This is a genomic window from Bradyrhizobium glycinis, assembly GCF_016031655.1.
Taxonomy (GTDB): domain Bacteria; phylum Pseudomonadota; class Alphaproteobacteria; order Rhizobiales; family Xanthobacteraceae; genus Bradyrhizobium; species Bradyrhizobium glycinis.
In genome coordinates, this window is sequence record NZ_JACCHQ010000037.1 from 1 (window position 1) to 57,265 (window position 57,265).

Below are 57,265 nucleotides of genomic sequence, written 5' to 3' on the forward strand. Positions count from 1 at the left end.
CGGGCAGCTGGCGCGCCTGCCGCCGCCAGGTGAACACTTGTTGGGGTGTCAGCCCGTGTCGGCGGGCAACGTCGGAAACGACCGCGCCTGGGACCAGCGTCTCCTCGACAATCCGGACCTTGTCGTCCTTGGAGAACCAACGGCGTCGTCCGGTCTCTGTGATCACCTCCAACCGGCCCGTTGCCACATCCGACTTAAGCGTATGGTCAAGCATAGACACGAGCCGATCCCTTCAAAGAGATCGTGAACCTCGCTTATCCTTCACGCCACGAGAAGGTGGGATCAAAACGACGCTTACACTTCGACTTGTGGCAGTGGTTGATAACGCGAGGCGGCCATTTCGGGCGCGCCTGACAGCTCGTAACTCAAGTCATGAGAATATCGCGCCGCGAAATCGGTTGCGGCGCGTTACGTCCGAGAGTCCGTAGTAAGGCAGGGTTGTGATCCTATTTCCGATCAGACCCGTGTGCGAAGAAGCGTTCGTACGGCGGCCACCGACATGTGAGTTGGCCAAGAACGCTTGGCCGGGTGCCGATAAGTCATTCGTTACTCTGTCCCGCACACAGACGGGCTCACGTCGGCTGTCCAGCACCCGGCTCGTCGGCATCGGCAATCGCGCGATGCACTCGCTCTAGATCATCCGTCGAATGTTACTCACAAAACACGAAAATGCCAGCGCGCCGCGATCAGACCTGCATAGAGCTCTTTCTAACGCTGGTCGTCTGTAAAGACCCGCTTTGGTGGCTTGCCCACAGAATGGAGGGCATAGAATGGAAGATCAGAGGGCTTTCGCCGGCTTTAACTCTTCGTACCATCCCGCTCCGGTGTGTCGCGCTTCGTACACAGTCGTAGCATCTCGAACAGACGTGTGAGGGCCCGAACACGCTCCCTGAGTGGCTGGAATTGCTCGTCTTCAATTCTCCTCGCTCCGAAAATGCCAACCTGTATCCAGAGGGATTGGTATGACGCTTGCTTAAGTATCAAGCGAACTCCCGCCTTCATAGGCACAATAGCGTATGAAGCGACCTGCTAGATCGGCTTTGGTGGTCATATGTCCGGTCTCGCCGGCGCGTTTCTCTGATCCTGAAGCGAACCATCGACGCATGTTGATCAGCTGAAGAAGATGACTGCGATACTTACACTCCCTGGGCAGTCAGATGTCCAAGTGGCTGCTTCCATACAAGAGCGTGGGATCCAATATAAGGGACTGCCTTCTGAACGGCGCGCCCAATGCCTTCGCTTCCACAGGATGGACTTGCCGGCCTCAAAGCCCTCGAAAGCAACATTGCGACAGCAATCGAAGCAGCGACAACAACTTATCTGCCTTCCGCTCCGTAGTATCGATATTCGACGATAGGCTAGAGGACATCGATTTGACACCCTTCATTTTCGAGATGCCGACCTCCGCTGGATGCCAGCGCGCGGACAGAAACTTGGCAGCGTTGCTGGCCGCTCTTTCTGTCAATCCCGGATTGGGGCAGGATCATGAAACCCGCTCTCGTATTTGATTGGAACGGAACACTGCTCGACGACACGTATGCGCTGCTGGACACGACAAATGTAATTTTGAACCGCTTTGGTCGTCCGCGCATCGATATAGACAGTCTTCGAGAGCACTGTGACGTCCCCTTATCTCGTCTCTTTCATAGCCTTGGAATGTCGCAGGAGGAAATTGAGGCCGTAGAGCGCAACGAGGGCGCACTGTTTCACGACACATACGAGCCTCTTGCGGATAAAGCCGATTTACGTGAGGGGGCGCGCAGAGTGTTCGAGTTAGCGCGCCGAGAATCCGCTCTACTCATCATTGTTAGCAACCACATAGTCGCGCCTCTACAGTCCCAGCTGAGGAGACTTGGAATCGATGACTACATCAGCGATGTGCTCGCATTCGAAAGCCGCGCCACCCAGTACAAATCCATGAGTAAAGGAGAGCGGCTTCGCCTTTATATGCAGAGATGCAACCTGAATCCGTCGTCGACCTTTATCATCGGCGATATGCCCGTCGAAATTGATATTGCGCGCAATCTCGGGCTTACAAGCATATCCATTACCGGAGGATTTGTTTCGACGAAGCGCCTGCAAGCCGCGTGTCCAGATTACACGATCAACAACCATCACGAGCTGTTGCCCATCCTACAAGGGCATGGCTTCTTTTCGGAATGCTAAATCATGAGCGAAGGATCATCAGCCAACGCAGCTGATAAAACGATCAAGCAGAGCATTGGGCTTATCGGAGCAGGGCGCATGGGAACTGGCATAGGCATCAGCCTGTTGCGTCACCAGCGCGAGCTCCACATCAAAGTCAACAAGAATCGTTTAGGTGCTGATCGCCTGACAGGCGCGGGGGCCCGCGAGCATACATCGATCGCTGCGTTGGCACAGCATGTAAGTGTCGTGCTGTTATCCTTACCGTCAAGCCGTGAAGTTGAGACGGTGTGCCTCGATCACGATGGACTGTTTGCTCACATGTGCCGAGGAGGCTTGATAATTGATTGCACGACCTCGTATCCTGCCTCGACCGTTGCATTGGCGAATACGGCGCGAAGACGCGGTCTAAGCTTTATTGATGCTCCGGTAACACGGAGCCCTGAGCAAGCAGAGCTCGGCCTTCTCAACGCGATGGTTGGATCGGATCCAGCACTCTTTCCTGTCGCTGAACGTATTCTTGCTGCGTTTTGCGAGACCGTTCTGCATGTTGGAAACGTCGGACACGGCCACAAGCTCAAGCTTGTTTACAACAGCATGACTATGGGTATAGCTGCCGTCGCCGCTGAGGTCTGCCAATTCGCGGATAGCCTTCAGATAGATCTTGTAACGCTTCGCTCTTTGGTTGGTCGCGGAGCTACTAACAGTGGAATATTCCAAGCCTTCGCCGCCTTCCTGTTAGGTGAGAAACGAGATGCACTTGCAATTTCGATTGCGAATGCTGCAAAGGATATCCAGTGTGCTGTGCGCCTAGCGCGCGAGAGCGCCGTTTCCGTGCCGGTCCTGGACGCTGCCGCGCAGCAATTCAACCTCTCCGTCGTCACTGGCAAAGGTGAACTGACCCTACCACATTTGGCTCGATCGTGAGCGGCTTGGTCTATGCCGAGCCATCACGCTCGAGCAGGCCGAAAACAAGGCCGTTTTTCAAGTATATGCCGCAATGGTCATGATCGATTCCTTCACCTGCTGGGATTGCTAACCTATCAATAGGGGTGGGATCGCCGGGGTCGTGAATTTCCCACCTACGTCCATCATTGATCGCCCTACGGCTCGCATAGCGGTCAATAACGGGCATGAGCTCGAACTTCGACGTATGGAATGGTTCGCAAGCCTGTGATTCAGGATGTTGTTCGCTGCTTCTACGGGTTCTGCAGTAACGGCGGGAGAGATGCGCCTTCGCATTAGGTCCGGCCAGGCGGCACCAGGTCCGTCAGGATAGCAAGGCATTGAAACAGGAACTAGCTTCCGAAGATCAGCTCGACGTCCTGGGCCGCATCGATATCGCGCACGATCGCTTTTCTGGTGAAGCAGCCGCCTGTGAGCATTCCAGGCGGGGTGCCGATCATCGGGTGCAATCGGTGTCAGGTATTGCAACAGCTGCTTTACTGTCTGCCCCGCAAAAGCTCGATACTTGGCGCCTTCCCTAGAACCAAGTGCGGATAGCAGTGGCTGGGGTATCCCTGCTAGGATCGCCGGACCGTCGAAATTCCAGAAGGCAATGAGATCCGCAGGGACATGGTCGATCCACCAGTTTAGAACTCGAACGGCGTATTCGCGCCATAACGGCTCTTCGGAGCGAACCATGGCGGCGTGAGCGCTGTAAAGCATCGCCACCCTGCGCCCGGCCCCGTGATATCGCTGTATCCTTGTGCGTTCTGAGAACCTTGCCGGTGCGCGGGTCGAGCGTGGAGGACTGGATGACCGAATTCCGGCCGCACGTGGATCTCCAGGACGCGTCGCATATGCGCGTCGGCAATCTCCTCCATCCGGGCATCATCAAGCTCCTCTGCCGCTCAATAGAGCAGGCTTGTTGCTCAGAGCGAGTTGACGCTGTTCTCCGAGGCTCCGACCGCACTCGCCTCCTCGCCATTCACGCCCAACGGTATCAGTCCGAGGCGCGAATCGAACATAGCCTGAAGCGACCTCGCGCTTTAAGAGCCGACGCGCGCGCTTTATCCGCAAAGAGAATGCTGCCGAGCGCGCCCCCCTGCGCCTTCGGATTTCGGGATACGGTATCATATTACTTCATTTCTGAAAATCGGTTTTGAAATCGGGCCTTCATCCTTCGCGGAGTGAAGTGGATCAATAGAGTTTTTGAACGCGATGGACCAGCTCATCAATGCAATCTGCACCGAGAGGGCATCGATTGCGCGGTATCGCTCGTATTCGGGGCTTGAGGAGGTGGCGCTCGGGATGGTTAAAGCTTCGAGCGGGAGACCATCTCCTTCTCCCGATTGACCAGAGCAGATGGACAAGAAACCTGTCATCGACCCGAAGGGCCGCCAGCAACCGCGCGTGAAGATCGAGGACGTCGCCCGGAGGGCGAATGTTTCGCCGGCGACCGTCTCGCGCGTTCTCAACCACCCCGATATCGTGCGGCCGGAACTTCGCGACAGGGTCATCCGGCATATCAATGATCTGTCCTATACGCGCGATAGCGCCGCCCGGGCGCTGAAATCGGGGCGCATGCGGACTGTCGGTGTTATCGTCCCGACGCTGGCGCTCGGCATCTTTGCGGAAGGGGTGGAGGCGCTGCAGAACCGCCTCAGCGAAAGCGGTTACACGCTGTTCATTGCGAACTCCCAGTATGACCAACGGCGTGAATTCCAGGAACTGCAGAGCCTTCTTGAACGCGGCATCGATGGAATCGTGCTGGTTGGAGGCTCCCATGGACGTGAACTGAGGAGCCTGATCGAACAGGCCGGCGTACCCGTCATCACGACCTATGTTTCCAAGGCCGCAGGCGGCATCCCTGCGATCGGGATTGATAACGAAAGCGCCACCCGGGAGATGACCGAGTACCTCCTGAGGCTAGGACATGTCCGGTTCGGCGCGATCGCCAATGTTGTTGCAACCTCTAACGACAGGTCCCGTGCCAGGCTCGAGGGAATTCAGCGTGCGCTCTCCGACGCCGGGCTTCGGCTCAAGCCGACCCAGGTCATCAAGGCCGATTATTCGCTCGCCCAGGGCCGTAGCGCTCTTCGTCAACTCCTGAGCGACCACCCTGATACGACGGCGGTGATCTGCACTACCGACACGCTCGCCATAGGTGCAATGGCAGAGGCTCGCAAAATGGGGCTGATCGTGCCGGGCGCGCTTTCCATCACAGGATTTGACGATGTGGAGCTCGCGGCGCAAATGGACCCCCCGCTCACGACTGTCAGTGTTCCCGCAGCTGAAATCGGCAGAGGAGCCGCCGATTATCTGATCAATGCCATCGGCGGAGGCCCGGTTCCCCAAAGGGTCCTGCTGCCCTACCGGCTGGTCATGCGCTCATCGAGCGCGCCGCCACGCTCTAGCGAAGGTCCGGCCCGCCGCCGGCGCAATCGAGACGCTTGATTGCAGTTTCAGACAAGATGGTAGTTTGATTGTCTGTAGGAGGCCCTTGGAGGCCGTCGGGACGCAGTGCTATTCGCCATCGGTGTCGAAAATAGTAGATGCCATGGCAGCCGCCCGCAGACCCGAATGGCCCACGAGGGGTTTCAATGCTCTCGCTCAACGTGAACGGAGTGAACAGGCGCATGGTGGTGACTGGCGCCAAGCTCGTGTAGCTTTTGATGCAGGCGATGATGCGCAAATTCCAGCGTGGCTCGCAGCCGTGCATGGCGCGCTTCATTGGACTTAGGGGCAAGCGTATCCATATAGGCGATCGATCCCTCGATTTGCGCAAGGACCGAAACGGCGTCCGCAGTGGCAAAGATGGGTTGCTCGCCAACCGTGACGTAAACGGCACTGGTGTGCGCCGCAATGTCAGCCTCGCGTCCCACGACACTGCCACGCACGCGTAGCGCAATCCAAGAGGATTCGGTGATGTGCAGGGAGAGCTGACCTTTGCACGACAAGCTGCCGCATCGGACCTCCTCGACCACAGTGCCGTTTCGGACCAACTCCAGGCGTGTCGGGGGGACGCTGACCGATTCGATGCGCCAATCGATGGCAAGTGTGCCGCCTGAACGGGAAAGCGGAATCGTGCTCCCTGGACGCTGGCCTTCAACGGTCATCTCAACCAGAGGCCCGACGGTGATGAACGTATCCCCGCGACGCACGGACTCCATCCAATTGCGATAGGTGAAGTCGCGCTCACCCAGCCGCACATAGGTCCGCGAGCCGCCGAGGAGTGAGGCCGCGTCCATCTTGTCGGAGCCTGCGACCAGCGGCAGACGGTATCCGATGTTGAGGTACCGGTACCAGTCAGCCAGGCCAAACGCGCTGATCTGTGCCGTTCGCGGGTTGAACGACATCATTTCAATAGCGTCAACAAGACCGAGCACAATATCGGCCGCCCGCTCGGCTTGCGGGTTTGGAGCGTGCGGCATCACGACCAATCCCCCTTGATGGCGACAGCGCTCCGCCCAATCGGCCATGGCCGCTTCCAGCACATCGCCGATCGCAGCTTCGTTGGGCCCTCCACAAGAGAGCGGGTTGATCATCTCGCCTTCGTAGCCGAGCAAAGAGATGTGTCCCAGAACCTGCATCCGGTTCTCCGTGCCAACGCGAACGAGGAATTCCCCATCCCCTCCGAAATCCTTTGCCCCGATTGTCGTGCGGCCGTCGAAGTCGGCTACGTTGGTGAATAGCTCGCCCCATTGTGCCGCGAGCAAGTTGACAACGTTGACACCCTCCGCCTTGCCCTCGAGCAATGCGGTCTGCGGGCTCAGGAAATGGACGTGTGTGTCGGAGCTCACCCATCCCTGTTCACGCCAGCGCAGCACACGATCGAGCTCAAAGGTGAGATTGTCGGTAGTCGCAGTAATTTCGACGATGGTGCGCAACGGACGCACCTCAAAACCGCGGCAGATCTCGACGAAGACGGGCCCCAGCGGCAGGTCCGCCTCGCAGCTGCCGTCTACATAGGCGTACTGGTTCAGCCCATTGGCAAACTCGCCGGCAAAGTCTTCGAACCTGCCTGTGTTGACCTTGCGGTGATGTCCCTTGGGCGGCAGATACTCCCCGTGCGCACCATGGAGATGCAGGCGCGCGGCAACACGCACGCCGCTGCCCTTCTCCACGATGCGGATCCTGACCGGTCTTGTGTCCGGTTCGACCGTGGTCACATTGAGCGAGGCGGCTCCTGCATCGCCGGCAGCTTCCAACGATCGAAGCTCGAAGACGTGCAAGCGGCCATCGTCGAAGCGCAGATAGAGCCTTGCGTCTGGATGTGCGGAGTACTCGACGATGACTTCGTTCCCGGAGCGCACGGGCTGCACATCAACTTTGGCGTCGAGCCAATCCGCTCTGGAGTATTCGAGCACTGCGCGGGCGGAGATGACGGTGCCGAGGTCCATGCCGATCTGCTCGCTCCGATCGTCGACATCGAGCTCGCCAAGCTTATTCAGATGGATCCCGGGCGGCAGCCGCAGCTTCAGCTTGCGGCGGCCCTGCAGGCGCAGCGGATGCTGGGTGAGCTTTGTCGTGGTCACCGCAAACACCAGCGAGATTTCCTGTTCCGCGCGCAAACTTAACGCCGAAAGCGCCTTGTCCGGATAGGGGTTCGGGAGCGCGTAAAGCCAGAGGTTCTCGCCTTGCCGATCCATGCGCCCCGATTCGGTGCGGGCCTCGCCCAGAAAGAAGCTCGCAGCCGGCGCTCTGCCGAGTACAAAGTCCTCCCCGGTGCTCGCGTGCACGATGGGGGCCCGTAGCGGCAGGGCAGCAAACGCACTCGCACCCCAGGAGATGTGGTTCTGCTGGATCGCGAACCGGCGCAGCACCGGCACGTCGGTCTCGGTTCCGTCGGCATAGCGGAGCCTGTATGTCGCGACCAGATCGCCGAGTGGATTACCTTCCACAGGCAGCGTAGCCGGGCCGATTTCCCCGAAACCTTGCGGGCTTGAGCTGGGGCGGTCTGCCGCCACTTGCGCGAATAGCACATAGCTCGCCATTCTCGGCGGCAATGCGATGACGACAGGGGGTGCCCCGGGGCGCAGCTCCAGCACATCCGGCCCTGTACCGCTGCCGAAGAGAAAGGGCATGCCGCGATGGGTTTTCAGCCCGCGAAGCGAATCGATCCAGCCAGTGTCGCCCGGGCGGCTAGCGAAACCTTCACCGGCGTTTGCACGCCTCGTGTTGAAATACGAAGTCAAATCCACGGGCGTGAAGTGCGGCGATGAAGGCGTCTTCATTTGTTGGACTCCAGTTCAGGAATTCGCCGGTCCGTGAGCAAGCCACGCCGCGAGCGACTGAATCGGACAAGAAAGGCTTGCGTCTGCCTTGGTGCAGGGAATGCATCAGGCAAATCACCTTCAATCACCGATGTAGACGCGGCCGCGCTTCTTGGCGATCTGGTAGACGACGACGCTGAGCAGCGCGACCAACGAGCCGTACACGGGAAACATCCAGGCAATTTGCTCGCGTTGCAGCCAGACCATCAGATAGGGTGACGTTCCGCCGAACAGCGAAACACCGAGTGCATAACCAAGAGCTACGCCCGTTGTCCGTACCGCACGCGGCATCAAGGTGGTCGCGATGAAGTTGTAGAGCGCCATGTTGAAGCCCACAATGGCGCCGCCGAACACCGTGACAAAGAAGAACGTGGAGATGCTCCTTTCGGAGTAGAGCAGTGTCAGGAAGAAGCACGGAATCAGCAGCAGCCGAAGCAGCGTAAACGCGCGCGAGGGCCGTACCTTGTCCGCGAAGGCGCCGATAAGCGGCGCGGACAGCATCCAGATCAGGACCATCAATGTCATTATACCGTACACAGAGGTGCTGTTCTCTTTGAACACTGTATTGGCCATGTTGGGCAGACCGGCGTTCCAGGCATAATTGGCAATCTGCATCGACCCGATGACGAGGATGACCGTCAGCAGAGATAGCCGCACGCTCCACAGAGTCTTCCACACCCCGCCCGTGGTTTCTTGAATGCGCGAAGACTCATCCTGCCGATGCATGGCCCGATGGATCAAGGTTTCCGGCACCGCCGTGCGCAGATAGATGATCAACAGACCCAGCACGCCACCGACCGCGAAGGGTATGCGCCAAGCCCATTCGCGCATCACATCGGGAGCCACCGAGGCACTCACCAGGAAGGCGACCAGGCTCGATCCGAGGTTCCCCAGCTGGATGAACGTGCCTCCGATCAGACCAAGAAAACGTCCCTCGTGCCCCGGCGGCGCCAGTTCGATCGCGATGGCGTTGGCGACACCCGCTTCAGCGCCCGTAGCAAGGCCCTGAATCAGTCGCATGACGAGCAGCGCCAGGGCCGCCGTGACGCCGATGTCCTTGTAGGTCGGCAATAAGGAGATCAATAGCGAGCAAACCGCCATGGCCGTGACCGAGATGAGCATGACGCGCTTGTGGCTGATGCGATCGGCGACGGGGCCCAGCAGCGCCGCACCCAGGGGCCGCGCGAAGAAACCCGCCCCGTATACGGCTAGTCCCGCGAGCAGCGAGGTCGTCGGATCATCCGAGGGAAAGAAGTGGGGGGACAGAAACGCCGCCATCGCGCCATAGATATTCCAGTCGTACCACTCCAGAGCTACGCCTCCTCCGAGGCCCGCGGTCATCCGTCTGTTCGCAACTGGATTGTCAAGCTGGATGGAGACAGCGCTGGGCTGAGCAACAATGTTCATGGGTCCTCGGGTTCTATTGATGACGTTGATGGTGTTGCGGGTTGGTCGAGAACGAACAGCCGCTCGTCGGCTCAACTGCTCCCGGCGGGGCCGGGTCTACGAGAGCGGCGGCCTTGAGCAGGCCGACCCGCGAAAGCACAGGCGCAAAAGGTCGCTGGCATGCTGGCGGTAAGCCCGCCTCGGTTCAGCTATTTGCGGGCCTCGCCTCACGAGCAGCCATTGCGCGACGTCAGTCGCGCAGGACGCTTCCATCGCTGCTAGCGACTTGCACGGCGGCTTGCATGAATCGCGCGCCAGATCCCATGCCATCCCCATGGCCAGCCTTCCTCCTGATGCCCTAAGCGCGCTTCTGAAGAAGTTGATATTTCTTTGGACAGCGCGGCGTCACAAGAGGCGCCGCAGCGTCAATGAACTCGCTCAGATGCAGCCCACTCTCGCCAGCCGCACATCGCGGTTTCCCGAACTGTTGGACGGGCTCTGGAACTATTTCTGAAATCGATTTCATTAAGATACGCAGTTGGAACTGTAAGTCAAGCCGCATTTGAGGAGCAGTTCAGCTCACCACTCGCTGTCCAGCCGCACTGAGCGTATTCAGCCAGCGCTGCAATAGTTAGACGAGCGAAAACCGGAGCTTCTAAAAAAGGCTCGTTGCTAAGAAATCGATTTCAGTCTAACGGGTTCTCATATTCCTGCCGGAGGATAGCTCCATGACCGAGACGTCCAATCTCATCCTTTCGACATCTGTGCCGTCCCACGTCCGCCTTTTGACGCTGAATAGGACATCGAAACGAAACGCCTTGAGCAACGAGCTGATCCTGGAGCTTGGCGCCACTTTGCGCCGTGCCGCAATCGATGAGAATGTCCGCTGTATCGTGCTTTGTGGCAGCGATGGGTTCTTCTCTGCCGGAGCCGACATCAAGGAGATGCGAGAACGCGGCTTTGAGGCAATCGACAATTCCGCCCGGCGTTCTGCCTGGCGGGACATTGCCAATTTCCCCAAGCCACTCATTGCCGCGGTCGAAGGCATTTGCTTCGGCGGCGGCCACGAACTGGCACTGCTCGCGGATATCGTGATCGCAGGTGAAGGGGCAACATTTGCGCAGCCTGAGATCAACATCGGGATATTGCCCGGCGACGGCGCAACGCAGAGGCTGACACGTGTGGCCGGCAAATCTCTGGCCATGCTGATGATCCTGAGTGGCCAATCGATTACGGCCCGCATGGCGATGCAGGCAGGCCTTGTCGCGGAAGTTGTCGAAAGCGGCCGGGCACAGAGTCGTGCCCTCGAAATAGCCGATCTGATTGCGCAAAAGCCTCCCCGTTCGGCTGAACTTGCCAAAGCGGCCGTTCTCGCCGCGTTTCACACCACGCTGGACGCCGGGCTCGAGTTCGAGAGGCAAGCGATACGTCACGCTTTCACTACGGCTGACCAAAAGGAGGGAATGAACGCCTTCTTTGAGAAGAGGTCGCCGAACTATCGCGGGACCTAGCCACCCGCATATGCCTGCACGCGACCTCGCGTGCGAAGCTCGCCCGCGCGAGATGCGGCGTTCAACACTCCTTCGGCTCGACCGGGCCGGCGCTACGGGCCACGACTTCGTATTGGCCGGCCTTTGCCAGGCCGATGTACATGTTCATCCTGCAGTGGCGCTTGCCCGGCACCATCTCCGCCGGCCCGCCAGGCCCTTGCGCAATCTTGGCGTGGTCGAGCGCGGCAGCGACGGCCTCGCGGTCAGTTGTACCGGCCTCCCTCACTGCGGCTTCCCAGAGCTTCAGTCCTCGATAAGTGCCCGTCGCGGCGCTGCCTGCTGAGAACCGGAACTTGCCAGGAAACTGCTTTTCGTAGGCTGACTGAATTTTGGCGCTCACCGGATCTTCGACCGCGAGCGCCTTGTAATAGTCGAGGCTGCTGGCGAGGCCTTCGATCTCGTGAGCCTGATTCATTTCGAGCGTGTTCTCGTCATAGTAGACGCAGCCCAGCCGTCCCCCATTCCTGGAAAAGCCTGCTTCATAAAGCTGTTTGAAGAACGAGCTGACGCCCGGGGGGATCACGCTGTTGAACACCACGTCTACCTTGTTGGACGTGATGCGGCTGACGGTGGATGAAAACTCGATCTGGTCGAGCGGGTAATACTCCTCGAACACCACCTCCCCGCCGTTGCTTTCGATTACCTTCCGCGCATAGGCATTGATTGTTTGCGGCCAGACGTAGTTGGAGCCAGGCAGCGCAAAGCGTCTGCCACCGTTCTTGATCAACCAGGAATGAACCTGTCGCAATTCTGCGCTGGTACCGGCCCGGTGCAAAACAGATAGGGCGTGCACTCCCTGCCCTCATACGCCTGCGGATAGATGTAGAGCGTCTTGCCACGGGAGATGATGATGTCCTTGATGGCGTTGCGCATCGAGCTCGCAATGCCGCCGAGCACCAGGTCGACCTTGTCCCGCTGAACCAGCTTTCGGACGTTGCCGACAGCAACGGACTCGTTGGACGCGGTATCCTCGATCAGGAGCTCGATGGGGCGCCCCAATAGACCGCCGTTCTCGTTAATCTCGCTCGCGATCATGCGCGCGACATTGGCGTCGGTATTGCCGGCGAAGCCGAGTGCCCCGGTCAGGTCGGTGGCAATGCCAATCCTGATCGGACCTTCGGCAGCGTTGGCCCAATTGGGTCGGATCACCCAACTTCCCGGGCCGGCCGCAATGGCGGCGGACGCAAAGGCGAAATTGCCGAGAAAGCGGCGGCGGCTGAGTTGCCGGTGATCATTCAACATCGAACTGGCCTCCCCTTGGCTCATGGCCAATAAATCACGCGCCCTGCTCTTTCCCGGGGGGCGCGGTAGCCGGGAAGCTATCCGTCCTTTTTGGTTTCAAGCAGCCTCTTCCGCTCGCGTTTGGGTAAAATCGCGTAACAAATGGCAGCGTTCAGGACAGTCTGAAAAACTCTTTCGCGTTCTCGCTAAGGATTCTGATCGCCAGCCGCTCTGCGTCTCGGAAGCGAAAGTAACCGCTCGCGACTTTTTCGTTCAGAACCTCGCCGATGAGCCGGCGTCCGCCCTTGATCGCGGCAAATGTCTCCTCAACGTGAAGACAATCTCCTCCGATCATCATTCGCGTTTCGTCCGGCAAGACTTCAATGGCCTCGTGCAGGGCCAGCTTGAAATGGGACGGACTGAGCAGAAGAGACCAGCATAAATCCAGCCAGACATTCCGGTACACAAACGCCATTCCCAACAAGTCACGGCTCCACGGATAGGCCAAATGCATCAGCAGAAAGCGGGTCCGAGGATGACGCTCGATCAACCCGGTCATGCGCAGGGGGTGGGAGCCGCTTATGATCGCCGTTCCAAGGTGCGTTTGGACTGGCAGGTCGGCTTCGCCTGCGAGTTGACAAAACAAGTCGACGATAAAGTCACAGAAAGCCTTGCGCGCCGCAGGGGATGGAGACCTTTGGCCCCAGGCCTGCCGAGCCAGTTCCTCGTTCGGTTCGTCAAAGCTGAGATCCCGGTCATAAGCGAGCGCATTTTTGAGCGCAACGTGATTGCGCCGGGCGCAGCTGCCTACGAGCGCGCGGATGGCATCGCAATAATCGTCGAAAGTTTTCACCTCCATGCCGAGGCGCCGCAATAGCGCATGGGCGCAATTTCCATTGTGATCGCGGGATTCGCCGTGCCAGCCGAGGGCAAATGCATTGATCCGCAGGACCGCATCGTAGTTTTGCCCAAGACGGGGGCGCGGGTCCATCAACGGATCGAGAAAAGGGTCCGTTACGATCCGCTCGATGGCGGCGCGGGCGATGACTTCACCCGGCCATGTCGCCTCCGTGTGGCGCAAGCGCACGGAGGCGTCCACCGCCTCCCAGTTATCGCGCGTGATCCCAGTGTCAGTGATGCCGTAAAGCTCGGCAATACCGCCGGCGAGGTTGCGAACGAATGCATTGGAACCGCTCCTCTCCAGGAACGGCACAAGGGCTTCCCAGGTGGTCGGCTCGGTAGGGGTAGATAACATATCGCCCGTCGCCTTGGGCTCGGATGGCAGGACGTTGCTCGTCCACGCCGCATAGCTCTGCTGGAAGAGCTTCAACAGATTGACGTCCCGGCTGTGTGCGACCTCAGGCATGTGATGTTCATGGACATCGACGACTGGGCACGCACTCAGAAATTCGTTCATGGTTTTGGACATCGTCGCTCTCCGTTCGGCCATCGCAAGGAACTTAAGACCGCCATCCTTCGGACTGTGAAGGCGGCCGGGGGACGCCTCTACGGCGCCAAGTACGTCAGGAGTCGCGGGTCCTCGCGCAGCTGCTGCGACGGGCCTGAAAGCGCGACACGGCCGCGATCGAGCACATAGGCCTGCTCCGCGACACGCAATGCGAGATCGAGATGTTGCTCGACGATGACGATCGCGATCTCTCTGGCCAGCTCCATCAAGCGCTCGGTGATCTCCTCGATGACCCCGATCCAGACACCCTCCGTCGGCTCATCGAGCAGGAGGAGTTTAGGAGCGCCGAGCATGGCGCGGGCGATTGCGAGCATCTTGCGCTCGCCACCGGACAGCGTTCCGGCCGGCTGATCCAGTCTGTGGCCGAGTTTGGGAAACATCCTCATCACCCGGTCCATTGTCGATCCATCGCGGTGCAAAAGCGATCCGACGGCAAGATTGTCGCGCACGGAGAGGCGCGCGAACACTGAATGCTCTTGCGGCACGTATCCAATGCCGGCCCGCACCCGCTCTTCGGTGCGTCGGCGATCGATGTCCTGGCCGTTGAACTGCACGCCGCCCTTCCATGCCGGCAGTTCACCCACGATCGCCTTCATGAGCGTGCTCTTTCCGGCGCCGTTGCGGCCGAGGACGGCCACACCGCCGCGCGATGGGACGGCCACATTGACGCCGAACAAGACCTGGCTGCGTCCATAGCCGGCGTCGAGATGCTTGATATCGAGGAATTCAGGCACGGCGCAAATAGATCTCCTGGACGCTTCTGTTGGCTTGGATCTCGGCAACCGTCCCTGACGCCAACACCTTGCCTTGATCGAGGACGGTCAGGCGGTCGCAAATGTCTCGGATGAAATCCAAATCGTGCTCCACGATGACGAGCGAGCAATGCTGTTTGGTCGGCTGCAGCAACTCGCCCGTGACGCGGCGCTCCTCGAGGCTCATGCCACCGGTCGGCTCGTCCAACAGCAGCAGGCGCGGCCGGCATGCGAGCGCCATCGCGATCTCCAACCATTGTTGCTGCCCGTGAGACAGGGTGGCCGCAGCATCAAAGGCGCGATCGGCGAGCCGGAATTGGAGGAGCATCGTCATGACCTCCTCGTGCAGCCGTCTCCGACTGCGCGAGAACGCCAGGTCCAGCAGTGAGGACCGGGCCTGTAGCGCGAGCAGGATGTTGTCGTAAAGCGTGAGGGTCGGTAGCACGGCGGTGATCTGGAATTTCAGGCTCATGCCCGCTCGCGCACGCTCTGGCGGCGTAAAAGAGGTGATATCGGTATTGATGAACGTCACCTTGCCTTGTGTCGGCTCTAGCGCACCTGCAAGACACTTCATCAGCGTGCTTTTGCCAGAGCCGTTCGGCCCGATCAGGCCATGAAACTCTCTCTCGCCGACGGTGAGCGCCGCTCCGTCCAGCGCGGTGAGCTTACCGAACACCTTGGAGATGCCCATGGCTTCAAGGAGCGGCATTGCGCGTCTCCTTCAGGCTCGGCCCGAAATGACCTACACGTTCCCGCTCGCCCAGCACGAGGCTGATCAAGCCGAGGGGCCGGAACATAATGACCAGCAACAGCAAACCGCCGAGAATGATCGGCCAGATATCGCGATAGTTGTCGGAGAGCCAGAAGCTGAGGCCCTCGATGATCGCGGTGCCGATGACCGCACCGATCAATGTCCCGGAGCCGCCGAACAGAACGTAGAGCACGACCTGGGTCGACATGACCACACCCAGCATGTTGGTCCAGACAAACCCCTCGTGAAACGCATAGAGGCTACCGGCAGTCCCTGCGATGGCGCCGCTGATCGCGAAAATGATCGCCTTCAGGTGTTGTACTTTGTACCCGAAGAAGGCGATGCGCTGTTCATTCTCGCGCAATCCCGCCAGCGCCAGTCCGAATTGGGATCGCAACAGAAAGCGCGACAGAAGGTAGATCAGGACCAAGATGGCGAGCACCAGGTAGTAAAAACCCGGCCCCTCGCTCAATTCATGGGAGCCGATTGTCATCGGTTGGATGGAAGGAATACCGTTCTGGCCGCCAAGATAATGAGAACCCCGCGCCAGCCGGTCCGCTGCGTAAGCTCCCGTCATGGTACCAAGCGAGACGAAGACTACGCTGGAGGGGTGACGGCCGAGCAGCAGGAAGCCTGCCAGCAACAATGCCGCCACAAGACCTATCAGGGTTCCGGCCGGAAGAACGGCAAAAATCGATCCGACCCCGAAGTCGCGTGAAAGCAGCGCCACCCCGTAGCCGGCCATGCCGAAGAATAACGACTGGCCCAGGCTCAAGATCCCGGCATAGCCCCACACCAGGTCGAACGACAGCGCGAAGAGGCAGAGAATGAGCACGCGTGTCGCATAGACAGTGATGTAATCTTTCAGCACGAGCGGTGCGATCGAAGCGGCGATCAGCAATGCCACTTCGAGAATCGGAAGCACCCTCTTTCGCCCGGCGAAGGCAGATGCCATGACGGTCGAAGCAGCAGCGTCAATGGCGCGTGGCGGGGGCTGTATGCCGGTTCCGGTCGACAACATCAGCACTCCTTCGGATCGACCAGGCCGGCGCTACGGCTGACAATCTCGTACTGGCCGCCCTTGGCCACTCCAATGTACATGTTCATTCTGCAATGGCGCTTGCCGGGGGCCATTTCGGCAGGCCCGCCCGGCCCTTCCGCAATCTTCGCGTGGTCGAGGGCGGCGGCGACGGCGTCGCGGTCAATTGTACCGGCCTCCTTCACCGCAGCCTCCCACAGCTTCAATCCTCGATAAGTGCCTGTCGCGGCGCTGCCTGCCGAGAACCGGAATTTGGCAGGGAACTGCTTGTCGTAAGCCGACTGAATCCTGGCGCTCACCGGATCCTCCGCGGCCAGCACCTTGTAGTAGTCGAGGCTGCTCGCGAGCCCTTCAATCTCCTGCGCCTGGTTCATTTCCAGGAAGTTTTCGTCGTAATAGACGCACCCCAGCCGCCCGCCATTTTTGGAGAAGCCGGCTTGATAGAGCTGTTTGAAGAACGGGCTGACGCCGGGCGGGACGATCGCGTTGAACACCACGTCGACTTTGTTGGATATGATGCGGCTAACTGTGGAGGAAAAGTCGATCTGGTCGAGCGGGTAGTATTCTTCAAAGACGACTTCGCCACCGCTGCTCTCGATCACCTTGCGTGCATAGGCGTTGATTGTTTGCGGCCAGACATAATTGGAGCCAGGCAGCGCGAAGCGCTTGCCACCATTCTTGATCAGCCAGGGAATGAACTGGTCGCAGTTCTGAGCCGGGACTGGCCCCGTGCAGAACAGATAGGGCGTGCACTCTTTACCTTCGTAACCTTCGGGATAAATATAGAGCGTCTTGCCGCGAGAGATAATGACGTCCTTGATCGCATTTCGCATCGAGCTCGAGATACCGCCGATCACGAGGTCAACCTTGTCTCGCTGAATCAGCTTACGCACGTTTCCCACAGCAACCGATTCGTCGGAGGCAGTATCTTCAATCAAGAGCTCGATCGGGCGCCCCAACAGGCCGCCGGCGTCGTTGATCTCCTTGACCAGCATGCGAGCAACGTTGGCGTCGGTGTTGCCGGCAAAGCCAAGTGACCCGGTCAGATCGGTTGCAATGCCGAGCCTGATCGGGCCTTCCGCAGCATTTGCCCAGTCCGGGCGGATCACCCAGCTTCCCGGACCCGCCGCGATCGCGGCGGAGGCGAAGGCGAAATTGCCGAGAAAACGGCGGCGGCTCAGTTGACGGCTAGCATTGATCATCGGTTGACCCCTCTTCCCGAAACAAGGCCCTGCGGCCGGAACTTGATGAAAATGATGGCGAGCACGAACACCAGAACGTCAGCGATAACCGGTGAGATCAGCCAAGGCAGCCAGGCGCTGAACGTGCCTATGACACTGGCCCCAGCGACCGGGCCCGCGAAGGACCCGATGCCACCGACCATTACGGCGACGAAACCCTGGATAAGAAAGCGGATGCCGAGATCGGCAAACAGTGAAAAGACTGGCACGATCAGCGCGCCGGCGAGACCGGCGAGCGCCGCACCAAAGGCGAAAGTGGCGCTGTAGATCGTGCCGGTGGAGATGCCTGAGGCACGTGCCAGCTGGGGGTTCTCCAACGAGGCGCGGACGCGCAGACCGAACGAGGTGTAGGCGAGCAGTGCATGGCTTGCGGCCATGACCAGCAAAGTGACGATAACGATGACCCCGCGCCAGGTGGCGAAATGCAGACTACCGATCGTGATGGAACCGCTGATTGGTTCAGGCACCGAGAGGTAAAGTCCGCCCGTTAGGCCGCGAACGGCTTCACGAATGATCAGCCCGAGCGCGTAGGTACCGAGCATAGCGACGATGGGAGCGGCATAGAAGCGCCGCACCACGAGCTTTTCCAGCACGAAACCAAGCACGCCGACCGCGACGGGCGCGGCAAGCATGCCGAGCAGGACCGGCAAACCTGCGCTGTGCACGAGGTAAGTGACATAGGCGCCGAGCAGGACGAACTCGCCTTGGGCGAAGTTGAAGATGCCCATCATGCTGGCAATGATCCCGAGACCGAGCACGACCAGCACAACGATCGCGCCGAAGCTCAGGATCTCGAACGTCGCGATAAGCAGGGTATCCATGCCGCCCGCGTCACATTGCTTGCGATCGCGCGCACATCATTCTCACGACGACTGCTCGAGGTCGTAAGCTGCACGTTGGAATGCAAAGGGCTGCTGGCACGAGAGCGCTCCTGGAAGGTCATCCCGGCAATGGGAGTTGCAGGCGATGGCGGGCTTCTTAGGCGGCCCGCCTGTCGACGCTTCATTCACGACACGCGGCGCATGGTTGCCTAGAGCGACGTAGGGAGATCTGAGTAATGTTGGGTAATGTTGACGAGCCGACCGGCATTGCGGGCACTCAAAGGGGCCCTACGGCGGTCCGCAGGCCGTTCTCGCCAGCCCAATCTCGATGTAGTGATCGCGAGCTATACGCATGCCTTCACCGCAGGCGCTCGCAAACGAGTGCGTTCGTTAGCGCTTGCCGAACGATCGGAGCAACCAGACGAGCTGACGCACCCGATGACGATGGCCGCTGACTGTGAGTTCAGCACCATGAAGGCACCAAGGTTATTGCGGCCGAACACCCGGCTTGCCGACCAGCGGAAATGTGAATTCAATTCCAGCGCGCGCAAACGTGGTCCACAGAGTCAGCAGCATATCGCCGGATGCGGGCGGCGTGTCATTGTACTCTTCCAGCCGCCTTATGACGGCGCATGAGAGCCCGCTTCTCTCGGCTAACTGCTTCACCGACCAGTTCAACATTCCCGTGCGGCTCGCAACTGCCTCCCGGTGAGCTTTGATGAACCTTTTTGCTCCCTCGCGAGAATGTCGTAATGCGCGTCGATCCAGACGCCGAGCCATTCCCTTACACCGCCATTGCCGTTGCCGAGCGGTATGGCCGTGCATCGATGCCAACTGTAGCCTCCATCGGCCTGACGCAACCTGGCCTCCACCTCGTATGGCTGTTCCGTTTCCAGGGAGACTTGCCACTCCCTCAGAACGGCTTCGCGTTCCTTGTCATGGAGAAGCTCTGCCCAGCCTGATCCCGGCTCAACATGAGCTACGGATTGGTCTGAGTCGGAAAACGCGCTGATGTGACCATCACAACTGGCTGGCCATACGAGTCCGCGAAGGACTCGTGCCAGAGCTCTCGAGCGCTCCGTGGCAATGTTGAGATAAGTTTTGCCTTTCCGTGACATCGGCAGCAAGCCCAAGCATCCATTGAGGCTTGCCGGCCGGGTCCAGCAACGGCTCGGCTCGGGCGCAAATGTTGCGCAAGGTGCCGTTAGCCGGATGATACGAAATTCGTCCTCGAGCATGCCATAGGCGAGTGAGCGATGATCGAACCAGCGTCCGCGGTCGTCGGGATGAATTCTCCTGTCGATCTCGGCAGGTGACGGTCCTGTTTGACGCGGGTCCAGTCCGAACAACTCGTAGAATCCACGAGACCATTGCATCTGCCCAGTATCATTGCTCCGCTCCAGGCCGATCGACAGCTTTTCTTCGATAAAGGGAAGCATATCGGCGAGGCTGATGCTGTCGTCGAACTCAAGCAATGTGAGCTCCGGATGAGGCGAGCTGCAATTGGCTACGGATACTTTCATGTCTCTCTACAGGTAAAGCACTGCCGTTTTGAGCGCGACAGCTGAATCGGATGTTGACCAACTAGCAGACGGCCACCCGCACATTATTCGTCGCGCCTTTAACCCTAAAAGGCAGCCCAAACACCACGACAGCCGGGTCGCTTGGGCGTGGCGAAGCCCTGCTGGTGCGCGGCATTCGTTGCTATCCTTGTCATCTCGTCATGGCCTGCGGGATCGCCTGAGACAACGCTGTGCACGCCCCATAGGAGACACATGCGCCTTGCCACGTTCTGATCCGGTGTCAGAGCAAGTATCGGCACGGGAGGCCGCTTGCGCGCTATTCTGACTGCCGTCGTCCCGCTTGCGGTGAAAGCAATGATCGCCTTGGCACTGATGGCGGCTGCAAGGTCTGCGCCCGCAGCCGCGACGGCGTGGGGCGGCGTCATGTCTTCGCCCGCTTGCGAGGCCTCGATCAGAGAGCGATAAAGATGATGCTGCTCCGTGCTCTTGATGATGCGGTCCATCATTACGACCGCTTCGATCGGATAAAGACCGCTAGCTGATTCAGCCGAGAGCATCACCGCGTCTGCACCATCATAGATGGCGGTGGCGACATCGGAGGCTTCTGCGCGCGTTGGTGTAGGCGCAGCGACCATCGAGTCCAGCATCTGGGTTGCGACGATGACGGGCTTGGCAGCAAGCCGGCAAGCCCTGACGAGCTCCTTTTGCCGGCCCGGCACCTCTTCAGGAGGGATCTCGACCCCGAGGTCGCCTCGCGCAACCATGATCGCATCTGACAAGTCTATGATATCGCCAATCCGATCAAGCGCCATCGGGGTCTCGATCTTGGCAACGAGACCGGCGGCCTCACCGATCAATGCTCGTGCTTCGATAAGGTCCGATGGCTTCTGAACAAAGGACAATGCAACCCAGTCGACCCCAAGCTCGAGGCCGAATGCAAGATCGGCTCGATCCTTCTTTGTGAGCGGCGAGATATTGAGCAGCGCGCCTGGCAGGTTGACGCCTTTATGATCACGGATGACGCCGCCGACCACAACGCGTGCCACAATCTGTTCGGAACTGAGCTTTTCCACCAGACGAACGCGCCCATCATCGATGAGCAGAGCCTGACCGGGATAAGCGGCGGCGAATATTTCTGCATGAGGCAGCGGGATCGACTGCTTCCCGCCTGTCTCTTCGCCGAGCGTGAAGCAGACGGTCTCCCCTGCCTCGAGCGTAAGCTTGCCTTCATCGAGGCGCCCAATGCGGATCTTCGGGCCCTGCAGATCCTGCAGCACGCCGATCGGTCGATTGAATTCCCGCTCGAGCGCACGGATCGCGGCGAGCACGCGGGCGTGGTCGTCGAGGGTCCCATGGCTGAAGTTCAGCCTGAAAGTATCAGCTCCCGAAAGATAAAGCGCACGGAGCTTTTCGGGCGACGCGGTCGCTGGACCAACGGTTGCAACGATCTTGGCGTGGCGTGAGCGTCGCATGGCGGCCCTGCAGGTCAGGAGATAAGTCCGGCATCAACGGGATGGGGCGGCTCATAAGGTATGTAAAGCGAGCTGGCCGACGGTGCGCAGTACGCTTTCTGTGTTGTCCGTCCTTGCTGGACCAAAGGTGAGAACAGTTTTGTTACGCACCGGATGCCGCGGCCGCCTGTCTCTGCTGCGCGGATTGTACGATGCTGTTCACCGCACGATAGGCGAACACGATCGCTGGTCCGATCGTAATGCCTGCTCCAGGGTAGATCCCGCGCATCGGCGAGGTCATGTCGTTGCCGCAGGCATAAAGACCTGCGATCGGCGCGCCGTTTCCATCCAGGACCCTTCCGCCGGGGTCGGTCGACAGTCCGGTGGCCGTTCCGAGGGTTGCCGGAACAATCGGAAGCGCGATGAATGGCCCGTTTTTGATAGCGCCAAGGTTCGGGTTTTTCTTTCCGACAGACGGATCTCCCAGGGTTCTGTTGAAAGCCGATTCACCGCGTTTGAAAAGCGGATCGCGTCCTTCAGCTGCGTGGGCATTATGTTCTTCAACAGTCTTTTCTAGCTCTTTCGGGTCGAGCCCCAATTCCGCCGCAAGCTCCGCAATCGTCCGGCCAATTTCGATGTAGCCCATGCGGGCATATTTCTTGATGCTCAAGGTCCAGGGCCAGGGGAGCAGGTGTCCCATGCCTCTGAGGCGGACGAATTCCTTGTCGCAGATGAAATAGAACCGCTTGTCCGCCGGATAGCCGTTGTTGAACATGGCAAGGCAGATGTCATGGTATGAATTGGATTCGTTGACGAAGCGCTTGGCATTTGGCCCGACCGCGATGACACCTGGACGGCCACGATCAAGCCAGCCGTACGGGACCAACTGCGAGGATCGTCCGTTCCTGAGGATCGAGACGGGTGTCCAGAAGCCGCTCGATGCAACGTCATTGTCGATCGCAGCTCCGAGCTTGCCTGCGAGTGCAATGCCGTCGCCAGTGACATCGCTGTGGGCCAGCGTATCATTGTGCTGGTGGGCTCCGCTGAGTTTGGCTCGCAACTCACCGTTCCGCGCGAAGCCACCGCTCGCCAGGATCACTCCGTGAGAGGCGCGGATGCAGAGATCGGCGCCATCCCGCTTGACGATTGCGCCAGTGACTCGTCCGCCTTCCCTCGTCAGATCGACCGCTGGGCAGCCTGGCAAAATCTCAACGCCATGTCTGCGCAGGCTCACCAATAACCTCGCGATCAGCGCATTGCCCCCACTGAGTTCAGTGCCTCTTCTGTAGCGCAGCCGATCTCTTGCGTAGCGGCTAACGCGGCGCAGGACGTGCTTGAGCGAGGCAGCCGACTGGAACGGATTGAGGAAGCTTCGGACCTCGCTGGATGAAATCATCATCCCGCCGAGCACGACACGGATGGGATCCCCTATCAGGTCGAAATCCTGGCCGAGAAGCCGCCCGTCATAAGCTGCGGGGCTCAGCGCCCGGCCCTTGTCGACGCCACCGATCTGGCTGGAATGATAATCGGGAGCGGAAGCCAGCGTGAATTTGACTTCGGTCCCATTCTCCAGGCTCGCGAGCGCCGTTGGACCATCTTCAAGATAGGCGTCTACGAACTCGGGGCGATAATAGTTGCCAAGTTCGTGTTGCAGATAGGTCTTAGCTTTAGCGATCGAATCATCAATTTTCGCCGCTCGGGCCTGCAATGAGCATGGAATCCAGATCATGCCATTAGAGAGGGCGGTGGTGCCACCGAGCCGGCCAGACTTCTCACATACCGTCACCCGAAGCCCGGCCTTTGCCGCATAAAGCGCCGCGGACAGTCCGGCCGCGCCGCTGCCGATCACGAGCACGTCCGTCTCCCGATCGGGCATTGGCTTGCTCGCTTTCGAAAAGAAAGCGATATTGCGCTTCAAACCGTTGGTTGGGCTATTCATTGGTGCCTCGGTGCAGGTTCTGCAGGGAATGCTGACGCTTTCGCGGGAGCGGAACGGCTTTGAATTCTTCGGCTGCAGCCTTCACGGCCCGCTCGATCGGGATCCGTTCGATGGAGGAGGCGCCAACGAAACCGACACATCCGGTCGATCGATAGACTTCCGAGGTATCCTGGGGCTCAGCAATTGCCCCGCCATGGCAGAGAAGGATGACATCTGGCCGGACGGCCTGAGCTGCAGCATTGATCTCGTTGATGCGCCTGATGGCCTCGGCGATCGATTGTCCCTCCTCATGGCCCACGAGCCCGCCGCGCGTTGCGCCGACATGAGGGACGATGCAGTCGGCTCCCGCGGCAGCCATCGCCTTGGCATCGCTCGGGCTCGCGACATAGGCGAGGGAGAAGATGTTCTTCTTGCGGGCCGCAGAGATCATCTCGACCTCGCGCTCAAAGCCGAGCCCGACGCGGCCGCGACGCTCGCGCCATTTCTCACCCATCGTCGAAATGGTCGGGTAATTGATCACGCCCGAGAACCCGGCAGCCCAGAACTTGTCCAGGAGACCATCGAGGTCCAGGCGGAGGGGATCCCAGGCCTCGACCCCGCCTATCACAGGAACGGAGGAGGCGACGTTGCGGATCTCGGCCGCGAGCTCGAGCGTGCGCGCATTGGAATCGCCTATTCGGCTCGTCGGCAGCCCCATCAGCCGCGACAGGCCGGTGCTGTAGACCACGAGCATGTCGGCGCCACCGAGAGCTGCGCATTTTGCGACGAGGCCGCAACTGCTCGCCGCGGCGAGCACTGCCTTTCCAGCCGCAATCTGAGCCGTGATCCTTGCGAGTATTTCGGCCCGATCAAACATCCGCACGGGAAGAACCTCCTGGTGTCAATTGTTCGACGATCCACGATGCGGCCACCTCCGCAAATTCCGGATCATTGATGTGACAATCGAGGTCACGCGCCATGATCGAGCGCGGCAGATGTCGCCTGACGGCGTCGAGCCAGGCTCTATCGGCTTCAGGGTTTCGGAAAATGCCGCCGTCCCGGTCATAGTCAGACACACCCTTGGCCGGCCACAGGACGAGGGTGGGCGCTTTTGCTTGCGAAAGGCGTTCTGCGGTAAGCCTGCCAATGCGCTCATTTTCCGAGACGGTCGTGCGCATGAGCGTCGTGAAGGGGGTATGCGAATAGAACTGGCGCCCCTTGAACTCGGCCGGCACGCTCGAGGGAGGGCCAAAATTCACCATGTCGACGGCCCCGGGGGCAACAAGCTGCGGGATCATGCGGCGAGAAGCTGCTTTGAGCCGATCCGGACCTGCACTGGCGGTGCCGCCGACGACTTCGTCAGCAAGCTCCGTTGTGGTCAGATCGAGCACCGCATCGAACTCACCGGCGCAAACGAGCTGCTCCATCTTCCGGCCTCCAGCGCCATTGGCCGGAAAGACAATCGCGTCGATGCCTGCCTCTGCCAGCCGCGCGGCACAACGATTTGCCGCCCGCGTCGTGACCCCAAAGGCCGTGATAGCAACCGTCTTCCTCTTCCGTTGATCTTGAGGGGGCACATAGCGCATCGCTGCGATGGCTCGTCCCGCATTGTCCAGAACACGTTCGGTGAACGCGTTGATTCCGAAGAGATCGACTAGAGTCGGATAGAGGATGATGTCATTGTGCAGGGCGAGTTCGGCAAGCAGGGCTGGCCTCGCGCTGCTCACCAGCAGCTTCGGGAATCCATACGGCAGATCCGATACAACTTCGCTGAAGACTGCGCTGCCTTTGCCGCCCGCCACACCAACGATCGCGTCGATCGTGCCCGATCGCAGGAGCTCGTTGACCTCTTCACGCGCGCTTGCAGCGATGTCCCGTAGCAGCTCGGCGGGGGCAGCCACGCGCGCATTGCCGCTGTCCGGCTCGCCTCTGCCTCGCCTATTTGATGTGCCTACATCGATCGTAAGAGTTTTGCGGCCCGACTGCTCGATGACGTGCGCGAGATAAGCGGTCTCGCGGCCCTTTGTGTCCAGGGTTGCGACAATCGCGACCATTGCCGCGGGATTTGATGAGTGACCATCCCGGACCGACCTTTGGTCGTCCGCGCAATGGTGAGACACGATCTTCCTCCTGGGCGTTTCTGGACATTTGGAGGTTTAGATCGGAGTAAAATGGCTCATAACCCCGGAGACCGGCGCGATTGGGTAAAATTGGGTAGGTGCCCAAGCGGCCATAGCAGCAGCCACTCGGCGGAGGGCTCAGGCTTCGATTGATCGCCGAGAGGTCCTCGGCGAGGTAAGAGCTCTCCGGCGCATCCCTCGAATGGAGCACGCGCAGTGACAATGCTTCCCCGAAAGCCTTGCCGAGATACAGCAGTTCCGAAGCGAGGCGACTGAGTGCCACCGTTTGAGGCTGCAAGCCGCTTCCCCAGTTGCAAGGAACTTCGGCGAGTGTCAGCGGGCGGAGCTTTGATCATCTGGGCTGCCCGCATGACCGGCGCGCTCAGAGGCAAAAAGATGCCGCTGCCGGAGTGTCCGGCAGCGGCGCGAGTCAGGGAGGAAGCAGACGAGCCGGTCTGCTAGCGGATTCGTAGGGCGCAGATAGCTCGCCCGACAATTCTTACCCGAGACGCTTCGCGGGCTGTCTTTCAGAACGAGCGGAGCTCGCTTGGTGCTCTTCAGCAACAAGAGAGAGCCCGCTCGAGCAGACAGGAGCACAAAGCGCCGCCATCCATCGCCGAACTTGGCCGTTAGGCCAAAGAGAGAGGACGTTGCTCCGATAACGATTGGCAAGGCTGATCTAGACCTGGTTGAAACCGCGTGTAAGATCGGCGAACGTTTCAATTGGGTAGGATTGGGTAAGGCCGTGAGAGCGAATGTCGTTGGCAGGCTTGCAGCAAGTCTCCCCTTGCCTCGCGGTGATCAGATAATGATCTATGCGCCGTCACTACGGGCCCTTCCGCAGAATGCCATGCTCGTTATGGCCACGCTTCCTGTCATTGACTGGAACGACTGCCTCTTGCGAGATCTGCAAGGGAAACCCAAAAGACTCGGTTCATGTTATGCGGCGATCGTCATGATCGACCCGTTTGCCTGCTGGGAAGATCTGGCAGATCTATTACAGGATGCAAAAGTGACCGGGGTTACGAACTTCCCGTCTGCCTCGATGATTGAACGGACACCGGCAGGCGTGCCGCTCGATAGCGGGCAGGAGCTCGAGCTTCGGCGTATGGAGTGGTTTGCAAGCCGCGGGTTCAAAGTTCTGTTCGTCGCGCCGGACGAGGCGAAGATGAGTGTGGCAGAGCAACGACTGGGCTCGCAGCTGGATGGGTTTGTCCATCTGCGCTCTGAGGCGCTTGCGCTGTCGATTGGATCGGACATCGGGCTCGTCAGCTTCGGCTTTCATGGATCGTCGTCCCTGCCGAAGTTCTCTCTGGAGCACACGGCCAGGCCCAGGCAGCCGCTCCGACAGGCATGAGACCTTATTCGAGTATTCGTAACTTCTTGATCTTGTTGTAGAGAGTCTTGCGCGAAAGCCCGAGAGAGCGAGCCGTCTTGCCGCGGTGAAGGCGGTTTCTCTTCAGACCCTCGATAATCCAGTCTCTCTCGGACAGCGCGGCCGCTGGCCGGGCGCCTGAAGGCGCCTCGAGCAGCGGCTTTAGTACTTCTCCGGTGATATGACTTGATGGCAGGGTCACAAGCTGGTTCACGACCTGCCGCAGCTCGCGCAAATTGCCTGGCCAGTCGTGCCCGGCGAGCGCGAGAAAGGCAGAGTTTTCGATTGTGAGCGTCTGGGCACTGGAATCACCCTTTGCTTCGACCGTGAAGTGTTGAATGAGTTGCGGCAGGTCTTCAAGCCTGTCGGGCAGCGAAGGCAACCGGACATCCAGGCCGGTAAACAGGGCGAGAAGCCGTCCGCACAAAACCGTTTCGAGGCCGGCGCCTCGCCCCACCGTCGCGGTCGCAATGATCCGCGCATGGGAACGCATGACAATTACCCCGTTCAAAGGGGTAAATCCGCCAGTCTCGAGGTAATCGGCAAGACGCTCCTGTCCGTCCCGCGAAAGCTGGTCAACGTGCAGCAGCAGGACGGCGCTGTCATTCGAGGTCTCCAGGAGGGACAATTGACGTCTGCCGCTCTCGAGGCGCTCGGCACCGAACAACGGGGCGAGTGTGTCCATCGCCGGGCCGGGTCTGCAATGAAACAGCGCCGCCCTGGTGTGCCTGCGGTCGCTAAACGCGTGAACCAGGCTTGCTATCCTGCGCTTGCCGGAGCCTGCCTCCCCCCAGATGAGGACTGGGCTCGGCGTCGCCGCAACGCGTTTGATCATCTCCAGGATACGCTTCATTGCGGACGACTGCGCGATCACACCGTGCCTGAAACCACTCAATTGCAGCTGCCGTTCGAGCAGATCCACCTTCTCGCGCAGCAGGTGGATGGTCTTGAAGCCGGACGTCACCTCGAGGACCGACATCTCCAGGGGCACGCGGTCCAGCGAGGATCCTCCAATGAATCCCTGGATTCCAGTCTCACGGCAGATGTCCAGGAGCTCGTCCGGCTTGGTAATCGGGCCGCCACCAAGCAGGCAGATGGTGCTCTTGTTGACGGACTGAGCAACGCGCGCAACGGCATTCGTGCGCGCAGCGAGTTCAGACAGGCTGATCGACGGATCGGCGGCGCGTTCGTCGGCGCGGTTCAGGTTGAAGTTGATGCAGATCGCCTCGGCGCCAGCTTCGACCATTCGGCGCGCTTCGGTTTGACTGCGGGTATAGCCGATCGTCATCAGGCCGCGTTTAGCTGCTTTTACGAGGAGCTCGATTTCCCTGGAGTAACCAAGACCACACTTCTCGAGCAACGACCTGCGCTCATCGTCGATGTGTATGACCGATGGGAAGTTGGTCACACCGGCAAACCCCCACTTGATGATCCGATCGAGCCAACGATCAAGATCGAGTTCGGGGTCGAAGGTGCAGGCGCCGAAGAAGACCGGTAGCTTCGTGCTGGGCAGGATTTCCGTCCTTCCGAAGCTTGCCACGAATTCGTTATTATTGCGGATCGGGAGGATCGAGGCAGGCGAGGCCCCTCCCATGGCACGAAAACGGCCTGCATTGAGCGCGAGCACGAAATCGGCGCCGGCCCGCTCCGCAGCCCTGGCGGTCATCCCCGACCCGATCCCCGCACCAAGGACAAACGAACGGGAATTGCGGAAGAACTGCCTTATACCGGCTCCCCTCACCTCGGCCGTCCGCGTGTCGATCCCTGAGCTGCGCATCATCGCACAGCTCTGCGTCAAGACTAGCTCCAACTCGCAGGTGCGTGCAACCTCCGTACCGCCTTTCCATTGCTCATGAATACGTGGCAATCGGCTGGAGCGGCGGTGAGAATGAGCTTGCTGGCGCCTTTGGGCCAACCGGATTGTGGCGCCCTGGCAACGACCGTTTCATTTCCGGCATTACCGTAGACGTACGTGACGCTGCCGAGATGCTCGACGAAATCGACCCCAAGTTCAATCGAGATCTCCTGCTGGCCAGGCGCCGACGAGGAGAAGTCATCCGGGCGGATTCCAACAGTGACCGGTTTGCCGACCAGCATCTGGTCCGGCTGGACCGGAACGGAGATTGTGGGACCGGCATCCAATCGGACGTCCAGGCCATGGTCATGGGCTTCCTCGACCTTGCCGCCCAGAAAGTTCATCTTGGGCGAGCCGATGAATCCTGCCACAAAGCGCGAAGCGGGATTGTGATACAGATCGTGCGGGCTGCCAACCTGTTCGATGTTGCCGTCCTTGAGCACGACGATCTTGTCGGCCATGGTCATCGCTTCGACCTGGTCATGCGTTACGTAGATCATGGTATTTCCGAGCTGCTTGTGGAGCTTGGCGATCTGAACCCGCATTTGCACGCGTAGTTCGGTATCCAAGTTGGAGAGCGGCTCATCGAACAGGAACACTTTCGGTTCGCGCATGATGGCGCGCCCGATTGCGACGCGCTGGCGTTGCCCGCCTGATAGTTGTCGAGGCTTGCGATCCAGTAAATGGTCGATCTGCAATAGCGAAGAAGTTTTGGCAATCTTGGTGAGGATCTCGGCTTTCGAGGCTTTGGCCATGCGCAGGGGAAAGGCAAGGTTTTCTCTCACCGTCATATGCGGATAGAGAGCGTAGCTTTGAAAGACCATGCCCAAGTTGCGATCGGCCGCGTCGATGTCGTTGACGAGCTCATTGTCGATGAGAAGTCGTCCGCCGCTGATGGGCTCGAGCCCGCCAATCATGCGCAAAAGCGTGGATTTACCTGACCCGGATGGACCGACGAAGACGACAAATTCGCCGTGATAAATCGTCAGGTCAATATTCCGCAGGATCTCGATGGTCCCATAGGCCTTCTTGAGGCCTTCCAGGCGAACATCGGCCATTATGCCCTCCTCTGCTGCGGGCGAGCCGCGCGATCGGCACTTACCTCAATGTCGCGCAAGGTCGCTACGACGAAGTCGGGGTCCATCAAGGACGGATCCCGGCGCATCGGCACGCCGGTTCTAACCAGCACCGTAGCAAGCCCCGCTTTCTTTCCGGCTTGAATATCGGTGGGAACTTGGTCCCCGATCATGATCGTCGAAGCGCGGTTTGTACCAAGGCGTGAAAGCGCGGTCTCGATCATCGGCACGTGCGGCTTTCCGACGATCGAAGGCTGCACTTGCGTCGCGGCAGCTATCGCCGCAATCGTGGCACCAGCTCCAGGTTCGAACCCGCTCGCCGTTGGCAACAGAAGATCGGGATTGGTTCCGATGAACACGGCGCCGTTGAGGATCGCCTCAACGGCAATTCGCATCTTCTCGTGCGTGATATCGCGGTCAAGCCCCATCACAACAACTTCGGGGCTCCGGTCAGTGATCTCCAGCCCGATATCGCGCATGGCCGTGACAAGCGACGGAGCCCCGATGACATAGACTTTCGTCAATTGCGGATAATTCGATCGAACAAGTTCTGCAGCCGTGATGGCGCTTGTCACGACCTGGGATGGTGCGATCGCGAGCCCAAATCCTGCCAGCTTTCGAACGACGTCCGCAGGGGTATGCGTCGAATTGTTCGTCACAAAACAGAACGGCACACCGGCTTTCTGCCATCGCGTAAACGCGTCAATGGCATCGGCGATTGCAGTGCCGCCACGATAGACGACACCATCCAGGTCAGAGATGACCCCTTCTATTGGCGGCCAGTGGATGCTCGAGCTTGTGCTAGCCATTCATCAGCATCCCGCCATTCACATGGACAATCTGCCCGGTCATGTAGGAGGCAGCGGGGCTGGCCAAGAACACAGCGAGACCTGCAATATCCTCCGGCAATCCGACCCGGCCTAGTGGAATCCGACCACTATGACGCGCTTCGGTTTCTTCCCGAGGCCGACCGTGCATCGGTGTGTCGATAATTCCGGGTGCAATTGCATTGACGTTGATCTTGAGCGGAGCACATTCATAAGCGAGCAGCTTTGTCACATCGTGCACAATGGCTTTTGACAAACAATAATCGGCACCACCAGCCTGGTAGTTGAAAACCGCGCCTTGAGATGACAAGGAAGAGCCGACATTGACGATGCGGCCACCCTTGCCCTTCATGAAGCGCTCGATAGCCAGCTTGGCACAGCGAAGCACCGCGACGGAGTTGATCTGGATGGTTTTTTCGATTTTCTCGGCATTGCCGGTCAGAAGCGGCTGGGCCGATTTTATTCCGGCATTGTTGATCAGGATATCGAGTCGGCCGAAGCGTTTGGCGACCTCATCAAGCACCCTGCCCACATCGTCTTCGCGCGACACATCCATGCTCATCGGCAGGATGCCGTTGCCATACGGCAAGCGCGTCAGAATGTCCCGGAGGTTTTCGACATTTGCGTCCGTTGCCACGACGTTCGCGCCGCCCTGACGGAAAGCATTTGCAATGGCTGAGCCAATGCCCCCGCCCGCACCGGTCACGAGCACGGTCCTATCGGCAACTGAGAACTGTTCGGTCATTCCAACTCCAGGATGGTTTGAGACTTGAGAAACTCGTCAACGGCTTCGCGTCCCGGCATTGCGCTTTGCGCGCCGCGCCGCGTCACACAAAGTGCCGCGACCGCAAGGGCCTTCTTGACCGCTTGTCGGATGGGCAAGCGCTGAGCAAGAGAGGCTGCGAAGGCTCCGTTGAAGGCATCGCCCGCTGCGGTCGTGTCGACGACCTTGACAGGGAATGCCCGGAGCGCAAAGGACGCGCTCGCATCGGCATAGTAGGCGCCCTGTGCACCAAGTGTGATCAGGGCTGCTTTCGGGCCGAGATCGAGGAGCTTTGCGGCCGCATGAGCGGCGCTGTCGAAGTCGTGCACATCGACGCCGGTGAGCTCGAAAGCTTCCGTCTGGTTGGGAGTGACGAAATCGACACTCCTCCACGCCGCCGCAGAGAGGCCGGCCCTCACAGGAGCCGGATTGAAGATGAGCTCGAATCCCTTCGCGCTCTTCATTGCAAAGAGATGATTGAGCGCGCTGACGGGCATCCCCATCTCGGCAACGACGATTGCGTCACGCTCAATGAATTCGGCGGCCTTTTCGACCATGCTTGGTGTGACATTCGCATTGGCTCCAGGATCTATAACGATCATGTTGGAGCCGTCGTCACCGACCAGAACGAGAGCTGAACCCGATATTTCCCCTTCGCACACCTCAACCGCATCGAGACAGACACCTGCCTCACGCAGCGCTTGCAGCAGCGATCGACCGGCGTCATCATCGCCGAGCCGGGTGTAGAAGCTCGGCCGAAGGCCCAATCGGGCGGCGGCGACCGCCTGATTGGCGCCCTTGCCTCCCGCATTCCGCTTCAAGCCTCCCATCAGGCTTTCACCGGGCGTTGGAAGCCGCTCGACGTTGAAGCAGAGGTCGAGGTTGGTCGTTCCAAAGAACATCAATGGTCTCGGGCTCATTTCACCGCCCCGAAGGTCAGACCGCGCTCGAGATGACGCTGGCCAAGGATGATCAGGGCGACCGGCACAATCATGGTTACCACCAGACCCGCAGCCATGACCGGGTAGAACTGAACGCCCGGATTGAGCAGCTTGAGGAGCGCGACGGTCACGGGCGCTTTCGTTGAACTGAGGATCAGGCCGAGCGCGAAATTGTGCCAGGCAAGCAGGAAAATGAGCAATGAAGCGCCTATCAAACCGGGCTTTAGCAGTGGAAGGAGGATGTGCCAGACGACCCGGAATGGCTTTGCACCATCCATGGCGGCCGCTTCCTCGATGTCCTTGGGGATGTCTTCGATATATGAGCGGCTGAGCCAGATGATCATCGGCAGGGTGACCACCTGATACACCCAGATCATGCCGAAATAGGTGTCATAAAGGCCGATGGTCTGGAAGATGCTGAAGAGCGGTATGACGACAAGGAGCGCCGGCGCGAAGCGGAAGCCCAGAATGAAGAATGCGATATCTTCCTTCATGGGAATATCGCGCCGCGCCAGGACGTAGCCTGCAGGCACCCCGGCGATCAGCGACACGAGGACCGCACCAAGCGAGATCAAGACGCTGTTTGTAACCGGCGTCAGGAAGTCAACCTTGATGGTGCCGTAGCTTGTTGCGCCGGCCTGGGCCGCATCGAACAAGACGCGAAAATTTTCGAGCGTCGGCGTGAAAATGAAGCGCGGCGGCCAGGTCATGACCTCGGCTTGCTGTTTCAGCGACATCATCACGATCCAGAACAGCGGAAATGTCAGGATCAGCGTACAGGCAACAACCAGCAGGTTAAGGAACAGGCTTGCAGGTGTTGAGCGGGTTGAGCGCATCTCGGCTTCCTTTAGCTTACACGCTGCCGGACGAACCGCCACAATTTCACCATGGCCAAGGTCCCGACAAGCACGATCATCCAATTGACGACCATGAGCGCGGCACCGCGCCCGAAAGCGAGATTTTGGAAAGCCGTGATGTAGGCGCGGACCGAGAGCACGGAGGTACTGTCACCCGGGCCGCCTTGCGTTGTTCCGAAGATGATATCGAACTGGTTGAGCGATTCGATGAGCCGAAATATTGCGGCGATCAGGATGTAGGGCGCGACGAGCGGAAGCTCGATGTGGAGGAACGTTGCCCAGCCCTTCGCTCCATTGACACGGGCGGCTTCTCTGACTTCATCATTGATGCCCTGCAAGCCGGCAAAGATGATCAGCGCGAAAAATGGCGTATACGTCCATATGTCAATGAGAACCAGCGAGAACATCGCTGTGCTGGCGTCCGAAATCCATGCGAACCGGCCGATCCCAATAAGCGAAAGCAAATAGTTCAGGATCCCATTCTGCGGATCCATCATGGTGGTCCACATCAAGGCGACGCTCATTGGCGGCAGGACAAGGGGAAGGAGAATGACGGGCCGCAACAGCCGGGCAAGGAACACGCCACTTGCGAACAGCTTGGCGAGCGCTAGTCCAAACAAAGCTTCCGCGAGCACTGCGGAGCAGGCATACGCCAGGGTCGCCCGCACGCTGTTCCAGAAATCCTGGGTCTTGATTGCCAGTTCATAGTTGGTGAATCCGGTGAACCGAACCAGAGGCCGGCCAAACTTGAGATCGGTCAGTGATTGGAAGACGCCATAGAAAAACAGAAAGAGGAATCCAAGCAGGATGATGATTGCCGGAGCAATCGCAGCAAGGCTCCACCAGTCCAGCGCATTCTGCTCGGCGCTTTGCACCTGCTCGTTTTCAGATGGCGCCAGTTGGCCTGCCGATGATTGTAGCGTCACGGTTGCGTCGGTGCCTCGAACGTCCATCGCTCACTTCTCGAAAGATACTCTGGCGTGGTGAGGGCGGCAAACCCTTGTGCCGCCCTCACCTGATCGCCTTACATGGACGAGCGGATCTCGGAGGCGAGGTCGGTCAGCGTCGCCTTCACGTCTGCGCCATTGACCATTTTCTGCATGGCGACGGCCCAGGCGTTCATAGCCTCGGCAAACCCCACGCGGGGTGTAAAGGCGAGCGCAGCCCTGTCCTGCACGCTCTTGAAGGTATCCACGAAGTTGGTGAATTCCGGTTTGGCCGCATAGTCGAGCCAAGCCTTGTCGCTCCAGGTCGAAGCACGCGGAGAGTTGACGAGCTTGCCGGCGACGGCCCCGTTCAGCTCGACCTGCTTTGACGTTGCCCACTGGATGAACAGCCAAGCTGCTCCCTTTTTCTGGGAGGCAGCATTCATGGCCAGGGACCAGATCCAGATGTTCGATTCGAATGTCTTGCTGCTGGGAGCGCGCAAGGGCGGAGCGAATGCGATTTTGCCCGAAGCGGGCTTGCCCGCGACATCGTTCCAGAACCCGAACATGTTGGAATCGATGGCCATCGCGGTCCGGCCCGAATTGATGCCGTCGACCACCTGGTACCAATTGTCATTGGCAAAGGAGGGAGCAGCGCATTTCTTGATCATCTCCACATAGTCCTTGTGGAAGGCGATCGACTCGGGCGAATCGAGACCGGTTTCCAGCTTGCCGTCTTTGACGACAAAGTCGTGGACACCGTAGGACTTGGCGATCGAGATTGCGGCGGTGTGGATGCTGCTCCAAAAACGCACTCCCCGCACGCCCAGGGGCGTGATCGCGGGATCCGCAGATTTCAACTTCTCGCAAGCTGCAGACATTTCCGGCGGAGTTGTCGGGACCTTGATGTCGTGCTTGTCCAGAATGTCCTTGCGGTAGAACAACTGGATGTTTTCGAAGCCGTGCGGGATCGCCCACACCTGGCCCCGGCCGGCCTCGATCTGGCCCCCCTTGATCTCCCATGTCAACGCGTCACGGAGTGCGGGGAAGAAATCCTTGTAATCATAGCTTGCCGAGGTGAGCTTGGGATCGTTCAAATAGCGATCGAGCGGCTCGAGCAGTTGACCGGGCGCGAGATCCCAAGCAGGCTGAATCCCCGTGCCGACCACGTCCCACGAGGGTGATTTTGTGCTCAGCTGGATGGTTAGCTTATTCCAGTAGGCATCGTCCGGATAAAGTTCAGGCGTCACCTTGATGCCGGTTAGCTTCTCGAACTCAGGCAGCTGTGCTGCAACGGCGTCAGCATACGGATGGATATCGTAGGCCCATACGATCGAAGTGCCCTCGAACTGGCGCCAGTTGATATCCTCCGCTTTAGCCCGGCCCAAAGATGCGGCTGCACCGGCCAGGAGAGTTGAGCAGATCAGAGCGGTTTTGAACAAATGAGCCGAATGGCCGCGCAAAGCGGCTTGGGTCCTTGGCATAATCCCTCCTTGGGCTCTTTGGCCCGAAAATTCACGTGCCCCTCCTCTTCCAGGGCCGCGAGTGTCGGGAACGCTAACCGTCATTGTCGGCCCATATGCACCCATTCAGATCGAAGTTGGGTAACATTGGGTAAGTCACAAAACAGCACCGCAGGAGCTGCTGCAGGAAGCCAACGCGGGAGACGATCAATGCAGACGCATGTTTAGGCGCACGAAGCCACCGCCGCAACGACCGGTCGATCGGGGACAGCTGATCGAGCTTTTGCATCAGCAGCTGGTTCAAATGTTCTATCTGAGCTCGCCGTTCGTCGCAGACGCTGCGATCTTGCTCTCCAGCGGTTCTTTCAAGTGAGACGAGAGCTCGCTGCAGGCCGGTGATGCATTCCTTTCGCAATCTCCTATCGCGCCTGCGAGCTGGTGTCTCGACTGGCCAAACGGCGGAGCGATAATTGTTGCCCCAGCAGCTTGGGAAGCTCGGCGTTTTGTCGAGCTTTCAAGCAGTTAGCTGCAAAACCCATGCTATATCACATCAACTGCGTCAAAGGCTTACGGGCTCTTCGCAAAACCTATTGAGCGGTGCGCGATGAGCAGCACCAGCCGCACGTTTGCGCTTCGCGCCAGACCGATCACCGTGCCCGTACACGAGGTCCAGACCTACATTCTGAACGGTTGGCGGCTTGCCGATGAGCCCCATTGTTCGGGAGCGCAGATGGTCCCGCCAGAGCGCTTCCTGGGCGACGATCCGCCTCCCGACCCGCCCCAAATGCGAAGCCCCCCCATCCGGCAAGATGAGAGGGCCAAATCGCAAAGGCGGGGTAGTGGGTATCAGCGCCAGAACACTACTCCCCTCCACCCTGATCTGCAAGACGCGGCGAATCGCTCCACCGAATATTTCGGGAGAGCGACGCGATGACCGAAGCAATCCACAAGAAAGCGCGTCGCGCGCGGCCGTCGCTGCGATCGGCATGGAAGGCCGCCAGCGTCACAGAGCGGCGCCGCTTCATTGCCGAGCTGCTGGTCGACCTTGTGCCGCGAACACCGGCGCCGGCTACGATGACGAGATCAACTCCTCCCGGGGACCCAACCGTCGACGAGTTCTTTGCTCGATGCGTGGTTAGAAGCCCCGGCGACCGCGTGCAGTCGTCGGTGCTCTATGAGCGCTACCAGCGTGTGTGCGCGTTACTCGATCGAGGGCCGATCTCCCACAAGGCCTTCTCGCTCCGGGTCAGTAGTCGCGGCTGTGTCAAGCTACAGAGCAGCGTGATTTGGTGGGTCGACATCAAGCTCGTAGAGGGTGCCCAGTGCTAGACAACAGTCCTCGCGCCGACCTGCAGCGCCTTCGCCAAGCTCAATCGAGAGAACTACGAGCCGCCACCGAGCTGCTCGACGCGCGTCAAGCCTGCCTGGATCGGCTGGCCACGATCCATGCCGAGATCGAGAGTTACGAAAGCGAAGAACGGTCGCGAAATCGGCGCCGGCGCTTCGCCAGCCAGAAGCTTGCGAACGCACACTATCGCGACGGCACGCCGAAAGATCAGCCCGGTCACTTGGCGATCGTTCGGCACTATACCTGGACCCAGAAGGCGCGGCGCGCACCGCTACGGCGCGGATCGAGATCGCTTGTCGCGCTGCTGCGGCTCCGCGAGCTCGAGCGGCTCTGGGCCGTCCGCTACGGCGGAGTCCTCCCGAACGACGACGCCGGTGCGGATGACCTTTGGATCGCCGCTCAGTTGATCCGCCATCGTCAGGGCGATATCTCCGAAAAGGTCGTCGCATGGGCGCGCGTTTGGGCGCCGTGGTGCTCGGCGCACGAAGCCGTCGCGCTCGCTGCGCACGTCGTCAGTCATCCTTATAATTTCTCTGCCGACACGCTCGCCGAGAAAATCGGGCTGACCTATGCCGAGAGGCAATCGCTAGGCATCACCACGATCGGTGCCATGGATGTAGATCCCGCCGAGCGCGAGCGCCTTCGCCGAGCGCGCTATAACGCAAATCGGAAACAGAAGCGCCGCGACAACGGCGCGGTCCCACGCGAGCTGCTGGACGTGGCGCCGACGAACGAAAGCCTGCGTCCCTGGGAAGACAAAGGGATCAGCCGCGCGACCTGGTATCGCCGGCGCCGCGCGACGAGGGTTTCGAGGGTTTCCGAGCGTTTGCCGACGGTTGAAAAGGGCGGCGACGAGGGTTTTGCGACGGTTTTGGGCCAAGCGGTCGGGAGCTTGGGAGTCCGTGGGAGCTTGCCGGCCGAATTCGGCGGCGAACGAGCGGAAAAGCGCGCGCCAGACACGCGTGAGATTCGCGTGGCGTCAGCAGGCTTCGAAGAAGCCAGGGCGTCGCAAAGACCTGTCTCAAGCGGTGGTTCGGCTCCGGTCGTTCCGGGCGCGGACGTCGCTCGGGGTGTCCCTTTCGCTCCGCCTCGTCCTCACTCCCTGCGCCGAACCACCGCACATGCGCCGGTGGAAGGATGCGGCTTAAGCGTTCCTCAAAAACTCGCACCGAACGCGCGGTTGGGCTTGAAGCTATCGAGTGAAGAAAAGACCTCGATTTTAGAAGGCACCTTTCGAGCGTGGGATAACTGTCGCCTCTGCGGCGAGGAGTTCATCGTTAGGCGACGTCAAGAGTTCGTCTGTAGCGAGGATTGCGGAATAGTGCATTCGGTTCGTGTCGCAAGGCGGATGCAATAACCGAGATAGAAAGGTTTCCGACTTATTCGAAGGCTCTGGGCAGGCTTTCGAACCACGCGGAGATACTGCGCAAGATCGGTACAGTGTCTCCGGATCTGACGGCCAGCAAATCGAGAGGGAAAATCGAGATGTTGGAGCTATCGAATGAAACCACTGTCGACCGTTTTCTCGCCAGACGTGATTGCGGAATTGTCCAGGCCTGCGCAGCTGCGGAATCCGCGCTACGCTGAGATTGTCGAAGCAACGACGCCGAAGTGGCATGTCGTCGAGGTCTTTGCGGCCACGCAAGTCGAGAGATCGTAATCACTCGTGCATGGTCGGCCTTCGACGACCTAGGCGAGGTCGACGCCGAAGGACGAAATGAGACCTTGCTGAAAGCGTTGGGTCTCGCAGCATGACCTCACATCGGGCAGTGGGGGGGTAGTAAATCTCTGGAACGAAGGGAAGCTCCTACCGCATGGGTCGTCACGTATAAGAACTTTTTTCGCGGCTCCAATGCGGGAAAATCAAGATCAATCAAGTTAATCAAGAGGTGTCCGACGACTGCGAAGAAGCATGGCGGCCGCCGCGATGGTGCGGGGCGAAAGCGGAAGGTGGTTGATCCGACGGTCGTCGACCAAGCAACGGTCAACCTCCTGGTCGCGGACGTTCCGCCCGACCAGGTTGAACAGCCCGCGCAGCGCCATGCGCGAACGGCGGTCCTCGCCTCGGTGAAAAAGATGTTGAATGCCGGTAGCGAGAGTGCTCGCGTCACCGCGGCAAATGGCATTTTGGATCGAGGTTATGGAAAACCGGCCGTCGACATCGGGGGCGACGCACCGACGCTGTTCTCGCTTGCGCCGGCTACGATCGCGGCCGGCGGATTGGACGCCGTAAGCCTCGAGGTCCGCCTCGAGGCTCGCAAATATGCTCGGCTTGCGATCGAGGTTTTGGCGAGAATTGCCGAGTTCGGTCGCAGCGAGTCCGCCTCGGTTTCTGCTGCGACATCGCTGATCAATCGTGGCTGCGGCACGGTGGGCACAGCGAAGCTTCCGGAAGAACTCAAGGAAACTCGGCTCGGCAAGAAAGAGGCCGCGATGGTGGCGGCCAATCTCGCCGCTACAGGCAAGTATGCGACCCCACCCCCGCCTGGTGGCAAGCGGCCGCTCGATGATGATGAGAACGATGAAACGAAGCACTGAACGCGTCAGCGGCCGCGAACCTAGCGCGTCGCAGTTCGTTGGCCTTCCTCTGCGAGGGTCTGGGAAAAATCGGCCAACCCCTGCGGCGAGAGGGGCGCGGGGCGCGAGCGACATGCCGATCACCGGCTTCACAGCGCCGCGGACTCGGCAGGGTCGATACCCTATCTTCTACTCGACTGCCTGCAGGCGTTCGCGCAACATCGCTCAGCTCAAGGGCTACCGCGCCGAGGGCCGGAATTTTCCGCGCACCACAGCACCCGCGAAGCGCCGTCCGATTGCCAAGACATGCGAGGTGTGCCGCCAGCGCTTCGAGACTTCGAACCCCGCAACCATTTGCTGCGGCGTCGTGTGCGGGCAGGTGCTGGCCTCCCGCCGCCGCAGCGCGACCAGGACGGCGAAGAGCGTCGCCGCTCGGCAGCGGAACTGCGAGCATTGCGGAGGCGCCTTTGTGGCACGCCATCCGAGTGGGGCCGCCATCGCCGGCAAGGTGCGTGAGGGGCGCTTCTGCTCGCGCCGTTGCGCCGCCGATGCAAAGCGAATGGGAGGGCGGCAGCTCAAGTTGGGACTGCGGTCATGAGCCGTCGGCGCGCCGAGATGAAGCCCGAAGAGATCGATCGCGCGCGTGAGCAGGAACGGATGCGACAAGCCCGCCGACGGCAGCGCGCGAAGCGGGGCGATGTGCTGGTGCAGTTGCCGCCGGATGTTGCTGACGAGTTGGGCGACGATAACGGCAACGTCGCTGCCCACGCGGTAGAAATCCTGCGAACCTACCTGCGCCGCCTGCAGCGTGACGAAGCGTGACAACGTCTGGGACAAGATTGTCCGCGCAGCTGGGCAGATCGTTGGCTCGTGTCGTCGAGCTCGTGCGCGATAGCGGCGACGCACAGCTGATCAATCAGGTGGCCGAAGTTATCGAGAATCGATCGCCGGCAGATCAAGCTTCTCCGGTGAGGCATTGATATGGTGCTGACCGAGGACGATCTTCGCGGCCGGAATTGCGCTGTGCAGGCGCTCGCTATCCTATGTCGGATGACACCGGACGAGGTTTCGGCAAAACTCGATGCCCATGCAATCTTGCTGGGCGAGCCGTCGGCCTTTGTGGAGAACGGCCTGTGCCTCACGCAAGTGGTAGACGGATATCTGAAATCGGCGGGATGGGCACGTTGGAAGCGCCAAGCCGCTGACTACGGGATGATCCCGTTGCCACCGACTTGTCTTGTACAAATGCCGGGGCACGTCTTCGCTATGATCAACGGCTTTGTGTGGAATGCATGGTGCTCACCGCCGCCTGGTGTTCGCACCGAGGTACTCGGCTTCTGGTCTCCGCCTGGAGCGGATTGTGAGATGGCTGTCGCTGACTTCATGGTGAGCGAAGGATGGTGATTGTCCGTGGGGGGGTCGAGAAAAATCGACCCTAAGGGAGTGCGGACGGCATGGGTAGCAACGCGCACTTTTCCGGGAGTTGGACGAATCTTTTTTTGGTCAGTCAGAGAATGTTACATGAAGCGCATCGATCCGGCAGAGCTTGACGACATTGAGCGGGAGCTTGACGAGCTTGAGGCCGTGCTGCGCTCGCAGCGCCAAAGCCGCAGGCGTGCTGCGCCGGCCGTTGGAGGCGGTGCCATAGCGACGAGCAGCACCTACACCGAATGTCTGCGACCGCGGCCAGCGGCCTTCGCCAAGGCTGGTCAGCGATGGGCCTGGGTCTGATCCGTGCGGCCGCGCAAGCCGGCTATGGTGGTTCGAGAATGGCCGCCTGGCGCCTGATGCGCGATCAGCGCGTGCTCGACGAGATCCAGCGATTGAGTTCGCGTCGCATCTTGGGAGCCCCTTGATGGCTAGGAAACAATTAAACTCAGCGACGTCGAAGAGCGACGGCGCGTCTGTGAGCCACTGTCGATCGTCTTTCGTCGCTCGCCACCCCAGCGGCTCCGCGATCGCCGGCAAGGGCGCGCGCGGGAGGGTCGCTTCTGCTCGCGCCGCTGCGCCGGGGGGCCTTTCGGACGGCGACGGCCAAGGCGATCGGCGCAGGACGAGTTGCCGTTCGAGGAGGCTACGCCTCCCATGCACAGAGGGAAATTGATCATGGCGCGACCTGATGCCGTAAGCTTGCGAGGGAAAAATCGGCCAACTCCTGCGGCGAGAAGGGCGCGGGGAGCCGCGAATGACGTTCCGATGACGGACATCGTGCTGATGTCAGTCGCGCTCGATGACGTGCGGAAGAGAGCACAGGCGGGCGATCCGAAAGCGATCGAAATCATGGCCAGGTTTTTTCGTGACCCGTCGACGACGCAGACAAAGCGCTTGCGCAACGATGATCTGAGAGCCCTCGCTCAGAAGCTGATCGTCAGCCTGCAGTGCTCGCCCCACCGGGCGGCCACGATGCTGACCATGGCGGGCGAAGTCCTGCAGCAGCCCGGCCGTTCGCTTTCACCAAGTTCGTTCGGCCGTTTGTCGCCAGACGAGCTGCGCGACCTGGAGAACGAGGTTCGCAGGCTGATCGGGTACAGACTCCCGTGGCCTTGCCAGCGCTCCATGATCTCAATCTGCAAACTTTGATATTGAATTTGCAGACCTCATTGCGGTGTCCTCTCCGGGACGACCTCGGCGGCAGTCGAGGGAAATGGTGCCAGGAGCAAAGACCCGCCCATGAACGCGATCTCTAACCCGGATTCGGCCGCCGTCTCCGCCGAAATCGAGCCCATTTTTGTCGGCACCAAGTCGGCCAGCCTCGACCGCGCCCAGGCCGCAGTGGCGGCATTGCGAGACGAATTGGAGGAGATCAACAAACGTCTCGCGCCGGAACGGATGGCTGCTTGGAAAGCCGGGGGTAATATCCCGAGCTTCGCCGAGGCCCCTCTCAAGGCATGTCAAGAAAAGCTGACCGTTGCCAGGCAGAAGCTCGACCGAGAGCGCGAAGCTTACCAGCCTAAGCTTCAAGCGGCGATCCGGCCCGCTCGCCAGAAGGCCGGCAGATTCGTGGCAGAAGCGCTGATTCCGGTCGAGAATGCCATTGCCATTCTCGCGGAGATCAATCGACACGCAGTGATGTCCGGCATCATTTTGCCGGACGCGACCGCCTCGAATCTCTGTCATCTTCGGGACGCGCTGCGAGAAGCTGCGCGCCAGTGCGGAGTCCGAGCATGATGATTGTCGGGTCGGAAGGGACAGTCCTTCCCCTGGGCGACCCGACAATGACGCGGCCGGCGCGGACGCACCGCCGGCCGCGTCTTTCATACGTTCCTGTTAGGAGAGGCAAAGATGTCCAACATTGTGCCCATGGGTGAGCAAAAGCTCGGCGCGTCCAATAACAGAGAGCGCGTCGCCGCAGCCTTGCAACGAATCGACAAAGTTCGCGCTCCCGCTGCGAGTACGATGTCTACGCCTGCGTCCGGATCGGCAGTCGGGATTGCGCATGCGATCGGTGATGCGGTGGGAAACGCCGTCAAGGGTGCCATTCCTTACGGCCGCTCAATAGATCTCGAGCTGGACGTTGCTCACCGAGGCGCCGATGGATCAGCAACCACCGCACGTCTGCGGGTCACCTGCGGAAGCAGCAGATGACCCGTATCGCGCGATACCTTGGCTATGCGGTGCTCTTCGGGAGTACAGTGAAGATCGATGGTCGTTACGAACGATTTGCGCAAGGCGCCTTTTCGGACGCCGATCTGCCGGCGGCAATGCTTCCCATCAAATTCAACGACCACGGCCCGAACGCCCGAACGATCGGCGAAGCGAGGACCTTCCAGGATGACGTCGGACTCGGGTTCTACGCGAACGTGCGGCCCGAATGGTCCAGCTTCATCAGGGCGAAGGGCTTCACCAAGGCATCGATTATGTTCAGCGATCCCACAGTAAAGGCCGACTTCGACCTGGGCGCGAGACGCGAGACGATCGTTAAGGCAAAACTCATCCACATTGCCATCTGCGGTGACGAGGCAATCTACCAGGACAGCTTAGTTTGGCGTCTCGATGATCATGCTGCGATGCTGCGGGGAAAGAACAGGGATTTGGTTTCGAACTGGGCCAAGGGTGCGGCTGCGGCCATCAAGCGTCTGCAAGCACGGCGCTCGGCGGCGCCGAAAAATAAAGCCGGGCTCGAAGCTATATTCGAAGTGCACCGACCTGAGATCGAGCGCATCCGCGCCGTGGCAAGAAGCAATCCAGCCGCGATGGCGTCGGCCGTATGGGGCCATCTCGGGTTCTCCAAGGCCGCTGACAAATTCTTCGGAAAGGTGCGTTGATGCCCGTCCCTCGGATCGTGATCGTCGGCGCCGACAAAGGCGGCGTCGGCAAGACGATGCTCAGCCGCGCGCTGCTGGACTACTTTGCCGATCGAGCTGTGAGTTGCCGCGCCTTCGATACCGAGGCGCCGGTTGATGCGCGATCAGCGTGTGCTCGACGAGATCGGGCGATTGAATTCGCGGCGCGGATGTACCGACGCGCGACCGGGGGGCCGGGCGGCGGTGGTAGGAAACGGCGCCGTCGCCCGCTTCCTTCAAAAACAACAACGTAGAGTGGGAGCGAAAATGAAGGAGTTCATGCGTACGGCAATAGTCGGGATGATCGCCGGGGCCTTTATGGCTTACGTTCTTAATGTCCTGAACATCTTGCCGGCGAACAGCCTTCCCAATGCGAAGCGGAAAGGCGGCTTCACGTGCATCGAGGCTTCGTTAGTGGCCGACAGTCAACTTCAACAGTGGAGGCAAAAGTGAAAGGGGTCACGCGCTCGGTAGCAGTCGGCATGGCAGCAGCCTTCGCCGTCAATGTCCTCAAGTTCTGCCGGCCAAGGGTACTCAGAACGAATTGATCCCTCCGACATCCGGCATCTATACCGGTGTGGAATTCTCGCAGCGCCTCGGCAATGCCTTCAGATCACTTGCCAGCTGCAATAAGGGACCGGTTGCGCCGGCAAACGTCGGCGGCAGTGTAGTGGATGGTCAATGTTGGATCGATGATTCAACGACGCCATGGGTCGTGAAGCGCTACGTCAACGGCGGGTGGGCGGTGGAAAGCGCACTCGACCCGAGCGACAATTCATACGTGGGCGTTGTTGGGGGTGGCATTGCCACTCTCGCGAGCGCCTCAACGGTCGATTTCGGGTCGGTGACTCAGGCCAATGTGACTATCACTGGCAGCACCACCATTGACGGATTTGGTTCATCGGCACCTATCGGCGTGGTGAAGTTTCTTACCTTCGGCGCCGCCCTGACGCTGACGCATTCCTCCAGCCTGAAAATTCCTGGCGGTTATCCAATCACCACGGCCGCCGATGATCTCGCGACCGTTACGCATCTTGGATCCGGCGCATGGAAGGTGATGCATTACACGCGGGCCAGCGGCGTTCCAATCGATGTTTCCGCGGTCGGCAAGATCGAATATGGCATGTTCGAACAGGTGCCTGCGCTGCATCAGGCGGGCTACGGCCAGGCGCTCTCGCGTAGCGCCTATCCCGCCTTCCTCGCCAAAGTGACGCGAGCGCAGAACGGCACGCGCACATCGGGCAACGCGACGCTGACGGGCGTGGTCAATACCGATGGCCTCGGCGCCGGCATGCCGGTCGAGGGGACCGGGATCGGCGCCGGCTGCACCATTGCCAGCGTCAGCTCGAGCTCGATCACGTTGAATTCATCGTCTTGCGTGACGTCGTCCGGCACTGCGACTATGACCGTGTTCCTAACCGGCTACGGATCCGGTGGCACCACGGGCACGGTCGGCGTGCCGGACTGCCGGGGCCGCGTCATGGCAGGCCGCGATCTGATCGAGTCGCCGGCCAACCGACTGACGTCGACCTATTTCGGCGCCAATGCCACCATCTTTAACGTCACCGGCAGCTCATCGGAATCGCACCAGATTTCCACGGCCAACTTGCCGCCCTACACGCCGAGCGGCTCGATAGCGGTCGGGACAAATGTCGGCAATCCAATAAATCCCATTTTCACCACCCCGGGCGGCGCTTCGCCGTTTAGTGCGCCGGCAGGTAGCGCCTATGGCTCATTGCCCATCGCGATCTCTGCGACGTTCACGGGCACGCCGCAGGGCGGCACCAACACGCCGCTGCGTACGGTGCAGCCGACGCTGATTGCGCAGTGCGTGGTTCGGGTTGTTCCGTGAGCGCGGAGAAAGATGAGCGACCACTCGATTGTCCGTCAGCAGATCAAAGCGGCCAGCGCCCGCGATTGGGCTGCGCGCATAGCGCGGCTTGTTCACGGAAAGGCCAAGATTGAAGGCCCTGGGGGCCGGCGGCGAGTCGGTCACGATCAGCTATGCCCCCGTGATCGACGCGCACGGGGCAGAGCCATCACAGATCGTCTTTGTGCACAACGCGAGCAGCGACAAGCCGATTGCCCCTAAACTCAGACACGATTCGTTCATCGTGATGTATCTCCCCGAGCGGGAATTCACCCTCTGGGGCTACAAGCGTCGACGACTTGCCAACCAAAACAATCACGTATCCATCCCCAGCCAACCTTCCGCGTGCGGCCCATTCCATGATCTGGCTGTAGTACGGCTCCTTCTTCCAAGCATGCGGAAATCCTGTGTCACATCGGATTTCCAAACCTCGACCGTCGTTTGAAGACACCAATACCATCTTGGAGCGATCGGGCTTCCAGTCGGACGAAAGCTGTTCTTCGCCTACAAGCCACAAACAATGAAACGTTCGGCATTCGGTGGGTCTGTCCGAATAGACGCTACACCCCTTGCCCGGCTTGCAGAGTTTGCACCAGGAGCCAACAGGTTTCTGCAACTCCGTGATCTCCATCAGCTTGCAACACAGCGTGCAGGTTCCGCATGTTCTGCCAAAAGCGCTTGCTCCAGGAGATTCCGGATTCATCATTGGCAGTCGTGCTCCGACGGTTGGCGCGCGCCGCGCAAGGGATCGGACCAACCCCACTGCGTCAGGGCTCACGAAATAGTTTTTAGGACTCGTTCACGGCGATCAGATTTTCCTTGAGGAGGCGAACGATTCTCTGCGCTTCCTCATAGGAGATCCCGGGCCGAAGATCGAAGCCGACAGTCTTCTCGAACAGGGCGAGATTGTCTCCATCGTAGCATTCCATAATGATCCACGGCTGGCCGCTAGCGAATTCGCCAACTCGGAAGTGTGGTCTGGCTCGTTTCGTCGTCATTGCTGGTCCTCCGGCTCAGGTCGCGGCAAATCCGCCTCCCTCGTCATGATACGAGCGACGCTTGCTGCGCCGTCGGAGTGTGTGGCTCCACGATCAAAACGACATAACTTTCGTTGTCGCGAGGGTTGAAGACCCGGCTCACTACCGTCCACATGGTGCGGTTCTTTGGATCGGATCGATCGGCGCCCCGCCTCACGCCTGGATCCAGGATGAGGTCGCCCGCCGCTGGTAAAAAGCCGCCGAACGACTCGAGCCCGTAATCTTCGACAGCATCTTCGATAGTGCCGTCCGGTTTCAAATAATGCAGCCTCACCGTCACGTCTGCCATAGTGGCGCGTCCTTGAGCTGTCATCTGTGGTAGCCGAGATAGGCCGCGAGCTCTTCCATCTGCTCCGCGATCTTGCGGCCCATCTTCTCGTCGACGATCACCGCGACGTCATTGATTTTGAAGTACATGAGGTTCTCGCCGTAAAAGGAAGAGCGGCCGAACTCGAGCTCGATCTTCGCATCCTTCTTTTTCAGGTCCGAGATCGTCTCTTCAAAAAAGCAGGTTGTCGCCATGGTTTATTCCTCTTGGCTTTCGCGCCTGACGCACACTCAAGGCGGCCGGGACGCTCGCCTGATTCGAGATTGGACCCTAAGATGGACACGTTAGGCGCGCGTGGTAGCGAAGATGCACGCTTATCCCACCAATTCACAAGGCTGAGACGCCCACCCTCACTCGCGCGCTATTTTTCACTTCACGCGGTCCCAAGAGCTTGCCATCCGATCCAGAGGATTCAGAGCGGGTTCGTCAGGCAAATCGGTGAAGGCAGCCTCGATGCGCAGCCGATCCCAGATCACCCTTCCGTCGACCCGCTTTGGCCTCGGCATGCGGCCGTCCGCGACCATCTGGTCGAATTTGGTGGTGGAAACACCGATGTAGCGCGCGGCCTCGTCGCGCGAGAGGCCACGCGGTGGATAGGCGAGCGTGTCGATTTTGGTGCGGTTAGAGGTCATCGGCCGCATCCTCGATGCGCGGAGTTGCGGGGACAGGCGTTGCGTCGACGGCGGGTAGCTCGGTGAATACCATTCCATCCGGCCGAACGGCCACGACCTTGAGGCCGCATGCAAGCGCTGCCCTGATCGCCCGCTCGATCGCGCGTTGGGAGTACGGATGACCTCGCTTCGTCATGTGGCGGCCCCTACCGGGGTTGGGAGGTCGAAGTCCGGCGCGAAAACTGTGTCTGGGAGGAACAGTTTCTTGGTCCGAGAAACTGTACCACGGGAGGAACAGTTTCACTGGCCTGGCCGGCCGAGCTTGCAGGTACAGTCTCGACCGCTAATTGACGACCTTGCCGTAATCGGCTGGGGGCTTGAAGTTGCCCTCCGACGGTGCGATTTGATCTTCGAACCGCGCCGCCTGCTTTCTTTCCACTGCTCGAACAATGAACTTCGATTGCAGGCTGGTCAGCTCTTGATCCCCTCGGATGACCTGCCACATGCGAATGCAGACGTAAGCGAGAAGTAACCCGATTGTGCCAGAAAGCGCCGGGCCGACCCAGTGGCAAAACGCGGGCATGTGACGATTGAACGCCTCTAGGACTGAGGCGGCGGTTACGAGGACGATCATGGCGAGTAGAACGGCCAGAATGAGCAACTTCAGTGATCTCATGATTTGCTCGACGGCCTTGGTGAGGCGTCTCACCTCGTCCACCTCGTAATGATCGGCAGAGGTAAACGGCAGGCCGCGAGCCAGCCGGACGAGCACTCCCGCCGCCATCACCGACAATGCCACAAGCAGGCCGGCCTTCATTTGATCCCAAGTAGCAACGTCAACAAGAGCGGCGGCCAGGAGGGCCGTTACGACTGGGATAAGAATGTTGTGCCATCTAATCATACTGGGTCAGTCGTGTCGGTGATCTTTCCATCATATAGGAAGCGGCGGTGGACCTCCAACATCTGCTTGAGAGCGTCTTCGAGGTCCAAGAGACTACTAGCCTCTCTGATCTTCTTCACGCTCATGTCTTGCGACAGCCTCGCATCCTCGCCCTTGATCTCGCCGTCCTTTCCGCGGATGCGGATTTCCCCCTCTGCGATATTGCGCAACCCGGCAGCAAGGTTGGACATAAACTCCTTCGTGATCTTTCTCTTCGTCGCTCTGTAGGAGATGTTGACGCGGACCTCGAGCGCGGCTTCGTCTGGCATCGCGTCGATGATTTGCTGCGCGCCAACGTCGCCAAGCAGGTCAACTAAGATTTTTTTGGATGCGGCGAAACCTCGCAAGATCCGATCACCAATCGTCTCCTTCTCCTCGACATCGACAATTTTGTCGACCGCCTTGGGCTCTGCCGAAACCGTTTCGGGCACGAACCCTCCGACCTCGACGGATCGGATATCGCCGAGATCGTCGCCAGTCTGAGCTCTATCGAATTCAAACTGCAGCTCAACAAAGTGGTTGTGACCTATGACGCCGGCCTGGTCGCGCAGAAGCCACGTAAGATACTCCTCCATCGCTTTTGTCGGAATCGACACGTGTTGGATCATGTAGAAGTGGTCACCGCACGCCAACCAATAGGCCATGCCGTGGAGGTATTCGGTGCCATCGGGGGCCTTTTGCTCAGCGATGTCGAACGCCTTCAGCACGTCATCCAAGCGTTTGTGCTCAACCTCGGCCGTGAACCGTAGAAGCGCCTGAAGTTGGCCCGGCAGAAACAGGCACATGTCGCCGAAGACGTAATGCTCGTCCACATGGTGGTGGTTCAGCAGTCGCTTGTATTCTTCCTGCCGGGGCACCGAGGTTATCCGGTTCACAACCGCGTGACCTATGATTGTCCGATCCGGCAATTTCGCCTTCAGCGCTGCTGCGATAGCTTTCGAGAGCGTCGCCTCCGCCGGAAACTGACCGTTGTCTCTTCGAAGGCGTCGGTAATGTATCTTGCACCGTTTGCTTGCCATGCTCCCCCCATTGCAGGGAAGAAGCTAACCCGATCCAGCCACACGCGAAAGTAGCAATTGGCGTCAGAATTCTTGCTTCGGCCTGATCAGCGTGCCGTAGGCCGCTGGCCGCGCGCGAAAGCTGCCCCCGAGGGGGCTTGGCAATCAACCGCAAATCAGAGAATCATGTTCACTGGGTTTGATCACCCGGACCAGTGAAAGCCGCTTCGCCCTTGGCGGGGCGTTGCCGAGTGCTTGGCGGCATCGGCAGGCGGCTGATGGGAGGCCTATGGCCTCTCGACGGACGCGCTTGGCGGCGCGGCTCCGACCGGCAGACTATGGCCGGGGGCGAGCGTGCTGTCCAGCGGGAAACCGTAAAAGCGTCTCGACCAGTCTCACTGGCTGGTGATCAACCCCCGTCTGCCACGGGGCGCGGCTTTGATCAGCCGATACCCAGTGAGCCCATCATCCATGACCCTAGAACGACCCATGTTCCCCCCCCCCCCCGGGACATTCTGCCCGCGCCGCACAGGCTTGCGACAACTGGTACCCGATCGGTACCGGTACCCGTCGTCCTCGATCCCATTGCGTCCTCCGATCTGCCCCAACCCGCCAGGATCGGCCGGCGCGGCCTCCTGGGCGCGTTCCCGCCGCTGGTGCCCACCGCAGCGGCGGCAGCTGCCGGCGCCTGCAGCGGCGCTGGCGCCGCCTGGCGCATCGTCCACGCCGGACTCGTGCAGGTGTGAGAATTCTAAAACTGGACCTGACCCCATGACCCAAAAAATAGACGTATCGCGGCGCGAAGAAGGCTCGCCCGCGCGTGAGGCGGGCGTAAGCGTATCGAGGAGTTCATGAACAGCGTTGCCGTCCTGCCCATAGTCGCCACCCCTTCCATCGCTCATTCGTCCGACCATCTCCCGCCCGACGATCGAAGGTTGGTGGATCTGGCGGCGCGCATTGAGCGCGTCCAGCCGGCCTACCAGAAAGCCTCCGAGGCAAGCGAAGCAGCATGGGATGCCTATTATGCGCAGGTACCGCAGCGCCCTGCCGAGCTAGCCTGGCGGCCGACGGATCCCGTTGGCTATGACATTGAGGAAGTCGACATCAAGGTTGAACATCCGTCTGAGACACAGAGGCGGCGCCGCCGCCTTTGGTGCCTCGCTTCCGACATCGAGAAGCTGCGGGGAAAGCCGCTCATGCGCTGGGAGTTCGTCGGCACCGACGAGGAGTGGCAGCGGGGGGATGGGGCCCGTTTCGATGACGATCGCCGCCCGTTGCCGGAGTGCGCTCATCTCTGGCGCGGAGTCCGGGACGTCGACGGACAGCTCAGGGCTGACGAATTGGTTGCCGCGCTCGACGGCTGGCAACTCGAGCTCGAGCAGCTGCGGCGGGTGCTTCGCGTCGATGAATTCGACGAACGCGCGGAGCAGGTGCAGGAAGAGCTGAATGACATGTGGAAGGAGATCTTACAGCTCCGCGCTAGCACGCTGGAGGGCCTGCAGGCAAAGGCCCGCGTCCTTTACAAGTCGGTTTGGAACGGCGACCCGAAAGACCAGCTTTCCGGCAGCGACTGCACGGATACACGCCTAATCTACGGGCTGATTGCGGATCTAACTGGGGAGCCTGTCGACAAGTTGGCGTTGGGGGACGCCAATCGGCCGATTGATTGATCGAACCGGTACCAATTCGGAACCGGTGTTCGACTGCGGGGCTGGAATCGATTTCCAGCCCCCGTTTGCTTGGGAGCTTGCGAGGGTTTTCGGGAAAATCGCCGTCCGCTTCCTGCGAGGGGGGAGCGGGGGAAAAGCTCCGATGGATGGATTGCTTTCTTCACCAAATCAGACCATTTTGCTTCTTGGCCAACGGGGATTCGATCAGAGTTGTTCTGGGCAAACAGCTCCCGTTTCCTTTAACTGCGGGATGCCAGGCTGACGGCCAACAAATCGAGAGGGAAAATCGAGATGTTGGAGCTATCGAATGAAATCGCTGACCCCATCGTCACCGGAAGTGACGGAGCCGAGGCCTGTCCGACCGTCTAGTGCTGCTGCCGATTTCGTCGGCGTCCTTGCTGCTACCTCAGCTAAAAGGACCCGCGGGCCCTCCACCTTTCGGAGAAGGGACTTGGCGATGGCTGTTCGAGTTGTCCAAGAGGGCGGCGGCGGACAGATCGAAATCATCACGCCTAGTGGCACGATGCGTATTACCGTGCCATCGCCTGGTGCCGTAGCACCCGCCTCTGTTGTAGAGTCCGACCTCGATCGAGAGCTAGCCGAGTTCGAGGCGCGGAATGGTAAAGGTTGATCTCAAGGGCATCGCCAAGGTCAAGGCGAAGGGTCACACCTATTGGTATGCCTGGCGAGGTGGCCCCCGGCTAGTTGGCCAGCCTGGCTCGCCCGAGTTCATCGCTTCCTACAATGCAGCGATCGAAGAACGACGCACGCCGGACAAGAACCGGTTTAGATTCTTGGTCGCGAGCTACAAGGCGAGCGCCGACTACAAGAGGCTTGCGCAGTCGACCCGTGATCAGTGGGGAAAGTGGCTCGATCGCATCGCGGACTATTTCGGTGAGCTGCGCGTCGCGCAATTTGATCGGCCGGAAAAAATCCGACCCATCATTCGTCGCTGGCGCAATCAATGGGCGGAGAAGCCGCGCACCGCGGATTATGCGATGCAGGTGCTTTCGCGCGTTATGGCCTATGCCGTCGAGCAAGGAAGCGTCGCCGGCAATCCTTGCGAAGGCATCAAGCGTCTATATGAGAACGACCGGTCCGAGATCATCTGGACCGATCAGGACATCACGCGCATCAAGGCAACGTGCTCTGTCGAGATAGCGCATGCTATCGACTTGGCGGGCCATACTGGGTTGCGTCTCGGTGACCTGGTGCGTGTGTCCTGGTCGCACGTCGGTGAGCACGCAATGATCATCAAGACGGGCAAGAGCAAGCAGCGGCGCGAAGCTATGATTCCAATCACCAGCGCGCTGCGTGAAGTCCTCGCTCGCATTCCGAAGCGAGCAACCACGATCTTGACGAACAGCCGGCGGCGCCCGTGGACGGCCGACGGCTTTGGATCATCGTTCAACAAAGCAAAAATCGACGCCGCGATGGTCGAGATGGATCTGCATTTCAACGATCTGCGCGGCACGGCAGCGACGAAGTTTTACCTAGCCGGCTTCACCGAGCGCGAGATCGCGGAAACGTTGGCTTGGGAAGAAGAGTCCGTCAAAAAGATCATCCGTCGCTACGTCGGCCGACAGGCCGCGATCAAGGCGATGGTCAGGAAAATGGAGGTGAGAGAGTGAACAAACTCGGCAAAACTGGATGCAAAACCGTCCGGCCAAATTCAGCTAAGTGCTGGAGCGGGCGAAGGGAATCGAACCCTCGTATGCAGCTTGGGAAGCTGCCGTTCTACCATTGAACTACACCCGGGACAGATCGTGACATCTAAATTAGGCTATCGCTTTGCTCATCAAGCGTTATCTGCTTGTTGACCGACCAACCGGCATATGTGCTCGCCACTGCGCCAGTTTGGAAGACGGCAGAAGCCGACGAAAGAAAATAATAGTCACAGAGATAAACATCGCCCTTCAAATGTGCTACCTGCTGAGATGTTCGGCCCCGTCGTATCGGAGGAGCGCTGGCGTAAACTGCGGGTCCATCAGAATGACATCGGCGGGTATCTCATTGAGGATGCGCAGGCCAGTGTCGATGGCATGGACGACATCGTCAAGCCGCTGACCATGAAACACTGCGTTGGCGCCGACTTCCCAAACGACGAGTGCCGGACCCTCGTCAATGACGTCACCTTGGAAGCGCGATAATTCCTCGGGCGCCTCCTGGCCGTCGATTCCGCGCTTAAGTACGTGGATCGTGTGAGACGATATTGGTCGCGTAGCGCGCGCTCCAACCTCTTCGGATAGGGAAGAATCGCTCCAGCGCCTGCCGTAGATGAGGAGCCAATCGCGACTACCTTCAGCTTTCCCGACCGCCGCAATTGATCGTCGGAGTGCCGCAGCGGATATTCAATCGGACAAATTCGTTCGGAATATCAAATGAGACCATTGAACTACCCCGTTCGTGCAAAGCGAAATCGGTAAAAGCCATAGGGCTGGAAAATCGAAGTACCGTGCCAGATGGTACCCGTCAGGTGCGTCGCGCAAGGGATTCACTTAGGAGCGAATTCAATCAAGGGACGTTTGCGACTTGGCGTAGATTGAGCCTAGCGGGGACGCAGACCTGCATGTGGCCCGTGGCGCTCATAGCGTCTAGATTCCTAAAGATCGTCTTCTAGGCACTCTTCTGCAGCCTCTTGTCAGTGGGAGGCCGCCGTATCATCGCCAATACAAACGCATTTGGAGAGCGTGACTTCAACAGCAAGACGCGCAGTCAGTCATTGGCCGTTGGTCGGACAGAGTTAGCGCGTTCCTCGTCGCGCCGAATGTGGGCCAGTTCACACAACTGCAGGCAGAATCGCGGTTACTGTGCTTTCGGATAGAAGCCTGTCATCAGCGCTTCATCGGGATCGTGAAAATGGCAGCATACAGTCGCGGGCCGATTGCCCTGAACTCAAGGGAGATGAACATGCGCCGTGCTGTCCAGGTCCCGGCACTCGCACTCGTCTTGGCATTGGTTGCCACGGAGGCATCCGCATGGTGGGACGCCGGCCACATGCAAATCGCCTACGTTGCGTACAAGAAGCTCGACGGTCCGGTGAAGGACAAGGTCGACGCGCTTCTCAAGCTTAACACGGATTATGCGAAGTGGACCGCAGGTGCGCCTGACGAGCGTACGGCAAAGCTCTACGCTTTCGTGCACGCGGCGACCTGGGCGGATGATATCAAAACCAAGGAGTATAACTATACGCGAGACAAGGTCGACAGCCCGACCGCAGGACAAAACATCGGCTACGCCGATCATAACCAGCATGCCTATTGGCATTACAAGGACGTAAATTACTCGCCGGATGGCACACCGCTTCCACCCCCTGATCCCGTTGACCTCGTTACTCAGCTCAAGCTGATGATCGAGGCCCTTCCGGTGTCATCCGGTGCGAGCGACGACGTCCGTTCGTACGACCTCGTCTGGACTTTGCATTTGGTGGGGGATGCGCACCAGCCGCTTCATGCGATTGGTCGCTACACGCGCCAAATCCCGAACGGAGATGCAGGCGGCAACGCGGAGCAAGTGATTCCAGCGAACGGCAACATCATGGCGCTTCACGCCTACTGGGACAGTCTTTTCGGCGGGTACGTCTCTCCTTTCGGCGCCGCTTTCGACGCCGACGACAGGAACGGCCTCGCGAATATTGCGGTCAACGAGGCTTCCGCGCAAGTCTCCGACCCTCAAGCATGGATCGACGAGAGCGCGGAACTCGCCAAGCAATACGCTTATGCCGCCCCGGTGGGGCTGGGGCCCGACCCGGTGCTCCTCACGCGTGAATATGAGACAAACGCCCGCAACATCGCACGAAGCCAGGCGGCACTCGGAGCCGCGCGGCTGGCCCGTCTCCTCAACGCTGCCCTGAGGTAGTGCACTGTCTAACCGGCCGCGCGGCAGACCGTCGCGATATCCGTTCGACGCGGTGGCCGCTTTGTAGCAGGCGCAGCAGGCGCTGAAGCTCGGTCCCATGTATCCAATTCTGTATCTCTATTTTCTTGGCGCTTCACAGTGTCTTGCCGGCCATGATACGGCTGTTCAGCCTCTCCGACGTTCTGCCACGCGGGACCCGACTTCCACCCCACTCACGGTTTACTGGCTGGAGCTTACGCCAGATTGGATCGGCTACAGGAAGGCGCGCGACGCCTTGAATGAGATGCGCCGATTGAACCGGAACGTGACGCTCAACTCGCTAGCAATGCTCTTCCGTTTGCTGACAAAGACATGGAAGTCTCGTTCGTACGCGCGATGGAGAAAGCGGGACTTCAGTAGCGCCCCCCGGGAAGCAACCCTTACGATCGCTTTTCCGGATGCCCGATACCCCGCGATTTACGAATTGATCTTTGGGCCACCCGAGACGGTTTGAAAGCTGATCGCGCTGAGACGTACAAGGCGCCAGTGTCTACTTCGCGGTCTGTCCGAGGTAGCGGAAGCTAATTAAAGAAAGCTATTTTTTGCGCGAGCATGATCGCCCTCCAAGCCACCCACCGGTAGGAAGCACCATCCTTTCCCGAGTCGCCCGTATTCGTCGATCTCGTTGACGTTGCCGAAGGCCCCCCGCCGGATGCGGTACCGCTTTCCGGTATCGCACCCCACGACGTTGAGATACCCCCCTTCTTCTCGAACTCGACCCTTGGCTGAGGCGAAAGCCAAGAACGCAGCAGTCGCAGCGCTCGAGCCTCAACCGTTTTCTCGTCGTTTGCTGCTTGATACAGCTTACCAACAGCCATGCTCCGAGTGGGTCCACCGGCCGATGCGACTAGACATTCTCTTCACTGGTGCTCACCCACCCACGAGCCGCGGGAAGAACAATGTCTCTTCAGCGGCCGGATCGAACCCGGTGATTCTGGTTACCTCACCAGGACCCTTACGTACCGCCGCGGTATATCCTTTGCTGGTAAATTGCAGAAAAAGCCGCTCCGCCTCTACCAATGCTTCTGCATTGGAGCTGTCGAAGAAGTGCGGCTGTCGCCGCTGTGATCCATCACGATTTGCACTGCCATGCTGAGACTCCCGATTGCACTTCACAAGCAATGTGGAGGCCGAGCCCTCGTTCCTAACTGAACCAATCGCCCCGAGACAGCTTCTATCTCTGCACATCCGGGCATCGGACCTTGCAGTGGCTTTGTCTGACATCGCTGAGGATCGCCTCAGCCTATGTCTCTACAGTTTTCGGAGATCGCATTCGGGGCTAATGGACGTCTCGGTCCAACTCGCGCAACAGCCGATGAAGGAAGTCGCTGGCGTGGTTATATTGTGCGACCCCGCCCAGTATCTGGTGAGCGAGCGGTGACACTATGTTACCAACGGCTTCAGGCCCAACCAGCTCGGTCCGTGATGACCACAACTCCAACAGACCGTCGGGAATGTGTTCGCTCGATCCAAATAGCTTGAGGAGCAGGTCTTCGGCGACATCGTTATGATCATGGTGGGCTTTGGCCGCGTAAAAGGCGAACAACCCACGAAAGGCGTCACGGGAAACGGAAGGCTTTGCCATCGCAATGTCCCCTAAAGAATCCTTCAAATAAATTTCCGAAATCTGGAGCTGAACGGACGCTATCCGCTCGAAATCCTCACACAAAGAAGATTTTACAGAAAACCGGGGAAAAGCGGCAACTAATTAATCCATGTTAGAAGTGGCTCACTGCCGTGCCTTTTGACGTAGCGCAAGACGGCTTTGTTCATTTTTCGTAAAATTAGCATGTAGCCGAACAACCTGCCGCTCGGGCTGCCGAGATTATCGGCCCGGGTCCCAGGGCAAACCGGGTCCGCTCTTCAAAGTCTCCAACAAGTGAGAGAGCCTAGCTGCGCGCGAGGCCGGTCGCCATCTCCGGCATGGAACAGCCGACATAGTCATGGTTGGCGCGATCGACTGAGCGGTCGACGAGCGCCGCAATGTGCGTCGAGCGCAAGAAGCGATGCTGCCGGAGGATCAACACGTCACCCTCCGTGATAAGGTGAGCGGTTCTAACGCGCCGCGGAAGCGCGGCC

General features: G+C 59.7%; 52 protein-coding genes and 3 pseudogenes. 23 read left to right on the forward strand and 32 right to left on the reverse strand.

The annotated features are described in order from the left end of the window. The coding region (locus HZZ16_RS33425; RefSeq protein WP_197951284.1) for a transposase at positions 1 to 214 on the reverse strand (214 nt) is incomplete at its 3' end. 1,271 nt (positions 215 to 1,485) lie between these two features. Between HZZ16_RS33425 and HZZ16_RS33430 the strand changes: the two genes are divergently transcribed. The 4 genes from HZZ16_RS33430 (at position 1,486) to HZZ16_RS33445 (ending at position 5,544) form a co-directional block, all read left to right on the forward strand. Further along, positions 1,486 to 2,166, forward strand: coding sequence for an HAD family hydrolase (locus HZZ16_RS33430; RefSeq protein ID WP_197954631.1), 681 nt, complete (start codon positions 1,486 to 1,488; stop codon positions 2,164 to 2,166). A gap of 3 nt (positions 2,167 to 2,169) precedes the next feature. Beyond that, positions 2,170 to 3,072 carry an NAD(P)-dependent oxidoreductase gene (locus HZZ16_RS33435; protein ID WP_197954633.1) on the forward strand — a complete coding sequence of 301 codons (903 nt, stop codon included), beginning with the start codon at positions 2,170 to 2,172 and terminating at the stop codon, positions 3,070 to 3,072. Between the two features lie 359 nt (positions 3,073 to 3,431). Then, positions 3,432 to 3,632, forward strand: coding sequence for a hypothetical protein (locus HZZ16_RS33440; protein WP_197954635.1), 201 nt, complete (start codon positions 3,432 to 3,434; stop codon positions 3,630 to 3,632). 820 nt (positions 3,633 to 4,452) lie between these two features. Continuing rightward, positions 4,453 to 5,544: a LacI family DNA-binding transcriptional regulator gene (locus HZZ16_RS33445; protein WP_197954637.1), complete on the forward strand. Its 1,092-nt coding sequence runs from the start codon at positions 4,453 to 4,455 to the stop codon at positions 5,542 to 5,544. A 143-nt stretch (positions 5,545 to 5,687) separates the two neighbouring features. Here the strand turns inward: HZZ16_RS33445 and HZZ16_RS33450 are convergent, their stop codons facing one another. Both HZZ16_RS33450 and HZZ16_RS33455 read right to left on the reverse strand, forming a co-directional pair. Next, on the reverse strand, positions 5,688 to 8,324 hold the full coding sequence (locus tag HZZ16_RS33450) for a CehA/McbA family metallohydrolase (protein WP_210342712.1): 2,637 nt from the start codon (positions 8,322 to 8,324) through the stop codon (positions 5,688 to 5,690). Between the two features lie 120 nt (positions 8,325 to 8,444). After that, positions 8,445 to 9,770, reverse strand: coding sequence for an MFS transporter (locus tag HZZ16_RS33455; RefSeq protein ID WP_197954639.1), 1,326 nt, complete (start codon positions 9,768 to 9,770; stop codon positions 8,445 to 8,447). 707 nt (positions 9,771 to 10,477) lie between these two features. Between HZZ16_RS33455 and HZZ16_RS33460 the strand changes: the two genes are divergently transcribed. Further along, on the forward strand, positions 10,478 to 11,260 hold the full coding sequence (locus tag HZZ16_RS33460; RefSeq protein WP_197954641.1) for an enoyl-CoA hydratase-related protein: 783 nt from the start codon (positions 10,478 to 10,480) through the stop codon (positions 11,258 to 11,260). A 61-nt stretch (positions 11,261 to 11,321) separates the two neighbouring features. Here the strand turns inward: HZZ16_RS33460 and HZZ16_RS33465 are convergent. From HZZ16_RS33465 to HZZ16_RS33520, 12 genes and pseudogenes are all read right to left on the reverse strand, one after another. Continuing rightward, positions 11,322 to 12,541, reverse strand: a pseudogene (locus HZZ16_RS33465) (substrate-binding protein). Positions 12,542 to 12,692: 151 nt separating this feature from the next. Continuing rightward, positions 12,693 to 13,949, reverse strand: a complete 1,257-nt coding sequence (locus HZZ16_RS33470; RefSeq protein WP_197954644.1) for an amidohydrolase family protein — start codon at positions 13,947 to 13,949, stop codon at positions 12,693 to 12,695. Between the two features lie 77 nt (positions 13,950 to 14,026). Then, a complete protein-coding gene (locus HZZ16_RS33475; RefSeq protein ID WP_197954645.1) occupies positions 14,027 to 14,722 on the reverse strand; it encodes an ABC transporter ATP-binding protein in 696 nt (231 codons plus the stop codon). Further along, positions 14,715 to 15,449, reverse strand: a complete 735-nt coding sequence (locus HZZ16_RS33480) for an ABC transporter ATP-binding protein (protein WP_197954646.1) — start codon at positions 15,447 to 15,449, stop codon at positions 14,715 to 14,717. Before HZZ16_RS33480 ends, HZZ16_RS33475 begins: the two co-directional genes overlap by 8 nt. Next, a complete protein-coding gene (locus tag HZZ16_RS33485) occupies positions 15,436 to 16,446 on the reverse strand; it encodes a branched-chain amino acid ABC transporter permease (protein WP_197954714.1) in 1,011 nt (336 codons plus the stop codon). Before HZZ16_RS33485 ends, HZZ16_RS33480 begins: the two co-directional genes overlap by 14 nt. A 65-nt stretch (positions 16,447 to 16,511) precedes the next feature. After that, positions 16,512 to 17,732 (reverse strand): substrate-binding protein, encoded by a 1,221-nt coding sequence (locus HZZ16_RS33490; RefSeq protein WP_197954647.1) that lies wholly within the window; start codon positions 17,730 to 17,732, stop codon positions 16,512 to 16,514. Continuing rightward, positions 17,729 to 18,592 (reverse strand): branched-chain amino acid ABC transporter permease, encoded by an 864-nt coding sequence (locus HZZ16_RS33495; RefSeq protein WP_197954648.1) that lies wholly within the window; start codon positions 18,590 to 18,592, stop codon positions 17,729 to 17,731. Before HZZ16_RS33495 ends, HZZ16_RS33490 begins: the two co-directional genes overlap by 4 nt. 674 nt (positions 18,593 to 19,266) lie before the next feature. Then, a complete protein-coding gene (locus HZZ16_RS33500) occupies positions 19,267 to 20,067 on the reverse strand; it encodes a PAS domain-containing protein (protein ID WP_246510613.1) in 801 nt (266 codons plus the stop codon). A 109-nt stretch (positions 20,068 to 20,176) separates the two neighbouring features. Next, positions 20,177 to 21,587 (reverse strand): annotated as a pseudogene (gene pyk, locus HZZ16_RS33505) (pyruvate kinase). A gap of 142 nt (positions 21,588 to 21,729) precedes the next feature. Further along, a complete protein-coding gene (locus HZZ16_RS33510) occupies positions 21,730 to 23,505 on the reverse strand; it encodes an FAD-dependent oxidoreductase (protein ID WP_197954655.1) in 1,776 nt (591 codons plus the stop codon). Continuing rightward, positions 23,498 to 24,361, reverse strand: a complete 864-nt coding sequence (locus tag HZZ16_RS33515) for a phosphoenolpyruvate hydrolase family protein (RefSeq protein WP_197954716.1) — start codon at positions 24,359 to 24,361, stop codon at positions 23,498 to 23,500. The genes HZZ16_RS33510 and HZZ16_RS33515 overlap by 8 nt, the downstream gene beginning before the upstream one ends. Next, positions 24,354 to 25,538: a Tm-1-like ATP-binding domain-containing protein gene (locus HZZ16_RS33520; protein ID WP_197954657.1), complete on the reverse strand. Its 1,185-nt coding sequence runs from the start codon at positions 25,536 to 25,538 to the stop codon at positions 24,354 to 24,356. Before HZZ16_RS33520 ends, HZZ16_RS33515 begins: the two co-directional genes overlap by 8 nt. Positions 25,539 to 26,412: 874 nt before the next feature. Between HZZ16_RS33520 and HZZ16_RS33525 the strand changes: the two genes are divergently transcribed. Then, positions 26,413 to 26,961 carry a hypothetical protein gene (locus HZZ16_RS33525; protein ID WP_246510614.1) on the forward strand — a complete coding sequence of 183 codons (549 nt, stop codon included), beginning with the start codon at positions 26,413 to 26,415 and terminating at the stop codon, positions 26,959 to 26,961. Between the two features lie 4 nt (positions 26,962 to 26,965). On the opposite strand, the gene HZZ16_RS33530 is transcribed toward HZZ16_RS33525, so the two are convergent. The 8 genes from HZZ16_RS33530 to HZZ16_RS33565 form a co-directional block, all read right to left on the reverse strand. Continuing rightward, complete coding sequence (locus HZZ16_RS33530; RefSeq protein WP_246510615.1) at positions 26,966 to 28,777, reverse strand: phosphoenolpyruvate hydrolase family protein; 1,812 nt, start codon at positions 28,775 to 28,777, stop codon at positions 26,966 to 26,968. A 2-nt stretch (positions 28,778 to 28,779) separates the two neighbouring features. Further along, positions 28,780 to 29,892, reverse strand: coding sequence for an ABC transporter ATP-binding protein (locus HZZ16_RS33535; RefSeq protein WP_197954659.1), 1,113 nt, complete (start codon positions 29,890 to 29,892; stop codon positions 28,780 to 28,782). Further along, positions 29,892 to 30,719 carry an HAD-IIA family hydrolase gene (locus HZZ16_RS33540; RefSeq protein WP_197954662.1) on the reverse strand — a complete coding sequence of 276 codons (828 nt, stop codon included), beginning with the start codon at positions 30,717 to 30,719 and terminating at the stop codon, positions 29,892 to 29,894. The genes HZZ16_RS33535 and HZZ16_RS33540 overlap by 1 nt, the downstream gene beginning before the upstream one ends. Then, the gene (locus HZZ16_RS33545) at positions 30,712 to 31,482 is read right to left on the reverse strand and encodes an SDR family NAD(P)-dependent oxidoreductase (protein WP_197954663.1); all 771 of its coding nucleotides are present in this window, start codon (positions 31,480 to 31,482) and stop codon (positions 30,712 to 30,714) included. Before HZZ16_RS33545 ends, HZZ16_RS33540 begins: the two co-directional genes overlap by 8 nt. Continuing rightward, positions 31,479 to 32,402: a ribokinase gene (locus tag HZZ16_RS33550; protein WP_246510616.1), complete on the reverse strand. Its 924-nt coding sequence runs from the start codon at positions 32,400 to 32,402 to the stop codon at positions 31,479 to 31,481. Before HZZ16_RS33550 ends, HZZ16_RS33545 begins: the two co-directional genes overlap by 4 nt. A gap of 14 nt (positions 32,403 to 32,416) precedes the next feature. After that, complete coding sequence (locus tag HZZ16_RS33555) at positions 32,417 to 33,277, reverse strand: carbohydrate ABC transporter permease (RefSeq protein WP_197954666.1); 861 nt, start codon at positions 33,275 to 33,277, stop codon at positions 32,417 to 32,419. Between the two features lie 11 nt (positions 33,278 to 33,288). After that, positions 33,289 to 34,251 (reverse strand): carbohydrate ABC transporter permease, encoded by a 963-nt coding sequence (locus HZZ16_RS33560; RefSeq protein ID WP_197954667.1) that lies wholly within the window; start codon positions 34,249 to 34,251, stop codon positions 33,289 to 33,291. A gap of 71 nt (positions 34,252 to 34,322) precedes the next feature. After that, entirely contained in the window at positions 34,323 to 35,708 is a 1,386-nt protein-coding gene (locus HZZ16_RS33565) for an ABC transporter substrate-binding protein (RefSeq protein ID WP_246510618.1), read from the reverse strand. Positions 35,709 to 36,617: 909 nt separating this feature from the next. Between HZZ16_RS33565 and HZZ16_RS33570 the strand changes: the two genes are divergently transcribed. From HZZ16_RS33570 to HZZ16_RS33630, 13 genes are all read left to right on the forward strand, one after another. After that, positions 36,618 to 37,016, forward strand: a complete 399-nt coding sequence (locus tag HZZ16_RS33570) for a hypothetical protein (RefSeq protein WP_197954668.1) — start codon at positions 36,618 to 36,620, stop codon at positions 37,014 to 37,016. Beyond that, on the forward strand, positions 37,010 to 38,392 hold the full coding sequence (locus HZZ16_RS33575; protein ID WP_197954669.1) for a hypothetical protein: 1,383 nt from the start codon (positions 37,010 to 37,012) through the stop codon (positions 38,390 to 38,392). The genes HZZ16_RS33570 and HZZ16_RS33575 overlap by 7 nt, the downstream gene beginning before the upstream one ends. Positions 38,393 to 38,985: 593 nt before the next feature. Then, the gene (locus tag HZZ16_RS33580) at positions 38,986 to 39,573 is read left to right on the forward strand and encodes a hypothetical protein (protein WP_210342714.1); all 588 of its coding nucleotides are present in this window, start codon (positions 38,986 to 38,988) and stop codon (positions 39,571 to 39,573) included. Positions 39,574 to 40,146: 573 nt separating this feature from the next. Then, entirely contained in the window at positions 40,147 to 40,374 is a 228-nt protein-coding gene (locus HZZ16_RS33585; protein WP_197954670.1) for a hypothetical protein, read from the forward strand. Positions 40,375 to 40,533: 159 nt separating this feature from the next. Beyond that, positions 40,534 to 40,956, forward strand: coding sequence for a hypothetical protein (locus HZZ16_RS33590; protein WP_197954671.1), 423 nt, complete (start codon positions 40,534 to 40,536; stop codon positions 40,954 to 40,956). A 117-nt stretch (positions 40,957 to 41,073) separates the two neighbouring features. After that, positions 41,074 to 41,283, forward strand: coding sequence for a hypothetical protein (locus HZZ16_RS33595; RefSeq protein ID WP_197954672.1), 210 nt, complete (start codon positions 41,074 to 41,076; stop codon positions 41,281 to 41,283). A 465-nt stretch (positions 41,284 to 41,748) separates the two neighbouring features. Next, complete coding sequence (locus tag HZZ16_RS33600; RefSeq protein ID WP_197954674.1) at positions 41,749 to 42,132, forward strand: hypothetical protein; 384 nt, start codon at positions 41,749 to 41,751, stop codon at positions 42,130 to 42,132. Positions 42,133 to 42,222: 90 nt separating this feature from the next. After that, on the forward strand, positions 42,223 to 42,720 hold the full coding sequence (locus tag HZZ16_RS33605) for a hypothetical protein (RefSeq protein WP_197954676.1): 498 nt from the start codon (positions 42,223 to 42,225) through the stop codon (positions 42,718 to 42,720). 114 nt (positions 42,721 to 42,834) lie between these two features. After that, a complete protein-coding gene (locus HZZ16_RS33610) occupies positions 42,835 to 43,137 on the forward strand; it encodes a hypothetical protein (protein WP_197954678.1) in 303 nt (100 codons plus the stop codon). Beyond that, positions 43,134 to 43,817, forward strand: coding sequence for an HK97 family phage prohead protease (locus HZZ16_RS33615; protein WP_197954680.1), 684 nt, complete (start codon positions 43,134 to 43,136; stop codon positions 43,815 to 43,817). The genes HZZ16_RS33610 and HZZ16_RS33615 overlap by 4 nt, the downstream gene beginning before the upstream one ends. A 135-nt stretch (positions 43,818 to 43,952) precedes the next feature. Further along, complete coding sequence (locus HZZ16_RS33620; protein WP_197954682.1) at positions 43,953 to 44,288, forward strand: hypothetical protein; 336 nt, start codon at positions 43,953 to 43,955, stop codon at positions 44,286 to 44,288. Between the two features lie 262 nt (positions 44,289 to 44,550). Then, positions 44,551 to 45,687, forward strand: a complete 1,137-nt coding sequence (locus tag HZZ16_RS33625; RefSeq protein WP_197954684.1) for a hypothetical protein — start codon at positions 44,551 to 44,553, stop codon at positions 45,685 to 45,687. 109 nt (positions 45,688 to 45,796) lie between these two features. Further along, positions 45,797 to 46,150, forward strand: coding sequence for a hypothetical protein (locus tag HZZ16_RS33630; protein WP_197954685.1), 354 nt, complete (start codon positions 45,797 to 45,799; stop codon positions 46,148 to 46,150). A 343-nt stretch (positions 46,151 to 46,493) separates the two neighbouring features. Here the strand turns inward: HZZ16_RS33630 and HZZ16_RS33635 are convergent, their stop codons facing one another. The 6 genes from HZZ16_RS33635 to HZZ16_RS33660 form a co-directional block, all read right to left on the reverse strand. Then, entirely contained in the window at positions 46,494 to 46,703 is a 210-nt protein-coding gene (locus HZZ16_RS33635) for a hypothetical protein (RefSeq protein ID WP_197954686.1), read from the reverse strand. A 43-nt stretch (positions 46,704 to 46,746) separates the two neighbouring features. After that, positions 46,747 to 47,031 carry a hypothetical protein gene (locus tag HZZ16_RS33640; RefSeq protein ID WP_197954687.1) on the reverse strand — a complete coding sequence of 95 codons (285 nt, stop codon included), beginning with the start codon at positions 47,029 to 47,031 and terminating at the stop codon, positions 46,747 to 46,749. Positions 47,032 to 47,051: 20 nt separating this feature from the next. Beyond that, entirely contained in the window at positions 47,052 to 47,264 is a 213-nt protein-coding gene (locus HZZ16_RS33645) for a hypothetical protein (protein WP_197954688.1), read from the reverse strand. A gap of 174 nt (positions 47,265 to 47,438) precedes the next feature. Continuing rightward, the gene (locus HZZ16_RS33650; protein WP_376707608.1) at positions 47,439 to 47,711 is read right to left on the reverse strand and encodes a helix-turn-helix transcriptional regulator; all 273 of its coding nucleotides are present in this window, start codon (positions 47,709 to 47,711) and stop codon (positions 47,439 to 47,441) included. A 313-nt stretch (positions 47,712 to 48,024) separates the two neighbouring features. Continuing rightward, positions 48,025 to 48,498, reverse strand: a complete 474-nt coding sequence (locus tag HZZ16_RS33655) for a hypothetical protein (protein WP_197954689.1) — start codon at positions 48,496 to 48,498, stop codon at positions 48,025 to 48,027. Between the two features lie 80 nt (positions 48,499 to 48,578). Beyond that, positions 48,579 to 49,640 carry a hypothetical protein gene (locus HZZ16_RS33660; RefSeq protein WP_197954690.1) on the reverse strand — a complete coding sequence of 354 codons (1,062 nt, stop codon included), beginning with the start codon at positions 49,638 to 49,640 and terminating at the stop codon, positions 48,579 to 48,581. Between the two features lie 830 nt (positions 49,641 to 50,470). Between HZZ16_RS33660 and HZZ16_RS33665 the strand changes: the two genes are divergently transcribed. The 4 genes from HZZ16_RS33665 to HZZ16_RS33680 all read left to right on the forward strand — a co-directional run bounded on the left by HZZ16_RS33665 (position 50,471) and on the right by HZZ16_RS33680 (position 55,147). After that, on the forward strand, positions 50,471 to 51,289 hold the full coding sequence (locus HZZ16_RS33665; protein ID WP_197954692.1) for a hypothetical protein: 819 nt from the start codon (positions 50,471 to 50,473) through the stop codon (positions 51,287 to 51,289). Positions 51,290 to 51,906: 617 nt separating this feature from the next. Next, a complete protein-coding gene (locus tag HZZ16_RS33670) occupies positions 51,907 to 52,920 on the forward strand; it encodes a tyrosine-type recombinase/integrase (protein WP_197954696.1) in 1,014 nt (337 codons plus the stop codon). Positions 52,921 to 53,226: 306 nt separating this feature from the next. Beyond that, entirely contained in the window at positions 53,227 to 53,439 is a 213-nt protein-coding gene (locus HZZ16_RS33675; RefSeq protein WP_197954697.1) for a hypothetical protein, read from the forward strand. Between the two features lie 760 nt (positions 53,440 to 54,199). Further along, a complete protein-coding gene (locus HZZ16_RS33680; protein ID WP_197954699.1) occupies positions 54,200 to 55,147 on the forward strand; it encodes a S1/P1 nuclease in 948 nt (315 codons plus the stop codon). Positions 55,148 to 56,056: 909 nt separating this feature from the next. On the opposite strand, the pseudogene HZZ16_RS37710 reads toward HZZ16_RS33680, so the two are convergent. From HZZ16_RS37710 to HZZ16_RS33690, 3 genes and pseudogenes are all read right to left on the reverse strand, one after another. Then, positions 56,057 to 56,277: pseudogene (locus HZZ16_RS37710) on the reverse strand (hypothetical protein). Positions 56,278 to 56,465: 188 nt separating this feature from the next. Continuing rightward, complete coding sequence (locus tag HZZ16_RS33685; protein ID WP_197954704.1) at positions 56,466 to 56,771, reverse strand: hypothetical protein; 306 nt, start codon at positions 56,769 to 56,771, stop codon at positions 56,466 to 56,468. A gap of 304 nt (positions 56,772 to 57,075) precedes the next feature. After that, positions 57,076 to 57,213, reverse strand: coding sequence for a hypothetical protein (locus HZZ16_RS33690; protein ID WP_197954706.1), 138 nt, complete (start codon positions 57,211 to 57,213; stop codon positions 57,076 to 57,078). Positions 57,214 to 57,265: the final 52 nt, after the last annotated feature.

Bases quoted from the DNA above. Each gene is read 5' to 3' on its own strand.
- HZZ16_RS33430 (WP_197954631.1), top strand. From the start codon at position 1,486: ATGAAACCCGCTCTCGTATTTGATTGGAACGGAACACTGCTCGACGAC.
- HZZ16_RS33435 (WP_197954633.1), top strand. From the start codon at position 2,170: ATGAGCGAAGGATCATCAGCCAACGCAGCTGATAAAACGATCAAGCAG.
- HZZ16_RS33445 (WP_197954637.1), top strand. From the start codon at position 4,453: ATGGACAAGAAACCTGTCATCGACCCGAAGGGCCGCCAGCAACCGCGC.
- HZZ16_RS33450 (WP_210342712.1), bottom strand. From the start codon at position 8,324: ATGAAGACGCCTTCATCGCCGCACTTCACGCCCGTGGATTTGACTTCG.
- HZZ16_RS33455 (WP_197954639.1), bottom strand. From the start codon at position 9,770: ATGAACATTGTTGCTCAGCCCAGCGCTGTCTCCATCCAGCTTGACAAT.
- HZZ16_RS33460 (WP_197954641.1), top strand. From the start codon at position 10,478: ATGACCGAGACGTCCAATCTCATCCTTTCGACATCTGTGCCGTCCCAC.
- HZZ16_RS33470 (WP_197954644.1), bottom strand. From the start codon at position 13,949: ATGTCCAAAACCATGAACGAATTTCTGAGTGCGTGCCCAGTCGTCGAT.
- HZZ16_RS33480 (WP_197954646.1), bottom strand. From the start codon at position 15,449: ATGCCGCTCCTTGAAGCCATGGGCATCTCCAAGGTGTTCGGTAAGCTC.
- HZZ16_RS33485 (WP_197954714.1), bottom strand. From the start codon at position 16,446: ATGGCATCTGCCTTCGCCGGGCGAAAGAGGGTGCTTCCGATTCTCGAA.
- HZZ16_RS33490 (WP_197954647.1), bottom strand. From the start codon at position 17,732: ATGATCAATGCTAGCCGTCAACTGAGCCGCCGCCGTTTTCTCGGCAAT.
- HZZ16_RS33495 (WP_197954648.1), bottom strand. From the start codon at position 18,592: ATGGATACCCTGCTTATCGCGACGTTCGAGATCCTGAGCTTCGGCGCG.
- HZZ16_RS33510 (WP_197954655.1), bottom strand. From the start codon at position 23,505: ATGAATAGCCCAACCAACGGTTTGAAGCGCAATATCGCTTTCTTTTCG.
- HZZ16_RS33515 (WP_197954716.1), bottom strand. From the start codon at position 24,361: ATGTTTGATCGGGCCGAAATACTCGCAAGGATCACGGCTCAGATTGCG.
- HZZ16_RS33520 (WP_197954657.1), bottom strand. From the start codon at position 25,538: ATGGTCGCGATTGTCGCAACCCTGGACACAAAGGGCCGCGAGACCGCT.
- HZZ16_RS33525 (WP_246510614.1), top strand. From the start codon at position 26,413: ATGATCTATGCGCCGTCACTACGGGCCCTTCCGCAGAATGCCATGCTC.
- HZZ16_RS33535 (WP_197954659.1), bottom strand. From the start codon at position 29,892: ATGGCCGATGTTCGCCTGGAAGGCCTCAAGAAGGCCTATGGGACCATC.
- HZZ16_RS33540 (WP_197954662.1), bottom strand. From the start codon at position 30,719: ATGGCTAGCACAAGCTCGAGCATCCACTGGCCGCCAATAGAAGGGGTC.
- HZZ16_RS33545 (WP_197954663.1), bottom strand. From the start codon at position 31,482: ATGACCGAACAGTTCTCAGTTGCCGATAGGACCGTGCTCGTGACCGGT.
- HZZ16_RS33550 (WP_246510616.1), bottom strand. From the start codon at position 32,402: ATGTTCTTTGGAACGACCAACCTCGACCTCTGCTTCAACGTCGAGCGG.
- HZZ16_RS33555 (WP_197954666.1), bottom strand. From the start codon at position 33,277: ATGCGCTCAACCCGCTCAACACCTGCAAGCCTGTTCCTTAACCTGCTG.
- HZZ16_RS33560 (WP_197954667.1), bottom strand. From the start codon at position 34,251: ATGGACGTTCGAGGCACCGACGCAACCGTGACGCTACAATCATCGGCA.
- HZZ16_RS33565 (WP_246510618.1), bottom strand. From the start codon at position 35,708: ATGCCAAGGACCCAAGCCGCTTTGCGCGGCCATTCGGCTCATTTGTTC.
- HZZ16_RS33570 (WP_197954668.1), top strand. From the start codon at position 36,618: ATGACCGAAGCAATCCACAAGAAAGCGCGTCGCGCGCGGCCGTCGCTG.
- HZZ16_RS33585 (WP_197954670.1), top strand. From the start codon at position 40,147: ATGAGCCGTCGGCGCGCCGAGATGAAGCCCGAAGAGATCGATCGCGCG.
- HZZ16_RS33590 (WP_197954671.1), top strand. From the start codon at position 40,534: ATGGTGCTGACCGAGGACGATCTTCGCGGCCGGAATTGCGCTGTGCAG.
- HZZ16_RS33595 (WP_197954672.1), top strand. From the start codon at position 41,074: ATGAAGCGCATCGATCCGGCAGAGCTTGACGACATTGAGCGGGAGCTT.
- HZZ16_RS33600 (WP_197954674.1), top strand. From the start codon at position 41,749: ATGACGGACATCGTGCTGATGTCAGTCGCGCTCGATGACGTGCGGAAG.
- HZZ16_RS33605 (WP_197954676.1), top strand. From the start codon at position 42,223: ATGAACGCGATCTCTAACCCGGATTCGGCCGCCGTCTCCGCCGAAATC.
- HZZ16_RS33610 (WP_197954678.1), top strand. From the start codon at position 42,835: ATGTCCAACATTGTGCCCATGGGTGAGCAAAAGCTCGGCGCGTCCAAT.
- HZZ16_RS33615 (WP_197954680.1), top strand. From the start codon at position 43,134: ATGACCCGTATCGCGCGATACCTTGGCTATGCGGTGCTCTTCGGGAGT.
- HZZ16_RS33620 (WP_197954682.1), top strand. From the start codon at position 43,953: ATGCGCGATCAGCGTGTGCTCGACGAGATCGGGCGATTGAATTCGCGG.
- HZZ16_RS33635 (WP_197954686.1), bottom strand. From the start codon at position 46,703: ATGACGACGAAACGAGCCAGACCACACTTCCGAGTTGGCGAATTCGCT.
- HZZ16_RS33640 (WP_197954687.1), bottom strand. From the start codon at position 47,031: ATGGCAGACGTGACGGTGAGGCTGCATTATTTGAAACCGGACGGCACT.
- HZZ16_RS33645 (WP_197954688.1), bottom strand. From the start codon at position 47,264: ATGGCGACAACCTGCTTTTTTGAAGAGACGATCTCGGACCTGAAAAAG.
- HZZ16_RS33650 (WP_376707608.1), bottom strand. From the start codon at position 47,711: ATGCGGCCGATGACCTCTAACCGCACCAAAATCGACACGCTCGCCTAT.
- HZZ16_RS33655 (WP_197954689.1), bottom strand. From the start codon at position 48,498: ATGAAGGCCGGCCTGCTTGTGGCATTGTCGGTGATGGCGGCGGGAGTG.
- HZZ16_RS33660 (WP_197954690.1), bottom strand. From the start codon at position 49,640: ATGGCAAGCAAACGGTGCAAGATACATTACCGACGCCTTCGAAGAGAC.
- HZZ16_RS33665 (WP_197954692.1), top strand. From the start codon at position 50,471: ATGAACAGCGTTGCCGTCCTGCCCATAGTCGCCACCCCTTCCATCGCT.
- HZZ16_RS33670 (WP_197954696.1), top strand. From the start codon at position 51,907: ATGGTAAAGGTTGATCTCAAGGGCATCGCCAAGGTCAAGGCGAAGGGT.
- HZZ16_RS33675 (WP_197954697.1), top strand. From the start codon at position 53,227: ATGTTCGGCCCCGTCGTATCGGAGGAGCGCTGGCGTAAACTGCGGGTC.
- HZZ16_RS33680 (WP_197954699.1), top strand. From the start codon at position 54,200: ATGCGCCGTGCTGTCCAGGTCCCGGCACTCGCACTCGTCTTGGCATTG.
- HZZ16_RS33685 (WP_197954704.1), bottom strand. From the start codon at position 56,771: ATGGCAAAGCCTTCCGTTTCCCGTGACGCCTTTCGTGGGTTGTTCGCC.